Genomic DNA, 54,611 nt, shown 5'->3' with positions numbered 1-54,611 from the left:
AGACCACGCTTTAGGATAGGTCGTCGCGGGGTGGACTTATGATATTTTGATGACAACCAAACGGCAGCGATGCCACAGCGAGACGACGACGCCCACGACCTGACGCCACAGGAACTCGACCACACGCATCTTCCGGACCAGACAATGTACAAGATCACCTTGTCGGATGCAGCGCACTTCGAGCAGGGCGGAGACGCCATCCGGACGTATCCAGTCTGCGTCACAAACGAGTTCAAGTTGCTGTATTTCGAGATGGACCGCGGTGCCGTTCATCGACTGGCACACGCACGCGCCCAGTTTCGACGAGGTGTGTCTGTGCCTCGATGGTGCCGCCAGGTACACGCTGAAACGTGAGGACGGAAGCGAGCAGATACTCCGGGCAGAACCACGCGAATTCGTCTATCTGCCCGGAGGGAGCCGACACAAAATCGAAGCAGTGGGTGAAAGCGGTCACGAAGGACTGGTCACAATGCCGCCAGACTCGGTCGGACGTCTCGAATTGCTTGAAGGCAATGAGCCGTACCAGACCGAGGACTGGCCGGTTGCACTATGGGTCGACCGGATTCGTGATGAGGTCGTCAAGAAAGACGAAAGCGCCGTTACAGAGTAGACTCTGCAGGCTGTGTGTCGGCCGGATATGCAGCACGGTAGATCACAGCTAGCTCGTACAGCACGGGGTTCGGCGTCGCAATCGGTCGCGCCGCCTGCACGTCCGCCAGCGCGTCGGCGAGTGGACGGCCTTCCTCAGCAGCGAGGGCGGTCGCAAGCAGCGTCGTACTCCGGGAGACGCCAGCCTTGCAGTGAATCAGTGCCGGACCGTCCGCTCGGACGAAGCGGCGAGCGGTGTCGACGGCCGCCTCGAACGCCGCCCATTCGTTTCCCGGGCCGTCCGTGAGCGGGTGGTGGGCCGTCGTGAGCGGGTACGCCTCGCTCGTCGCCGAAAGCACGTGGTCGAAGGTCTGGTCGTGTGTCTCGGGTCGTGCGGCGTGTTTGTTTCCGAGATACAGCGCCCGGTCACCGATCTGTCGGATCACCGGCGCATCGCTGACGAACCCCACGGGTCGAACAGCGAGGGTATCAGGGGCATCTGTAGCCGGAGACGGAGCATCGTTCCCTTCCACAGAGTGATAGAAGCAGATAGCGACAATAAATCCTGCCGCTGCTGTGTCCGCCAGTTCGTCTGCTTGCACGGCCTCAGATGGCGATTGTGCCGACCGGACAGACAGCGTGCGAACAGATACCTCGGAACGTTTTTCCGACTGACAGCCGTATCATAGTTCAATTATGGGTATCGGTGGCTCGGATATGTACCGGCAGCAGATCCTCGATCACTACAAGAATCCCCGGAACTACGGGGAGATCGAGGACTCGACGTTTACCCACATCGGCGAGAACCCGATGTGCGGCGACGAGATACGGATGGACGTTGTCCTCGACGAAGACGAGGAGACCATCGAGCAGGTCGCCTTCCAGGGCGACGGCTGTGCCATCTCCCAGGCCTCCGCGTCGATGCTCTCACAGGAGCTAGCCGGGATGGCGGTCGAGGACCTGAAAGCGATGGACCGCGACGACATCACGGAGATGCTCGGCGTGGACATTTCGCCGATGCGTGTCAAGTGTGCCGTTCTCGCAGAGAAGGTGGCACAGGACGGCGCGGAGATTTACTTCGGTGAGAAGAACATCGACCGGACGACGACCGAAGACGACGACTGAGAACAACATACACGCTGCCGACATCTTTTCACCGCTGCCAGTCACCAGAGCTGGTATGCCCGAGAACAAGTGGGACCCCGACGACTACGACGGCGGCCACGGGTTCGTCACAGAGTACGGAGCGGACGTGGTCGAACTGTTGGACCCCCAGCCGGATGAGCGCGTCCTCGACATCGGCTGTGGCACCGGCCATCTGGCCGCCGAAATAGCCGACTGCGGGGCTGATGTGGTTGGCATCGACGCCGCCGAAGAGATGGTCACTCGCGCCCGGGAACAGTACCCCGGGCTGACGTTCGAGGTCGCCGATGCCCGGGAGTACGAACCCGAGAGACGCTTCGACGCTGTGTTCTCGAACGCCGCACTCCACTGGATTCCGGACACGGACCACGACGCCGTTCTGTCGATGGTCGCCGATGCGCTGACCGAGGGCGGGCGCTTCGTCGCGGAGCTCGGCGGCGCTGGGAACATCGCACGGGTCGAAAGGGCTGTGCGGGCCGAGCTCGCCGACAGCGGCTACGACGCCGAGAATCTGTGGTACTTCCCGAGTATCGGCGAGTACACGCCGCGGCTTGAATCGCACGGGCTGGAGGTCGCTGCAGCGTGGCTGTTCGACCGGCCGACGACGCTCGACGGGGGTCCCGCGGGTCTTCGCGAGTGGGTCGAGATGTTCGGCGACGAGGTTCTCGCTCCCGTGGACGACGGCGAACGCGGTGCCGTTCTCGACGGCGTCGAGGAGCGCCTGCGGCCGGCGCTGTACGACACAGAGACCGAGACGTGGACCGTCGACTACCGACGGCTGCGGTTCGTCGCCAGTAAATACCAAACAGCTAGCCTGTGATTCAGGCCAGGAAGACGTGGCGCGGTCGGTCGGCCAGCACGTCCCGACCCCAGTCGACCGTCTCCGAGAAGTCATCGGAGCGGAAGAACGCCATCGCGTCCTCCTGTGAGTCCCACTGGCTCGCGATGAACATATCGTTCTCGTCGTCGTGGTTGAACAGCAGCGAGGTCTCGCGGTGGCCGTCCATCTCTTCGAGCAGGCCGCCGACGGTGTCGAACTTCTCGACGAAGTCCTCGTGGTACTCGGGCTTGACCGTGTAGAACATCCCCATCGTCCCGAACCCGTCGCCCTCGCCGTGGCGACCGACGACGCCGGGCAGGTCGGTGAGGTAGTCGCTGGCGGTCTGTGCGGCGTCCTCAGTGTCCCAGAGCGATGCGACGGCCGAGAGGTCGCCGTCGGTGTCGCCGTACACCGTCGTCTGGACGTGGGTGTCGTAACGGTCAAACGCGCTCCGGAGGTCCGCGGCCTCCTCGTCAAGCGTCGCCGCGTCGGCTTCGGAGTACACCACGAGGGCGTACACGTCCTCGCCGTGCGGTTGTCCGGCGTAGACGCCCGCCGATTCGAGCGTTTCGCGGATAGACTGTGACGACTCGGCGGTCTGGGCGTTACTGCCGTCCTCGGTCTCTTCGCTCTCGGCCCCTTCACCGAGGGACCCGCCAAGCTGTTCGTCGACCCCGTCGATATCCTTCAGGAACCCGGCTGCCGTCTCGGCGGCGTCTTTCGCCGTCCAGATACTGACAACGTAGGTCTGACCACTGTCGGCGCGCACGGCCGTCTGGACGTGGCGGTCGTAGTGGTCGAAGTTGCTCTCAAGATCGGACACGTCGTCGACGATATCTTCTGCATCGGCCGAGGAGTGGAACACCAGCGCATAGTCGCCGGCGTCGTACGCGTCGCCCTCGTGCAGCCCCAGCCGACCGAGCCGTTGCGCAGCGTCGTCTATCTCTTCGAAGTCAGCCGAAACGTCAGGCCGGCCGCCCGAGCTACCTGACGATCCGGAGTCGGCTTCCTCGGACGATTCCTCGGAATGCGGATGGTCGCCCTCACCCGCGCTTCCGGGGTGGGTCCCGCCATGGCTGTCGGTGTCTCCGCCGGCGTGTGCCCCTGCCTGTGCGTCGCTCGCCGTCTGCTCGTCCGCGTGGCCGTGACTCGCACCGGCGTCAGCCGGCGCGTGCTCGTGTTCCGCAACGTCCGCCGGTGTCTCGGGGACCGATTCATCATCGGTCGGCACCCGCTGGCCAGCCAGAACGGCCGGCAACTCCGAGGGATCGAACCGCCGGCCGACGTAAAACGGGCCGAACTCGGCGAACTGCGAGGTCGAGGGGTCGAAACGCATCTCGGTCAGCAGTTCCTTGATGTGGCGCATGTCGTCGCTCCAGAGGGTGATGCCCCACTCCCAGTCGTCGAAGCCGATGGAGCCGGCGATCATCTGGTTCACGTCGCCGCCGTAGGTGCGGCCGATGTCGCCGTGCCGTTTGATGTGGGCCGCCCGCTCCTCGAAGGAGGTGTCGTACCAGTTCTGATCGGGCTGGCGGCGCTTGCTCATCGGGTAGAAGCAGACGAACTCCTCGTCAGGCACGTCGGGGTGGAGTCGGGCCTGAATGTACTGGGCCAGCCCGGAGTCGTCGTCGACCTCGCCCTCGAAGTACTCACGTGACTTCTCGGTGTAGCCCGAGGCCTCGGTCACGGAGACGTAGGAGAACTCCTGCTCGGTGAAGGCGGCAAACTCTGTCTGCTCGAAGTGCCGTTCGGCCGCGTCGAGGTCGCCCATCGTCGGCCGCAGGTGGAGGATCATGATGTCGGCCTTGTGGCCCATAACGGTGTACACCGCCGTCTGGCCCTCCTCGGCGTCTTCGACGGCTTCGTAGGCGTCGAGGAAGCCGATCCCCTCTGAGAGCGCACGGTCACGGACTCGCTGGGGGGCCTCACGCCAGGCATCCCAGTCGATACTCCGGCAATCGTGCAGCGCGTACCAGCCCTCTTCGGTGGCTGGCGGCTTTCGTTGGTCCATAGATATCGGTTGCAGGTCGACAGTAAGGAAACTTCTCATGTCGGTCCGGGACGGCGACTTCTGAGCCAGCAGTTCAGGCTGGGCTTTTATTAGTCCAACGTGACAGCGAATCTATGTTGTCGCATGAACAACCCAATCGACAGACGGGTCGCAACTGCCCTCCAATCATATACGGTACTTGCGGTTATTGCCATTCTCATCGGTGCCGCAGTCGTACCGTATGCAGCGTCGGTCGCCGAGGGTGACGAACAGTACGTCGCTGTAGTGAATATCGACGAAACGATTTCCAGTTCTAGCTCACAGGACACGGTACAGCAGCTCCGCGAGCTCCGCACCAACGAGTCAGTCGAAGCGGTCGTTCTCCGGGTATCGAGTCCCGGGGGGAGCGCCGCCGCCAGTGAATCGATGTATCTGGCGGTCAAGCGGCTCTCGGCCGAAAAACCGGTGTATACGAGTGTCGACCAGTACGCCGCCTCCGGCGCGTACTACACCGCGGTCCCGAGCGACCGTATCTACGTGACACCGGCCAGTGTCGTCGGCCATGTGGGGGTCATCGGAACCGCGCCGAGCGACGGTCTGAGCCCATCCGCCACGACCGGTCCCGACAAGGCCCATCGAGGGATGACACGCGACGAGTACTACGCCAGCCTCGAATCAATGAAGCGGGCCTTCGTCGGTGCAGTCATGACCGAACGCGGTGACAGGCTCAACGTCTCCCGAGAGACCGTCGCCGAAGCCTCGGCGTATCAAGGTGGTCGCGCGGTCCAGACCGGGTATGCGGATGAAGTCGGTGGACTCGAAGCCGCGATAGCCGGCGCAGCCGAAGCCGCTGGTCTCTCAGAGTATCAGGTCGTCTACCACAACCCCGCGGACCCACAGGGGCTGTTCTTGCTCAGTGGCGGGAGTGACGCCGGTGGGAACGCGACCGTCGCCGCCGAGGGCGCACCGTACACGTTCCAGGGCGTCGACACAGTTCACTTCCTCATGATATACGGCACGCCGGAGAACCAGCAGGTCGTCTACAACAGCACCGCACAGGGAGGGGCCTGAAATGTCAGCCGATAGCTCACGTCCGAGTCCGGTCATCCGAGCCGGATTCTTCGCTGGGATACTCGTCCTCTCAGTGATTGTCGGTACCGTCGCGATTGGTGGTGGTGCACAGTCAGCCCCCGATGTGTCCCAGGTGAACGCCCCGTCGTTCAACAGCGGCGAGTCTGTCGCGACGCCGGCAGACGAGAGCGGTGAGCTCTCGATGTCGGCCGACGCGTCCGGGAAGGTCGTCGTTATCGATGTCGCTCACGCTGGCGACATCGACCGCGAAGCGCTCACGCCGCTCGTCTCGACTCTGACCGAGAACGGAGCGACGGTGCGCTACCACGTCGGCGAGCGCCAGCGCGGGAGCCCGCTCAACGAGTCCCTCCGTTCGGCTGACGCCCTCGTCGTCCTCGGTGCGGAACAGCGCTACACCGAGAGCGAACTGAACGGCCTCTCCGCGTTCAGCGACGCGGGCGGTCGCGTGCTCTTGCTGAACGAGCCGTCACAGGCGAGTCCCGCCGGCTTGGGACTTTTCGGCCCGGTTCGGTCGGATAGCGTGACCAAGCCGATGGCCCCACTGGCGAGTCAGTACGGCCTCTCGTATGGGAACGGCTACCTGTACAATATGCACGAGTACGACACCAACTACCAGAACGTCTACGCGACGCCGACGGGCGATACGGAACTCACAGAGGGCGTCGACCGAACGGTCTTCTACGCCGCGATCCCCGTCCAGGGCGGCGATACCGCGCTCACGACCACGGAACAGACAACGCTCTCGAAGACACGGCGACAGGACACGTACGGCGTCGTTGCCCGCTCGGGGAACGTCGTCACTGTCGGTGATACGAACGTGCTCACGCAGGAGTTCCTCTATCGGGCCGACAACGAGCAACTGGTCGGGAACCTGCTTGACTTCCTCGTCACGGGAGAGAAATCGCCCGAAGACGCGCCACAGCCACCTGAATCCGGAGATTCCGGTTCTGGCAGCTCGCTCCCCGGTGCCGGAACGGGCGGTGGCGGCGCACTGCCATCTGAGCCGGGTTCAACCCCAGCGCCCGAACCGAATGAGACCGTGATGTCCGACGAGTAGGGCGTCACCGCGCGTTTTCGTTGGAACGACCGGTAGACAGGACCCGCCGAACCGCGGCGGATGCAGTCAGTCGTCGATGTCGAACACGCGGCGCAGTTCGCGCTCGATCTCGTCGATGTATTCCGAAAGCACGGCGTCGAGTTTCTCATCGTCAACGATGACCGCCGAGAGCCGTTCCGTCGGCTCATCGGGTAGTGCAACACTGAACTCGCCGTCCTCGTAGAATGGCTCTGACTCGTTGAGAATCTGCTGGTCGATGGCATGGACCAGCTCGGAGTCGTAGGTGTCGTTCATCCGCTCGAAGGCGTTCTTGTAGGCCTTCTGGAGCTCCGGAAAGTAGTTCGCGTACTTGTCCTCGAACTTCTCGGGGTCGAACTCTGTCATTGCCAGAACGGTACGGGGCTGGGAATAAAGATGGCCCGATGTTCAGCGTTGTATCGTGCGTGCGTCCTTCCGAGGGAGGTACATCGTGAGGTACGCGACGAAACAGATGCCGAAGATGCCACCGATGACGAGAAAAAAGCGGATGTCCAGCCCGGCAATAGCTGCGATAATCTCTTGCAGCGTCGTCCGCGGGTTTGCGAAGCCAAACGTCTCAGTGTAGGCTAGCAGGCCGGCGACAACAACCAGTGCAATATCGAACAGCCCCCGAGAGTCCATCGTGGGGTGTTCGGAGAAGCGGACGTATAGCTTTTATTGCTGATACTGGTGATAGCGTCGTCAGTCTCACTGCCGCACAGTTTGCTACGTTTCGGTTACGAAACTTGTTTGCTGATAATCTCGTCGGCGGCCTCGATAAACGCCGACTCCTCCCCGGCCGGGATGGTTGCGCCCGCCGCGATATCGTGCCCGCCGCCATCACCACCGACAGACTGAGCGGCGTCGCGCATCACGACCGACAGGTCGACGCCCCGACCGACCAGCGGACCGGTCGCCCGAGAGGACACTTTCGTCTCGTCTTCGTCAGTGCTGGCGAATGCGATAATGGGCTTGTCCGAATCGACGCCGTCAGTCCCCAGCGCCATCCCGGCGACGATGCCGACGATGGTCTCGCGGATAGCGTCGCCGGCGTCGAACCACTGGACTGAGCCGGCCTGCGTGACGCCGCGCTCTTTGACGAGCGTGAGTCCCTCCGAGAGGTTCCGGCGGTGGTTCGACAGCAGCGTCCGCGCTCGCTCCAGCGGCCCGTCGCGCTCGCCGAGACAGACCGCCAGTCCCACGTCCGCCCGCTCGTAGCGGGCCGTGGCGTTCAAAAGCGTCGAGAACTCGCTCGCGTCACGGAGTTCCGTCCCGCGCGGTTCCGCGGTCAGCGTGTAGGTCGTGCCGATGAGCGTCTCGATCTTGTCTGCCGGGACGCCGCGCTCGACGGCCCGCTGGACCAGCCCGCTGGCGACAGTCTGGCGTTCGTCGTCGGAGAGGTCTGCCCACGTGCGCCATTCTCCATCGGCTTTCAGCTCCAGCCCGAGACCCTCAAGGAACCGCGTCGCACCGGCCTGGTCGTTCGAGATGCCCGGTATCGGCACTTCGGTGGCGTATTCGAGCAGTTTCGGCAGCGGCCGGGTCTGTTTACCGTACAGCGAGAGGTCGGTCCCCTCCTCCAGCACATCGGCGGCGATGCCCTCCTCTACGAGGCCGGCGTTGGCCCCGACGAGTTCGCCGCCGACGGCCTGCATGTCACCAACCGCGCCGACGACCGCCAGCGCAGCGAGGTCGCGGTTGTCCGTCTCTCCAGTCGAGAGTGCACGGGCGAGGACGTACGCCGCGCCCGCACCCGAAAGCTCCGACGCGCCGTTGATGCCTTCGAGAAGCGGATTCAGGTGGGTCTCAAAGTCGGCGTAGCCGCCGGTGTCGACGACCGCGTCGGAGTGGCAGTCGTCCGGGGCCGACGGCTGGTGGTGGTCGGCGATGATTGCCTCGAAGTCACCCGCGGCGACGTGTTCGGAAATGACATCGAGCTGGCCCGAGCCGAAGTCGGTAAACAGGACGGTGTCGTACTCGCGGGCCGCGATACTCTCGATTTCGGCTGCGTCGAGTTGCTTCTTGAATACGGTTTCGACGGGGATGCCGGCCCGCGATAGCGCCGCGGTGGCGATGGCGGCGCTGGTCAGCCCGTCGGCGTCGATGTGGGAGGCCAGCAACACGCGGTCGGCCGCCCGGAGTCGGTCGGCGCAGGCGGCCGCACGGTCAGCGAGCGCTGGAACGGGGCCGGTCGTAGTCATCTATCGGGGATAGGTGCGCACCGGCATAAAAACGTTCAGACGCGCGGTCATTCATATCAGGCCGGCCTGCCCCGTCAGGCAACCTTCCGCTGCTCGCTGAGCGTGACGGTCCGGTCAGCCGTCTCGACGGTCGTCCGGATGGTTATCCAGCCGTCCGCCTGCTCGATAGCGTAGGCATCACCGAACGACAGGTCGACGCGCCGGGTCGTGGTGTAGGACCCCTTCGATTCGAGTCGCCCGACATCCTCAGACCCCTCCCAGACCGCGTCGCCGTCGGTAGTGTTCCCGGCGTAAATCCGCGTGTAGACGGTGATGCTCTCGGCCGTGCTGTTTTGCTGGTTCGTCAGCGTGGAGGTCACGTCGCGGCAAGTCCGACTGCACTCCTCAACGGCACCGACGGTGAAATCGAACGGCGGCGAGCTGGCGGCCCCGCTGGCTGACGGATTACTGTCGCCGCCTGTGGCGTCGGTTTCGGCGACTTCGGTCGTCTCCATCGGGACCGCCGAGATGTCTTCGTCGCTGCTCGCCGCCTGAAACGGACCGGTACCGGTGACGTACGCAGCGACACCCCCCGAAAACAGGAGCAGGAGGACGCCGACGAGGGCAACTGACTTCTCGTCCATGGACCTACCGACCGACTCCCGTCACTATCTCGCTCACAGCCGTCCCCGGAACGACGACACCGCCGTCCACTTCCGGCGCGGCCACGGCTACCACGGTCAGGAGTGTCGGCGCGAGTGCCAGCGTGCCGACCGTCAACAGGAAGGGGCGTGTCATCGTTGTCCGTTCGTTGATCCGCCCACCCCATCAAGTAGTCAGACGGTAAGGTCGATAAGCCACGGATTTCTGTCGTTGTAGCCGAGTAAGTCCGTATTAAACCGGATGACACCCTGTTACTATAGTGGTGTCAGGCATACGAGAGTGCATGTTCGCTGTCACGACCGGGCCGCAGTCGGAATCGCTTAGAGCCACCTGCCGACCGGAGCGACCACGATGAGTCTGCTCCGTCGGTTTGCGTTCGCGATCCGGGCCAAACTCAACGCCCTGCTCAACCGGACCTCGGACCCGGCGGCGGAGCTGGACTACTCCTATGAACAGATGCGGGACGAACTGCAGGACGTGACCCGCGGTATCGCCGACGTGACGACCCAGAAGAAGCGCCTGGAGATACACCGCCAGCGGCTGCGGTCCAACGTCGAGAAACACGACACGCAGGCCCGGGCAGCCCTGCAGGAGGATCGTGAGGACCTCGCGCGCCGGGCACTGGAGAAAAAGCAGGTGAACGTCAGTCAGATTACGGATCTGACGGGCCAGATAGACGAGTTGCAGGGGACACAGGACCGGCTGGTCGGCAAGCGGGCCGAACTCAGCAGCCAGATAGAGCAGTTCCGCACGAAAAAAGAGACGATGAAAGCCCGTTATCAGGCCGCCGAGGCGTCGGCGCGGGTCTCGGAGGCGTTTACCGGCGCTGGCGACACGATGGCCGATGTGCACCGTTCCATCGAGCGAGCCACGGAGCGGACCGAGCAGATGGAGGCACGCGCGGCCGCGCTGGAAGAACTCGAAGAAAGCGGCCAGCTTGAGTCCGTACTCGACGAGGGCGACTCCATCGACCAGGAGCTCGACCGCCTCTCCAGCGAGCGGGCCATCGAGAACGAACTGGCGACGCTGCGGGCCGAGATGGACCAGCGCGAAGCCGTCGAGGAAGCCGCAGAGTAACCGCGCAGAGCCGCCGAATCCACACCAGAGCCGTTATTCGTGATGTGTCGGAGCCGCCGCCTCGACGGCCTCGCAGGCCAGCGCCTCGAAGTCGGCCTGCTCAGGAACGACATCGACCGAGATGCCGGCGTCCTCGGCCGTCTCCCGCGTCGGTTCGCCGATTGCGCCGACGGTCGCTGCGTTCAGGCCATCGATTGCGGCCTCGCGGACGCCGCGCTCGGCGGCCGCATCGAGGAAGTGCTCGACAGTGAGCGAGGAGGTGAACAGCGCGGCGTCGAGGTCGCCGCTGGCTGCCAGCTCCGCTGACTCGCCCGATTCCGGCGGCCGGACCAGCCGATACAGCACGGTTTCGTGGACGTACGCCCCAGCGTCTTCCAGCCCGTCAGTCAGCACCGCAGAGCCGTGGTCCGACCGGGCGACTTCGACTCGCGCGCCGGCCACCGCCCCGGACAGCGTTTCGACAAGTCCCGTCGAAGAGTACTCGGCGGGGATGATATCAACGCCGTAGCCGGCTTCGTGAAGCGCCTCGGCAGTCGAATCGCCGATGGCACACACCGTCGCCTCGCCGGGGTCCCAGCCGGCTTCGGCGGCGAGTTCGACGCCGGTCTTGCTCGTCAGGACGACGTAGTCGGCGTCGGTCCGGGGTGTGACCGGGTCATCCCCTTCGGTGGCTGATTCAACCGCCAGCATGGGGTCGGGCACCGGGTCGGCACCGAGCGATTCCAGCAGTTCGACCGCGCTGTCGAGGCGGTCGTCGGCCGGGCGGAAGGCGGCCACCCGGAGGCGGGTTTTCTCGCGCATCAGTACCCCTCCAGGAACTCCACCACCCGCTCGCGCTCGCCGGCCACCTCGCCGATGACGGTGATAGCGGGGGGTTCGATACCGGCCTCGTCACGGACCGAAACGATAGTCTCCAGCGTCCCGGTGGCGACCTGCTGGTCGGGCCAGGTCGCCCGCTCGACGAGCGCCACAGGGGTGTCGGAATCTAGCCCCGCCTCGCGCAGGGCCTCGGTGTACTGGGGCAGCTTACCGACGCCCATCAGGACGACGAGCGTGCCGCCGGTCGCGGCCAGCGCATCCCAGTCGACGGCTGATTCGTCCTTTGTGGGGTCTTCGTGGCCAGTGACAAAGGAGACAGAGGAGGTGTAATCACGGTGTGTGACCGGAATCCCCGCGGCTTCGGGGCCGGCGATAGCGCTCGTGATACCGGGGACGATTTCGACAGGGATTCCGTTCTCGGCGAGGTGGGCCAGTTCCTCGCCACCGCGTCCAAACACCATCGGGTCACCGCCCTTTAGCCGGACGACGGTGTTACCGTCCTCAGCGAGTTCGACCAGCCGGGCGTTGGTGTACTCCTGTGGCGTCCACTCGCCCCCGGCGCGTTTGCCCACGTCCTCGCGTTTCTCCTCGGGAATCATCCCGATGATTTCCGGGCCGGGGAGCTTGTCGTGTAGCACCACGTCGGCCTCCTCCAGCAGGCGCTTTGCCTTGACTGTCAGCAGGTCCGGGTCGCCGGGACCGGAGCCAACGAGGTACACTTTGCCGGGTGCAGCCTCCGTCATTCCTCGCCCTCCTCCCGCGCCGTCGAGGCGTCGTCGTCGGCTTCCGTCGAGTCCCGCTTTGCCTCGGCGATGAGGTCATCAGCGCCCCGTTCGGCGAGTTCAGCCGCGAGGTCCTGTGCCGCGTCGATGTGTCGCTCGGCCGGAACGTCGCGGCCGACCGAAACCTCCTCGGTGCCGTCCTGTGAGAGCACGCGCACTCGCGTGTGGACGACGCCGCCTTCGAGCTGGGCGTGGACGCCGATTGGCGCGACACAGCCGCCGCCGAGCTCTTCGAGAATCGTCCGCTCGACGGTCGTCTCGACGCGCGTCTGGGGGTCGTCGAGCCGGTCTTTGATGTCCAGCGCGAGGTCGCCGTCGACGGCAGTCACCGCCAGCGCGCCCTGCCCTGGAGCCGGCACGAACCGGTCGGGGTCGAGGTCGGACATGCCAACGTAGCGCGTGAGCCCGGCGCGGTGGAGCCCCGCCTTCGCCAGCACGATAGCGTCGTACTCGGTGTCCGGGTCCCGTTCCATCGCTCGCCGCTCGAACTCGGTGAGGTCGTCGAACCACTCCTCGACCGTGCGGTCGTAGGGGTGTTCTTCCTCCTCGTCGGTGTCAGGGTCGCCGGCGTTGCCCTTCCGCTCCTGTTCAGCCTCGTGGCGCTCCTGATGTTCCTGCTGGAGCGACGGGGCCAGCAGCTTCGCGATGCGCGTATCGACGTTGCCTCGGAGCGGTTCGACGGTGAGGTCGTCGCGCTCGGCGAGCAACTGCGCCTTCCGTCGCAGGCTCGACGTGCCGACGGTCGCCCCGTCCGGCAGTTCATCGAGCGAGCGGCCATCCGGCGTGACTAGCACGTCCTCGGCAGCGGCCCGCTCGGGGACCCCCGCGACGACGAGGCGGTCGGGCCGCTCGGTCGGCATGTCCTTCATCGAGTGGACTGCCGCGTCGAGTTCGCCGTCGAGCACCTTCTCGTCGAGGCTCCGGACGAACGCGCCGGTCTTGCCCAGTCGGTGGATGAGTTCGTCCCGGATCTGGTCGCCCGTCGTCTCCACTTCGACGAGTTCGACCGAGAGCCGGCGACTGCTCAGCGCGTCCCGGACCGTCTCCGCCTGGCGTAACGCGAGGTCCGAGCCCCGCGTCGCCAGTTGCAGTGTCTCGCCGCGTGTTGTCATACTCGACACTCCTCGGCCAGCGCGTAAAAGCGCACTTCTTCGTCGATTCGATGTCGCTACGTAGTCGTCTCGGCGAGCACAGTTCCGAGCACCCACTGCGAGACGAACCCCGCGACAAACGTCGTCGCACCGCCGGCGACCAGGGCGAAGTCGATCAGTCTATTGAGTGTGTGGACGGGACCGATACTTACGGTGAGGACCACGTACGCGTGCAGGAACACGTACATGACCGGCAGAAAGACCGCCGTACAGAGCACGCCGGCAGCCGACGCGCGTCGAATGGCCGGCGGAGCACGGCGAACGACCGGGAGAGAATCGGTCAGGACCATCGGGAGCGAGTTCAGGCGCTGGATATGTAGCTCTGGGGGTAACGGTTGCGAGTTACCACGGCTCGTTTTTCAGGCCGAGCAGGTAGGCGATGCCGTTGGTGACGACGTGTAACACCGGCGTCGCGACGACGACGGCGACCAGCACCGGGAGCGTGAACGTCTCGGTGAACCACGACGGCGCGGCCACGAGCGCACAGAGCAACGCCCCGACGACGAAGTCCAGCTGATCCAGCCCGGGGAACGCCGCCCCGCGCTCCCGTCCCGTCCGGCGTTTGAGGAAGGACGCGCCGATGTCCCCGAGCATCGCGCCGAAGGCGAGTCCAAATCCTGCACGGAGAGAAAACGTCGGGAGGTCGGCCCCCAGCGCGGCGCTCACGCTGGGCGCGATCTGGGTCAGTCCGAGCGCGAGTAGCGTCCCGGCGACCGTTCCGATTAGCGTCCCGCGCCACGTCTTGCCGTCGCCCAGCACTCGCCGCCCGCCCCACGTTCGGCCGCCGTCTATCGGTCTGCCGCCACCGGCGAGGACCGCGGCGTTGTTCGGAATGTACGCCGGCAACATCGCCCACAGCGCCCAGACAACCGTGTCGACCGTCTCCATATCCTCGCGGTCTGGCCCCGTCGTCTTAATCTGTGTGGCTTGCTGGTGCAGCACCGGCGACCCACACAGGCGCTTCCGCACCTGCAGCTATCCATTGACAAAAAACGGAGAAAGCTGGCCTCAGAACGGCGCTTCAGGGCCTTCGTCCTCGTCGCCGCCGATGTCGCCGCCGCGAGATTCACCGGGGAAGGACGGGCTCATGCCACCGCTGCCGCCGGACATCCCTTCCTGCTGTTCCATCCCGGTTCGGGCGGTGACCTCGTTGATCTCCGGGATCTCCTTGGTCATGCGCGTCTTGATGGCCTGGATGGTCATCGGCGAGATGCCACAGCCGGAACAGGCGCCGCCGAGGCGGATCGTGACGCTGCCTTCCTCGCGGTCGATCTCCTCGATAGCCGCGCTCCCGCCGTGCATCTGAATCTGGGGGAAGTTGCGGCGCAGGAAGTTCGTGATTCGCTCGCGCAGGTCGTTGGCGTCCTCGGTTTCAGTGCTCATAGTGAATCGTATTCGGTCCCGGGAGGGCTTAGACCTTTGGACTAACATCTATGTCACGGGGCGCAAGACGCGGTCCGCGGGCACCCGTGCGAGTTACTCCGAGTATACCTGAAGCTTCTACCGGCGGGGCGAGTAGGCCGTCGCATGACACCTCCCGCTGACGAGACGCGGCTGTTCGAGTGTGACACCTGCGGCGGCGTCGGCATCGGACACAACCGCCCGAACTGCTGTGACGGGCCGATGGCGGCGGTCGAGACGGCGGAAACGGCGGTCAGCGAGCCGTCGCTCGAAACCCTGCTACAGACCGTTTTCGACATGTCCGGCACCGAGCTAGATGTCTGTCTCTGCGTGATGGAGGGCGGCGAGCTGACCGTGGCGGAGCTGGCCGAGCAGATCGGCTACGACCGCAGCGTCGTCGCGCGGCACCTCAACCACCTCGCCGACTTCGGCGTTGTCGAGAAGCGCCGGCGCATCAGACCTGAAGGCGGCCACGTGTACGTCTACACCCCACAGCCGCCAGAGGTAGTCCGAGAGCGGCTCCGCGGGGAGTTCCTGTCGTGGGTTCGGCTGGCAACGGCACAGTTGGGCGACCTGCAGCGCGAGAAGGTTGAGTCGATAGCCGACGCCGGGACCGATGAGCGCCAGTGGACCGTGTTTCAGGAGGAGTAACGGAGAGCACGTGTCAAAGTCGGTCAGCGGCCACAGCGTAGACCACCGCGAGGACGGCCCCGTAGACGACGTGCCACAGCAGCGACGGCGGCGCGAAGTTCGGGAACGGTGGCGAGGCCGGCGAGCCGACCGCGCCGAGCCAGACTGGCATCACGAGCGCGGCGAAGACGGCCCACGTGACGACACCCCAGCCGACGCCGAGACCGAGCAGTTTCCCGGTCGAGTCCGTGTGTAGCAGGCTCGCCAGTCCCGCGAACATCACGCCCATCACAGCCCCATGCGAGAGGTGGACGACGAGGCCAGCCGCCGGGCTCGGCGGCGGGGCGAGCCCGTACAGAGATGGGATTGCGACGGCGAGCGTCGCGGTGTTCATCACGAGAATCAACGCGCCCATGACGGCGCTTCCGGCGATACCGCCGAGCACGCCGGCTTTCCAGTTGCCGGTACTGACATCGTAGGTCTGTGTCGTTTCTGTCGTCGTTGACATGCATGCGAATCCTCGTGCCGTCTGTCAAAAGCGCCGGCGTGGCTGTTCAACCTCGTACCACGTCCCCGGAAGAACTATACACCGGCTTTCGCCGCCCATGGCTGAGCAAGCAGCCAACTTTCAAGCCGGGGCCGGACGGACAGGTGGTATGGCAGACTCCGACACGGTGATGACACGGTTCGAGACGCCAGATGTGGACGCCCTCCCCGAGGACCTGCAGGATCGCATCGAAGAAGAGACCGACCGCGCCGGCTTCACGCCGAACATCTTCCCGGCGATGGCGTACCGCCCCTCGCATTTCCGGGCGTTTTTCGCGTACCACGACGCCCTGGTCGAGGAGACGGAACTAGAACGCGAGGAGGTCGAGCTGATAATCGTCGCCGTCAGCGGCGTCAACGACTGTCTCTACTGCATCGTCGCCCACGGCGCGCTCCTGCGGATTTACGCCGACGCGCCCAAGCTCGCCGAACAGGTCGCCGCGAACCACCGGACGGCCGACATCAACGAGACCCACAAGGCGATGCTCGACTTCGCGGTGAAGCTGACCGAGTCGCCCGCCCGCATTGAGGACACGGACCTCGAACGGCTAGCGGAGCACGGCTACAGCCGCCGCGCGATCTGGGACATCGGCAGCGTCGCCGCCTTCTTCAACCTCTCGAACCGCCTCGCACAGCTCGCCGACATCCGCCCGAACGACGAGTTCTACGACCTGGGCCGCTGAGGAGCGGCTGCATGCCGACCGAAACCGGTCTCACGCCGCCTCGGCCGGCCGCACCGTCTCAGCGCCACAGTCCGGGCAGGTCAGGTCCTCGACCGTCGCTACGCGCTGGGCAAACTCGGTCCCGCAGTCGTCACAGCGGAATCGGTAGTGCTGTTCTCCGGAGCCGAACAGCTCGGAGACTGTGTCAAGTACTCCCATACTAGTGTACTCACTATCCGCAGCCCCCAAAATCTTCCGGCTGAGATACATTTCCGGCCGGATTTGATACATATAGCATGCATCACAGCGCGTATCTATACACCTAGTAGTTCTGGTCTTGTCTATCAGGGGCATCCACAGGTGTATGAGCGAAACACTCTATCTGATGCAGAAAGACAGCGAGACGCGAATCGAAGTCGATGCCGATGGCTACGACCGAATCATGGAAAATGGCAACGTCGTCGGTCACCACATGAGCAACCCCATCGTCAAGCTGACGTGAACTGCTGACCTCTCCCGAACCAGAACCGGCTACTTTGCGAGTGCTGAGCTTTCCTGAACTACCAGCCAGAGTCAGACCGCCTACAGCAACTACCGGATAGGACGGCATTACTGGGCGCTGGCATTTGTCGACCCCTCAACTCCAGAGCTCGGTTCCCCACCTGCTTGCGGTGTGTTCAACTCACCAGTTGAGTCGCTGCTGTCGCCACCTGTGCCGCTCGAAGCGGTCGTGTCGCTTGGGCCTGTTCCGCTGTCAGTTTCCGGCTCAGGTTCCGTTGATTCCGCCGGTGTCTCGGATTCAGGCGTAGCCGTCACTGTCGGTGTTGTCTGTGCCGGTTGCTGCGGGCCAGCACCGCCGCCGGGCGTCGCTGTTTGTGGACCAGAGAGTGCTGTCTCGTTTGCTGGCCCCTCTCTGGGCTGCTGGTCACCGCCACTGAACGGTGACACTCCGAATCCAATACCGAGTAGCGCGACAACAACAGCGACAGTCAAAACCAAGGCCCGTGGTGACAGCAGTGAGAGGTCTGTGCTCATTCAGATGGAGAGGGCCGCTTCCCGAAGTGTAGTTACTGTCCGCCGCCGCTTGCGCCCGCACTAGTGTCCCCGGTAACACCGCTGTCACCGGCCTCGTTCGTCACGGTGACAGTGAACTGTGCAGTAGTGCTGATGACGGCCGGATGGGAATCGGCGATTGCCTGATATGCGTCGTAGACGTTCGACGCTGCTGAGTTCGCGCCGTTGTTCGTTATCGACGGGTAGTCGTCGGTGCCGTCCATCACCAGTTCGGAGTTCCCCGTGTTGACGTCTTCCGGACGGACATTTTCGAGGTGTGGGTCCTCGCGAACAGCTTCTTCGATAGTTGAATAGTCTGATAGCGGATTCTGCGTGAACGAACTGACCGGGGTGTATCCGATGCCAGAGGGGTCGTCTCCGAGATTGGCTGACCCGGTATTCAACCGCTGGAGCGCGAACGTGTACCTGATTTCGACGGTATCGGTGTCTGAAGCACCGTCCTCGTCGACGTCGAACCGGGACGTGTCGTCAGCCGCGCCGTAATAGCCACTTTCGGCGCCGGGGAAGTTGTTGACCAGCGGAAGCGTCCCGCCGTTGTCATCCAGAGACGAGTCGCCGTATTCGACAGCTCCACCCTCTGTCCGGGAGAGTTCGCCGCTATCAAGGTTCGAATATGCACTATTCGCGCCGCCCATTGAGTTCCCAGCCAAGTACGACGATGCGTCGACGCCGTTGATGTCGGAGTAGTCCGCGTTCTCGTAGTCGGGGCGACCGAGTTCGTTGACGACCTCGATGGGGCGGGGCAGCGGCCGTGGATCCTCTGCCTTCCCGGTCGATCCGAAGCCGGGACTGGGATTGTCGTTGTCTCGGCTCGCCGACGACCGGTTCATAATCGCGGACAGTGGGTCCGAAAACTCGAGATGGCCGCTGGTCCCTGGTTTCGACGCGTCTGCACCCTGGAGCGACCCAGGTGTCAGCCACGGCGTCGAACGGAACACCGGCGACCAGTCGCTCCAGTTGCCGTTGTCCCTGGTCCGGCCTTCGATGACGTAGAACACCTTTCCGACGGCAGTGTCCAGATCGGACCACTCCACCCGAAACGTCGGGTCAATGGTGACCTTGCTCAGGTCACCCCGGTCGTTTGTGACGCTGCCCGGGTTCGTCGCGCCGATGTCGACTGTCGCCGCTGCACTGTTACCCGAGAACGCGATCGACCCGAGTCCCGTGCCGGCCACCGCGACACCAGCTGTTCCAAGCATTTTCAGAGCGTTTCGCCTGTCAATCGAGAGACTATCGTCTCCTGAACCGTCTTCTGACATTGTTTGCACCTTCCCCCCCCTACGGGGAACAGCACCGCACCACGAGAGCCATTCCACCCGTGGACATCTGCATGATATATACGCCTCTCAATTAAAGCTATTGAATTGGTAAGTATCTTATACTGACAATATATTAGAGTGGATAATACTTGGAAGAGTTCAATTGTGGGGTAGTATGAAGACCCAATCCGCCGAAGAGCAGCCACAACTCATCTCCCAACAGTTTTTGCCGCTGGCTGCTGAAGCCGACAGCAATGAGTGACGCCGACGGCGGTCCGAAACAGGTCTCGGACCCGGCCTACCACAGCGAGAACCACACGGCCGCCCAGACCTGCGGCTGGACGAAAAACGCCCTGCGCGGGGAGGGGAAGTGTTACAAGTACATCTTCTACGGCATCGAGTCCCACCGCTGCATCCAGATGACGCCGGTGGTGAAATGCAACGAGCGGTGCGTGTTCTGCTGGCGCGACCACGCCGGCCACGCCTACGAACTCGGTGACGTGGAGTGGGACGACCCCGCGGCGGTCGCCGACGCCTCCGTCGAACTCCAGCGGAAACTATTGTCGGGCTTCGGCGGCAACGACGAGGTGCCCCGCGAGGTGTTCGACCAGGCGATGGAACCGCGCCACGTCGCCATCTCGCTGGACGGCGAGCCCACGCTCTACCCGCACCTCCCGGAACTCATCGAGGAGTTCCACGACCGCGACATCACCACGTTCCTCGTCTCCAACGGGACCAACACGGAGATGCTGGAGCGGTGTGACCCCACGCAACTGTACGTTTCCGTCGACGCCGCCGACCGCCAGACGTTCGATTCAACGGTGCAGGCGATGGAGGACGACGCCTGGGACTCGCTCATCGACACGCTGGATGTGCTGGCCGAGAAGGACGACACCCGAACGGTCATCCGGACGACGCTGGTCAAGGGCCACAACATGCACCACCCCGAGTGGTACGCGGCGATGTGTGATCGGGCGGACGCGGACTTCGTCGAGATGAAGGCGTACATGCACGTCGGCCACTCGCGGGGCCGCCTCGACCGCGACTCGATGCCCGACCACAGCGAGGTCCGGGCGTTCACACAGGAGATGGGCGAGTACCTCCCAAATCACGACGTGCTGAAGGAAGTCGAGGACTCCCGCGTGGCGATGCTGGCCGAAGATGAGAACACCTGGGTCCCGAAACTGGAGAAATCGAGCGAGTTCTGGCAACAGGATGCGCTCGTTGAGTACTGAGTGACCCCGAGAGCCAGCGTTCCCCGCGCTAAAAGGCCCGAACGTGTGAGCCAGCGCATTGAAGCGTATTCAGCTACCTACTGTTACACACGCTTTTCGCCAACGCGTTTCGAGTTTGTAACCGTTCCAAATATGGAATGCATTCCACCTTCGGTATGCTTATCCGGCGGGAATCCCTACCTGACTGCATGGCTGAATCAACGGGACAGGGCGTCGGTCGAGACGAGCTGGCGACGCTGAAACTGCTCGCCCTCGACGGTGCGCTCGACGAGTCGACGAAGGTGTCCTGTGCCGACCTCGGAGACCGGCTGGACGCCTCGAACCAGACCGCCTCGCGGCGACTCCAGCGGCTCGAAGACGCCGGACTGTTGGCCCGGAACATCGTTAGCGACGGACAGGAGGTCGAACTGACCGCCGACGGTGAGCGCCGCCTCCAGTCTGAGTACGCTGACTACCGGCGCATTTTCGAAGCCGACGCCAGCGTCGACCTGACCGGCGTCGTCACCTCGGGGATGGGGGAGGGTCGCCACTACATCACGCTGCCGGGCTACATGGAACAGTTCATCGAGCGGCTGGGGTACGAGCCGTTCGCGGGCACGCTCAATCTCGAACTCACAGCCGAGAGCGTTCGCAAGCGGGCACGGATGAGCGCTATCGAGCCCGTCACCATCGAGGGCTGGGAGGACGACGAACGGACCTACGGCCCAGCGTACTGCTACCCCGCCTCGATAGAGGGCAGCGACGGCGAGTACGAGCCGGCCCACGTCATCGCGCCCGAGCGGACCCACCACGGCGAGGAGCAACTCGAAGTGATAGCGCCGGAGAAGCTCCGCGAGGTGCTGGAACTGGCCGACGGCGACGAGGTGATCGTGCATGTCTCGGAGTGAGGAAACCGCCGTCGACGCCGACAGCGTGGCCGATGCGGTCGCGGCCTTCGCCCGCGGCGAGCCAGTGCTCATCCACGACGCCGCTGACCGTGAGGGCGAAACCGACCTCGTCTACCCGGCCGGCGCTGTCACCCCCGAGGCCGTCGCTCGCATGCGAAACGACGCCGGCGGCCTCGTCTGTGTCGCCCTCTCGGACCGCGTCGCCGACGCGCTGGAACTGCCGTTCATGCAGGAGGTCCTCGCCCACCCGACTGCGGCCGACCACGACCTCGCGTACGACGAGCGCTCCTCGTTTTCCCTGACGGTGAACCACCGCGACACGTTCACCGGCATTACCGACGATGACCGCTCGCTGACAATCCGGGAACTGGCCGCTGTCGCGGCGGACCCTGACCCCGACGCATTCACCGATGCCTTCCGGTCGCCGGGCCACGTCCACCTCCTCCGGGCGGCCCCGGACGGCCTGGCCGACCGCGAGGGACACACCGAACTCGCGCTCGCGCTCGCGGCAGCGGCCGATCTGCCCGACGCCGCCGTCGTCTGTGAGATGCTGGACGACGAGACCGGCGCGGCGCTCCCCCCGGCAGCGGCACGGGCCTACGCCGAGCGCGAGGGACTCGTGTACGTCGAAGGGGCCAGTCTGCTGGAGCGGTTCGAGTAACGGAGTCCAAAGCGGAGCGGGACATAGGTTTATATCATTTTGGTGTCAGTTGGTGAGTATGGCCTGGTTCGAACGCCCACAGCCCGAAATGGTACGGAGGGAGACGTTATCTGGCGGCGTGTCGCCGCAATAATACTCGACATCGTGGTTATCGGCATCGCTTCCTCAGCCATCATCGGCGTCCTCGGGCAGATTCGACTCGGAGTGCTCGGGAATCTCTTCGGCCTTCTCATCGGATTCGGGTACTACATCTACCTCGAAGGGCAGTACGGCCAGACGATCGGCAAGATGGCTCTCGACATCGTCGTCGTGACGGAAGACGGCGACCCTATCAAGTATGGGCCGGCGGCGATTAGAACCCTCCTGCGAATCGTCGACGTGCTGCCGGCGTTCTACCTGATCGGCTTCGTTGCCGTTCTTGTCACGGACCGCAAGCAGCGGCTTGGTGACATCATCGCGGATACGGTCGTCGTCCGCGCTGGCGAACCCGGAAGAGTGTGAGACGCAGTCGGACTCTTAGAACGAAGTCACGCTGTAGAGCGAAGCCGACGGGTGGATGGACCGCTGCTTCGCAGTACGTGGAAGGAAGACGAGACAGCCAGCGACTGATTTTGGGACCACGATCCGCGATAAGGTTAGAAAGGCGTATCAGCCGCTCTGTACACCTGTCGCAGGCCGCTGGCGAGGAGATACAGCGTTGCACCGACGACGAAAGCGGTACCGACGGCGCGGGAAAGACCAGGGAGCGGCGATTCGACGACGCCAGCAAGGTTACGCGTGATAACCTGGGCCTGAATCAGGAGCAGGCCAAGCGGGACCAGCAGCGTTGCAACGCCTCGATGGAGGGACCGTTTCAGCGTGGACTCGGACATGTCAGGGGTGGACGGATGGCGGCGAGTAAAGATTTCTGCACTCCTCGCTCGCCGTGGGGACCGAGCGCCACGACGCCGTATCTGCGGCGCACTCCAGAGATGTGTCCCCGAATGAGCGGGTGTGGCACGGGTCGACCGTCAACACTCTTAACCACGGGAATCAATGGGGTAGATATGACACACGACGAGACAGCAGGAGGCACCACGCGCGGGCACTGCGACTGTCGACGCACCGGAGGGGTCGTGCGATGAGCGACCGTCCAGAGATGTTCGAAGGGACCGACCGGATCTGGATGGATGGCGAGTTCGTCGACTTCGAGGACGCACAGACCCACGTTCTCACCCACGCGCTGCACTACGGGACCGGCGTTTTCGAGGGTGTCCGCTGTTACGACACCGAACAGGGACCGGCCATCTTCCGCTGGGAGGAACACCTGGACCGCCTGTACAAATCCGCGAAGCCCTACGACCTCGACATCGAGTTCAGCAAGGAGGAACTCACTGAAGCGACGACGGAGCTCATCGAGACGGAGGGGTTCGAGTCGTGTTACATCCGCCCCATCGTCTACTACGGCTTCGACTCGCTGGGCGTGAGCCCGAAGAGTTGCCCGACGAAAACCACCATCGCAGCGTGGCCGTGGGGCGCGTATCTCGGCGAGGAAGCGCTGGAAGAGGGCGTCGACGTGATGGTGTCGTCCTGGCGCAAGCACGCCTCCAGCCAGATCCCGACCAACATCAAGACCACAGGACTATACGTCAACAGTATGCTCGCCGGCGAGGAGGCTCGCCGAAACGGCTACACCGAGGCCATCGTCCTGAACAAGGAAGGTAACGTCGCCGAAGGTCCGGGCGAGAACATCTTCATGGTCCGGGACGACGAGATATACACGCCCGGACTGGCCGAGAGCATTCTCGAAGGCATCACCCGCAACACCGCAATCACGCTCGCCGAGGAGATGGGTTACACCGTCCACGAGGAAGCGACCATCTCCCGCGGTGAGCTATACACCGCTGACGAACTGTTCTTCACCGGCACGGCGGCAGAGGTCACGCCCATCCGAAGCGTCGACGACAACGAGATCGGCGAAGGGACGAAAGGGCCGGTCACCGACGAACTCCAGTCGGCCTTCTTCGACGTCATCGAGAGCGGTGACCGCGAAGAGTGGTTCCACTACGTCTGAGAGGGCAGTGAGCGGCGCTGTTAGTCGTCCGCGAGGTCGTCCTCGTCGGCGACTGGAATCGGCGTGGCGGTACTGCGCTCAGTGTCGCCGAATCCGGCGCTGAGGATGCGTGTCAGTGCTTCTTCGACGCGTTCGTCGATTTCCTCGTAGCGGCTGGGTTCGACTTCGACGACGTAGCCGGTCGTGATGTTCGGCGCGGTCGGCAGGAAGAGCACCTCGCGGCCGTCGTCGGTCGTCTGTCCCGTTTTGAACGCCGTCATCCGCATCCCGTCCCACACTTCGAGTTTCACTGGCGCTTGGAGTTCGTCGGTGCCCCCGACAGCCGTCTCGACCGCCATCTTCGAGGCGTTGTACACCACCCGGAGTCCGGGCACATGGTTCATCGCGTCGTCGATGGCCCGTTCGACGATGTCGCCGAAGGCCGTCCGCATCAGATAGCCGATGGAGAACACGATGAGGATGAAAATAATCAGCGTGGTAAACACCCGAGCGAGTTCGACAGACGACGTTCCCGAAGGGAGTCCAAGCGCCGCTAGCAGCTCGCTGTCGATTGCCGGGATGACCGCTGCGGATGCGAGGATAGAGTAGAGATAGAGGATGACGTAGACCGTCACCAGCAGGGGCAACAGAACGATGAGGCCGCTCGCGAAATCGCGCTTCCACGACGTTGAGGAGGCCATACAGGTACGTATCGGGCGCGGGATATGAGCCCTTTCCTTTGGTGCGTGGCCGTACTGTCACCACACAGTCGCTGGCAGGGGAGTGCAACGAGGAATCGTAGCCGGACTACCACTCGGCGACGCTGCCGTCGTCGTGTCGCCAGACGGGGTTGTGCCAGTCGACGTCTTTCTCGGACTGCTCCCGGAGGAACGACTCGTCGATCTCGATGCCCAGACCGGGATCGGTCGGGACGGTGACAAAGCCGTCCTCGTAGTCGAACACCGACGGGTCGGCCAGATAGTCCAGCACGTCAGTGGTCTCGTTGTAGTGGATGTCGATGCTCTGCTCCTGAATGAGTGCGTTCGGCGAGCAGGCGTCGACCTGCACACACGACGCCAGCGCGACCGGGCCGAGCGGGCAGTGCGGGGCCATCGCCACGTCGTAGGCCTCGGCCATCGATGCGATTTTGTACACCTCGGTGATGCCCCCGGCGTGGGAGAGGTCGGGCTGAATCACGTCGACAGCACCGTTCTCGAACACCTCTTTGTAGTCCCACCGCGAGTACATCCGCTCGCCGGTCGCAATCGGGATGTCGGTGTGGGCGGCGATAGCCGGCAGCGCGTCGTTGTGCTCCGGCAACACCGGCTCCTCGATGAACATCGGCTCGTAGGGCTCCATCGCGGACGCGAGGCGCTTGACCATCGGCTTCGTGACGCGGCCGTGGAAGTCGACGCCGATGTCGACATCGGGGCCGACGGCCTCCCGGACCTCACGGAGCCGGGTCGCAGCGGCCTCGACCGTCGCCGGGGTGTCGACGCGCTCGATTTCGGGCGTCGCGTTCATCTTCAGCGCCGTGAATCCGGCGTCGACCTGCTCGCGGGCAGCGTCAGCCACGTCGGAGGGCTCGTCGCCGCCAATCCACTGGTAGACGCGGATGCGGTCCCGGGCCTGCCCGCCCAGAAGCTGGTGGACTGGCGCGCCGAGTTGCTTGCCCTTGATGTCCCACAGCGCCTGGTCGATGCCAGCGATGGCGGACATCAGGACCGGGCCGCCGCGGTAGAAGCCGCCGCGGTACATCGCCTGCCAGTGGTCCTGGATGTTCTCGGGGTTCTCCCCAATGAGGTAGCTGTCAAGCAGTTCCTCAACGGCCGCCCGCACAGTGTGTGCCCGGCCCTCGACGACAGGTTCGCCCCAGCCGACGGTGCCGTCGGCCGTCTCCAGTCGGAGGAAGAGCCAGCGGGGCGGGACCTCGAACAGTTCGTAGTCGACGATGCGGTTCCCGGCCGCGTCGTCCGCTGTCATTCCGGTGTCCTCCTCGCTGTGGTACACGAAGCAGTCCCGCTGGGAGCACTACGCGGCGCGCCGAGCCGCGCTCCGTCGGTTTGTGGAATCATGTGAGACACACATAGGAGACGTGTATATAGTCGTTGTGTGATTCCAGAACCTACCGCTCGCGGTGTCGCTCCCACGTACGGACGAGCCCGGCAAGCGTCTCGTTCACGGGAACTGGCTCTGTGGCGGCGTCGGCGACGTAGCCATTGATAGCGCCTATCTCGGTTTGCTGACCGTCCGAGACATCTTGGTACATCGACGAGTGGTTGGCGGCGGTGTCGTCGACGACGCGCTCGACGAGCGACACCGCACGCTCGTCCGAGAGTTCGATTCCCTGTTCGCGGGCGACGGCGGCCGTCTCACGGGCGGCGTTCGCGGCGACGGCGTCGGCTTGCGAGTCGGCCAGCGCGCCGTTTTCCACGCGGGCGAGGGCCGTCACCGCGTTGATGCCGGCGTTGACCGCGAGTTTCTCCCAGAGGCGGGTCGGCATATCCGTCGCGACGGTCGTCTCGATGCCTGCCGAACGGAACGCCGCTCCAGCGTCGTCAGCAACTGCGGACCGGCCGCCGTTGCGCTCTCCCAGCACGATTTCGCCGCGGCCGGTGAAGGCGACGGTGCCGGGTTCTCGAAGTCGCGCGCCGTAGGAACACGTCCCCGCCAGCACCGGACAGTCGAGTTCGGCGGCTAACCGCTCCTCGTTTCCCATCCCGTTCTGGAGCGAGAGGCAAGCGTCGAGCGTGCAGTCCGCGAGATCCGTCGCAACGGCAGCGGTGTCGTAGGCCTTGACCGTCACCAGCGCGAGGTCGGTGCTGGCCGGGACCGTCGTCTGTGCGGTCGGCTGGACCCGAAACTCCTCGGCCCCAACCACTGAGAGCCCGTTCTCGCTGACGCTACCGACGTGTGGCTCGCGGCCCACCAGCGTCACGTCGTGTTCCTGGGCGAGCAGGCCACCGATGAGGCTGCCCAGACTTCCGGCCCCGACGACGACGATATCCATACCACCTCGCAGGGACGGCCCGAACAAAAACCTACCACCGGCGTGCCGGAATCAGCACGCACTTGGCGGCAAGCGATGAATGAACGAGCATGGGCGACTCCGACGACGCCGAGGCGGTAGTTCGGGCCATCGACGAGATCGGTATCGACCGGTTGACCGAGACAATCGTCACGGCGTGGGAGGGCATCGGTGGCAGCGGCGAACCGGGTCCGACTTGGCCGGAAGACGAAACCAGGCGTCGCTTCGAACTGTCCGACCCGGACGAAGCGGTCGGGCTGGACGTGCTCGCAGCGGTGCTGGACGCATCACAGCGGTCTCCCGAAAAGGCGTTTGTCCACCTCGGTGTCGGACGGCGAGACACACCCCAGCACGAACGGTTCGCTGTCGAGACGCTCGCGGGCCACACCGATGTTTCGGCCACCGATACCCACACGACCGGAACGGTGCCAGTGACAGCAGCGACGTTTGACGCCCTGGCACGAGTCTACGGCGGGAGTCTGGTGTACGTAGTCATCGGTGATGAAGACGGGCAGGCGATTCTCGAACTCGACTGGACGACGCTGCGGTTCTCGCTCCCGCCGTCAGCCGTCGAAACAGTACAGGAGACGGTTGGACCGGCCGTCGCCGAGCGATTCGAGCAGGCGTAGTTTCAATCCTCCTGCCAGTAGTAGATGTCCTCTTTTGGCGCGTTGCAGGACGGACACTCATCAGGAATGTCCTCGATTTGCCCCATCTCGCCGCATTCCCAGCAGCGCCACATCAGTTCGGCCTGGCCCGCGGCCCCGGCACTGAGATGTTCACTCGACATCGCCTCGATGCCGTCCTCAACCGTGACGTAGAACCCGTGTTCGTCGAACCCGCGGATGGTCCCGAGTTCGGTGCCGTCCTCGTCGTACACCGTCTGTCCGAACGAGTACTCCTCGCTTTCGATGTTCGTGGTCATGTCAGCCATACACAGAAATAGTCGTGCCGAAATGTGTTAAATGCTACCGTGGGTCAGAATATGCATGATTGACGAGCCGAATCGGGGCCAGCAAACCCGCCTGTCGGCGAACGGCACCCGCACCGTTACCGCGAGAACAGGCTGTTGTGGACCGGCGCGAAGTCGCTCTCCTGGCTGTCCTCGACTACCGAGTCGGTGACAGCCTTGCCGTCGACGCCCGCGTCGAGGAAGTCAGACAGCGGCGGCCCGACGTTGTCCGGTTCGACGAGGAAGGCGTCGTGGCCGTGGTCGGAGTCGATGACGTGGTGGGCGACGTTCGCGTCGGCCGCCCGGAGCGAGTCGGCCAGCGCCTCCGCCTGCTGGGTGGTGAAGTGCCAGTCGGCGGTAAAGGACATCACCAGCGCGTCGCCGTCGAAGGCAGCCAGCGCGTCCGCGTCGGACTCGAACCCGGCGGCGAGGTCGTAGTTGTCCATCGCCCGCGTCAGGTAGAGGTAGCTGTTGGCGTCGAAGCGTTCGGTGAACTTCTCGGCGTTGTAGTCGAGATACGACTCCACGTCCCGGTACGGGAAAAAGGCCCCCGCGGCGTCGGTGGGGAACGTGCGGACGGCGTCCCGCCCGGCGGCGCGGCGACCGAAGCGGCGCTCCATCGAGGCCTTCGAGAGGTACATCACGTGGCCCAGCTGGCGGGCCAGCGCCAGCCCGTCACTGGGTGGCTCGTCGTCCTCGCCGTAGTAGTGGCCCCGATTCCAGTTCGGGTCGGTCGTGATGGCCCGGCGGGCGATGGCGTCGAGCGAGAGGCACTGCGTGTCCAGCCGTGCGGCGGCGGCGATGGGGACGATTCGGTCGACGTGGTCCGGGTGGCGCTTGGCCCATTCGATGACGTTCATGCCGCCGACGCTACCGCCGACGACCGCGTGGAGGTGCGGAATCCCGAGTTCGTCAAGCAGCGCGCGCTGGGCCTCGGTCCAGTCGGTGACGGTGACCGGCGGGAAGTCGGTGCCGTAGGGCTCGCCTGTCTCCGGGTTCTCGCTTTTCGGCCCCGTCGACCCGTAGCACGAGCCCGGGACGTTCGCACAGACGACGTAGTACTTCGTGGTGTCGATGGCTTTGCCCGGGCCGACGATGTCGTCCCACCAGGCGCGGGCCTGGTCGGCGCTGTCGACACGGTCGCGACCGGCGACGTGGGCGCTGCCAGTCAGGGCGTGACAGACAAGCACCGCGTTGTCACCGTCGAACTCCCCGTAGGCCTCGTAGGTGATTTCCAGATCCGGAATCGTCTCCCCGCAGTCGAACTCGAACGCACCGAGCGAGATGGTGTTGTGTTCGGCGTTCATGTGATTCGCTCGATCGTGTCGTCGATGTCCGCGATGATGTCTTCGGCGTCTTCGATGCCGACGCTGAACCGGAGGAGGTCCGGCGTGACGCCGCTGGCGCGCTGCTCCGCCTCACTGAGTTGGGCGTGGGTGGTCGAAGCGGGGTGGATGACCAGCGTCTTGGCGTCGCCGATGTTGGCGAGGAACTGCGCGAGCTCCGTCTCCTCGCAGAACTGCCGCCCGGCGTCGAAGCCGCCTTCGAGGCCGAACGTGACGATGCCGCCGAACCCGCCCGAGAGGTACTGCTGTGCCAGATTGTGGGTCTCGTGGCTCTCCAGCCCGGGATAGGTGACCCAGGCGACCTCGGGGTGGTCGTCCAGATGTCTCGCGACGGTCATCGCGTTCTCGCAGTGGCGCTCCATCCGCAGGGAGAGCGTCTCGGCCCCCTGAAGGGTCGCCCAGGCGTCGAACGGTTTCTGGCCGTCGCCAAGCGAGCGGAGGGCGCGCTGACGGGCGGCGACGGAGAACGCGCGGTCGCCGAAGGCCTCCGAGAAGTTCTTGCCGAAAGCCTCGTTCTCGCCGCCCAGTTCCGGGAACTTCTCGGGGTACTCGTCCCAGGGGAACGAGCCGCCGTCGACGAGGACACCGCCAACAGTGGTCCCGGAACCGTGTATCCACTTCGTCGTCGACTCCCAGAGGAGGTCGACGCCGTGGTCGAGCGGGTTACAGAGCGCCGGCGTCCCGAACGTGTTGTCGACGAAGACGGGGACGCCGTGGTCGTGGGCGACCTCGGCAATCTCCTCAATCGGCGGCACTACGAGCGACGGGTTGCCGATGGTCTCGAAGTGGACGTAGGCCGTGTCCTCGTCGATGGCCTCGGCGTAGGCGTCCGGGTCGAGCGTGTCGACGAAGCGCGTCTCGATGCCCCGGCGGCTGGCGGTATTGGAGTAATAGGAGTGGGTGCCGCCATAGATAGAGGACGCCGTCACGATGTTGTCGCCGTTGGCCGCGAGGACGAACGTCCCGGCGTCGAGGGCGGCCATCCCTGACCCGGTCGCGACGGCGTCGACGGCGTTTTCGAGCGACGCAATGCGGTTTTCGAGCATCCGAACGGTGGGGTTGTCAAAGCGCGAGTAGACGTTGCCGTCGTCCTCCAGCGCATACCGGTCGGCCGCGGTGTCGGCGTCCTCGAAGACATACGACGAGGTCTGATAGATGGGCGGCGCGCGCGCCCCTGTGACCGGGTCCGGCTCCTCCTGGCCGGCGTGGACACAGCGCGTCCCGAATCCGTAGTCGTCAGTCATGTGCAGTATGCATATATCCCTAGCTATCTATAACTCAGAGTTACGGCAATACTCTCTTATTGTGATGGAATGACACAGAGTCGGTTCGCCTCCTGGCGAAACCGAGGGAGAGGGTATTTGTCGGTGGCTGTCTACACGCTCGTATGGACCACGACACTGCCGGACGAACCAGCCGACAGGTCCTCGACGCCGTCAGCAGTGCCGTCATCGCCGACGACCGCTTCCTCGAAACCGTCATGACCGGGATTCTCGCCCGGGGGCACGTCCTGCTGGAGGACGTGCCGGGCACGGGGAAGACGCTCACCGCCCAGTCGTTTGCGACGGCGCTCGACCTCTCTTTCAAGCGGGTACAGTTCACCCCGGACCTGCTCCCGTCCGACATCACCGGCTCGAACGTGTTCAACGAAGCCACCGGCGAGTTCGACTTCCAGCCCGGCCCCGTCTTCGCCAACGTCGTGCTGGCCGACGAAATCAACCGCGCACCGCCAAAGACACAGGCCGCGCTGCTTGAGGCGATGGGCGAGAAACAGGTGACCGTCGACGGCGTGACCCACGACCTGCCCGAGCCGTTCTTTGTTATCGCCACGCAGAACCCCGTCGAACAGGAGGGGACCTTCGGCCTGCCCGAGGCCCAGCGGGACCGCTTCATCGTCAAGACGTCGATGGGGTACCCCGACTTCGGTGGCGAGCGCGAACTCATCGACCGACGGGCAGACCGGACGGCACAGGCCCCCAGCGTCACGAGCGTCATCGACGGCGAGCAACTTCCGGCCCTACAGCGGACTGTCGAGTCGGTCACCGTCGACGGCACGCTTCGGGACTACGTTATCGAACTCGGGCGGGCCACCCGTGAGGACGACCGCGTCGATGTCGGCGTCTCCCCGCGTGGCATTCAGCGACTGTTCGAGGCTACTCGCGCCGCTGCGGTCCTCGACGGCCGCGACTACGCTGTCCCGGACGATGTCAAAAGCGTCGTCGAGGAGGCGTTCGCCCACCGACTCGTGCTGACCGCCGACGCAGGTGTCCGTGGCGTCGACCCGGCAACCGTCGTCGAGGACGTGCTGGACCGCGTCGAAGTACCGGCTGTCAGTCCCTGATTTCACGTCCGTTCGGTCTCGCGCTGTCGGTCCCGCGCCTGGTCCCGGAGCACCGCGCTGTCTTCGATATCCTCCAGCGTCTCCGTTTCAAGCAGTCGCTCCAGTTTCCGCTCGAACTGCTCGTCGGTCAGTTCGCCGTCAGCGTAGCGGCGGCGCAAGCGTTCCAGCGGCGTCTCGTCGGTATCGGTCGATGACGACTGGGTCGCCGCTGTCTCGTCAACACTGGCTTCCGCCGCCTCGTCTTCGTCGCCGTACAGCAGTTCCGTCAGCGGGACGACCACGACGTAACCGACGAGTAGCGCCGCGAGCCACCACTCCTGTCCAGAGAGGAGAGCGACGAGCCAGAACCCTGTCACGGCCAGCGAAGCTATCTCGGTCGCGTTGTCTCTGGCCCGTTCCCATCGAGACTTGGTGGCCATACTAGCTGTTTGACAGCACTGCACAAAGGAATGTTCGGTGCGCTATCGTATCGCGGCCACCAGCGACAACACGGCGACGAGGCAGACTACGAGTCCGGCCACAGCGACCGACGGCTCGACGGCAATCGAACCGCGGGCGACGGCGGAGAGACCCAGCGTCGCCGCCGCGCCGACGCCGCCGATCCCGACGGTTCCGCCGGTATGGACGAGTTCGGTTCGGCGCGTCGCGGCTCCGGTACCGACCTCGTGTCCCAGCGTCGTCCCGAAGGACCCGGCGTCCCAGACGACGACTGCACCGACCAGACCCGCGAGCACCAGCCACGTCGGCGTCGAAAGCGTCGCGGCGAACGCGCTCGCACCGAACAGCCCGGCGGCCGCGAGCGTAACGCCGGCCGTCCGCTCTCGCAGGTAGCTCGTCGCCAGCGCCACCCACAGCTGTCCAGTCACACTGGTAACGGAAAACAGCGCCACGACGACAAATGCCAGCGTGACGGTTTCGGGGCCGTACACGTCCAGTATCGGAGTGAAGAACTGTTCGACAGCCGGCGCGGCCGGCGTCGCCCGGAGCGTCGTCTCTATGGCATCGACTGCCGGCCCCGCGACCGCAACCACGGCAAGCGCGATGACGCCGCCGCCGACGTACGGTGCGAGGACGGTCCCCACGCGGTCGGCCGAGCTCTGGACCGTCCGCCGGAGGAACCAGACGGCCACTGTGACGACCGTCCCGATGAGGAACAGCCGCCAGAGGAGGCTGCGGAGGCCCGGTGCAGCCGTGACTGTGACGATGAGTTCGTACAGCCCGACCGGAAGCAGTCCGGCCAGTGACTCCTGACCGAGACCCAGTTCGAACAGGCCGGCGACCGGAGCGACCAGCAGGGCTAGCCGGCCCGTCCACCGGAGCGTTCGCCCGACAGCAGCGATAGCCCTGTCGACGTCTGGCGCATCGCTCGTTTCCGGGACAAGTTCGGAAAGCGGCAGGGCGTCAATCCCCCGCGCCAGTGCCATGGCGGCGAGGGCGAGCAACAGGCTGAAGATGGCGATATGCGTTCGCCCGGGGACCGGGTCGAAAATCGGTTCCAGCACACGGGAGAGGACCTCGCCGGTCAGTTGCTGGATGCCCGGCGTTCCGGCGTTGGACTGCAGGAAATCGACGGCACCTCGCGTGAACAACACGAGGGCAACAGCGAACGGAACGGCGGTCGTCCGCACGACGACGCCACCGTAGGCCCCCACCCGCTCGGTGTCGACGACACCGCGAGTGGCCGCGGTCGCACCGAAAACAGCGGTCAGACAGCCGATGACGACGAACACCTGCGACAGGAGTGTGACGACTGCCGGTCGGATGCCAGCCTGTGAGGGGGCAGGGAACAGTTCGGCACCGAGCGAGGCGACCGTCCCGCCAATGGCAACGGAAAGCCCGACGGCGACTGGCAACGCGAGAACGCTAGCCAGAACGGTCCCGACCGCCTGCCAGCTATCCCAGCCGCTCAGCCACAGCGACAGCGCCAGCAGAACGCCGGTGGCCACACCGACGAGCGCGGCCCGGTCGGCGGACACAGTTCCCAGCAATCCCACGACCAGCAGTGCTGTCACGCCGACGACGGTAGCGAGGCTGGTCCAGGGCATTCGGGTCGGAAGTGTGGTGTGGTCGTACATTGTTACACGCTGAACAGGTCCGCGAGCGAGGCACGGAGTGCCACGTCTATCGGGCTGTCGAGGTCCCAGTCGATGACGGTCGCGCCAGACAGTTCGGCTCGCTGGAGACGAGCGACGCGTTCGGTACTCGCGACAGCCGCGCCGAGCGAGTCCCCGCGGGCCAGCGATGGACTGACCAGCGTCGTCGGATAATCGCGGACCGCAAGCGACGACACCAGCGAGACGGGCCAGTCGTCGGCGGCCGGTGAGAACACGACTACCTGCGCGGTCGGCGGGAGTCGGGCGAGCACGGCAAGCAGGGCTGGGTCCTCGATGGTGCCGCCGTCGGCCGTCGTCACCCGCGCAGCTTCGCTTCGGGACTGGTGTGGTGGGGCGTCCTCGGACGCGCCAGCGTCACCGGCCGCGTCGGTGTCCGACTGCCGAGCCGCGGCGCGACCCACACTGTCGAATATCTGTCTCGCGTGGGCGGCAGCGTGACCGCCCGAGGCGTCGACCCACGCCAGTCCGTCGGGACCGAGTCCGCCGGGGACATCCTCCGGGGCCAATCCGACCGCGCAGACGCTCGCGACGACGCTGGTCCGGGAGAGCGCGTCGAACAGGCGCTCGGCGGCGTAGGCCGACAGTTCGGCCCCGGTCGGGAATCCCGGCTCCGGCGTCACGCGGGCCGGCGGCCGCGCGTCCACGACTAGCACCGTTCTGACAGCCTGTTCCTCCCGATAGTCAATGGTTGTCAGCTCGTCGGTCTTTGCGTAGCGCCGCCAGTCGATGCGGTTGACCGGGTCACCGGGCTGGTAACTCCGCGTCGAGTGGAACTCCAGCCCGCTCCCGCCGGTGTCGGTCGGCAGCGTTCCCGCCCGCGGGAGCGTGGCATCAGCCATCGGGACTTCGGAAACGGTGTTGGAGCAGGTCACCGTTCCGTCGCCGGCCACCGTCAGGTCGACGGTCACCTCGTCGCTGGCCGACAGCGTCCGCACCCGCACCGCGGCGGCGTCGAACGTGTAGGTCCCGCGCTTTGCCATCACGGCGTATGAGAGCGTCGCGCTCTCGTCGGGCCGCAGCGAGGTGCAGAGCCGCGGCGACCCCTCGACGACGGCCAGTTCCTCCGGCACGCCGTCGATGACCCGCACGTCGGTCAGCGAACTGCGACCGGTGTTTGTGAGAGTGAGTTCGACCGCAACCGGTTCGCCCGGCGTCGGCTGGGCGTCGGAGACAGTTCGTGCCGCTTGCAGGTCAGTTCCCGCCGGGAGCCGTAAGAGCGCACCGTAAGCGACGTAGATGAGCGGGATTGCGGTCGCTGCGAGCAACAGCGGCTCGGCAGTCAACAGCGAGACGCTGACGAGAAACAGCGCGGCCGCAAGGCCGCCGCTCCAACGGCGCACACGGCGGTGCATCGTCAGCGCGCACCTCCAGACAGCTGCTCGATAGCGTCGACCGTCCGGCGGATGCGGCGGCGGCGCTCGCTCTCCGGGTCAAGCCACAGGCGGAGCCGGGCCAGCAGCGACTGCGGTTCGTCCGGAGCGAGCAGCGCCGCCGCGACGGCGTCGTCGGTCCACGTCCCGGCACGTACTGCCTGGCGAGCGGACGCCTGCGAGACGCCGGCTCCGATAGCATAGGCCGTCGTCGCTGCCGCGGTAAGTCGCTCGGTAACCGTGTCCATGGCCGCATCGTCGCCGGCGACGGCGTCGTCGATAGCCGCGTCGATGTCAGCGGCGACCAGCCGGCTCTCCGTCGCCGTCACGTCTTCCGGCGGGCTATCGATAGCCACGTCGAAGGCAGTCGGAGAGCCACCGCCGAGGAGCCCACCGAGCCAGCCGGCGAGGACCGCACAGAGTCCAACGGTCAGGCTTCCGGCGAGAAGGGTAGTCGTCGGTGCAACGCTACCGAACACGGCGATCAGTGACTCGCCAGCGGCCGTCGGCGCAAAGAGAAGGGAGGCCGCGACGCCGGTCGCCAGCAGCCCCACAGTTCCGAAGACAACCGTTCGGAGGCGCATCAGGCCCGCTCCTCCGTGGGGTCGTCAGTGTCGTCAGTCGCGGTGGACTGCTGTCCAGCGGCCGTCTCGATGGTCCGAATCGCATCCTCGACGGCCGCGACGTGCTCCTGTGGGTCCCGCTGGCCGTACTCGACCGCCCGGAACGCATCCCGGACCGTCCGGACCGCGGCCGGCGGAAGCCCGTCGCGGTCGATGGCATGAGTCGCGATTTCTCCGGGTGTTCGTGTCCAGTACCGACGAAGAGAAACGTGGGTCAGGAAGCGCGTCCACGCTTCGCGGATAGTGACACGAGCCGCGGGCGTTCCGTCGCCCCCGTTTGAGTCAGCCGTGGAGACAGCCGCCACCGCATCGCTTGCTGCGTCTTCGGCCGCTGAAAGGCGTTCAGAAATCCACGCTCGCAACGCGTCAAGCAGTGTCGCTGGCGACCGGTGGCCGGCAAGCAAGTCACGGAGTGCCGTGACAGTGAGTGCAAGTCGCGTTCGGAGGCGGCCCAGCAGGTCATCTGCTATCACCGCGATGCCGACGAGCGCCCCGACGGCGAGTTCGCGGGCGGCCTGCACCCATATCAATATCCGCCCCGGTGTGACGTTCCGCCGACGAGCGACGACGACCGTTCCAGCGACGAGAGCGCCAAGAGCGACCACAGCGCCCGCGGCGTTGACGAATAGGCCACTGACAGTCGTCGTTGCCGTCTGTCCGTACTTCGAGACGGAAATCTGGGCGCTTGCCGTGAATGGCATCCCGACCGTCGCCAGACCGGCCGCGCCGGTCCGTGCTGTCGGCTCCCCGTCGACTGTAACTGTGGCGTTCGTGACCGGATCCCCGCCCATCGTCGCGTTCACCGTCTGGCCAGCGACAGGAACGGCTAGCGGGAGCGTCGGCGACGTAGCCACGGCGAGCCGTTCGAGCTCGATAGTCCTGTTACCGCTGACGGCGTCGCGCTCGACGGCAACGGAGACGTTGCCGGGTTCGGTCGGGAGCGTGACCGTTGCCCGCCCCTGCCGGTCCGTCATCGCCACCTGCTCGCCATCGAGCAGGACATCGCCGTCCCGCACCGGCACGCCGTCGACCGTCGCAGTGACGGTCACCTCGCCGCCGGTGACCTGTTCGCCAGTGATGCTCACCGACGCGGTCGTGTTCAGTTCGTAGCTCGCGTTCGTCGACTGCTGGGCCTGCGGGCCGGTCACAGCGAAGGCGCGAGCGCTGTCACGCGGGACCGAGGGGGCCACGAGTGAGTCTTCGTTGCTGGATGCATCGACGGTAATCGTCAGTTCGGCCTCGTAAGGGACCGTCCCGGAAACGGTGCCGTCCGGGCCTGTCGTTCCGACCGGCTCACCGTTGAACGAGACTGTCGCGCCCTCGACCGGCGCGCCGTCGCGAGTCACCGTCGCAGCCACCGCCGCGCCCGGCGTCGCCGTCCGGTTGAGTTCGATAACGAACTCGCCGGACTGCGAGGCTGTCTGTCCGTCGCCGGAGTCCCCGGTCCCGTCGGTGTCACCGGTCCCGTCGGCATCCGTCTCAGGTATCTCGGTTCCGTCACTCGCTGACTCCTGTCCAGCCACACCAGTCGGGGTTTCGGTCTGCGTCTCGTCCGCCGGCGTCCCGACGGCGAACTCCTCGTCGGGACTGCCGGACTCCGATGCGCTGTACGCCTGACTGTCGTTTTGCATCGCCTGCTGTTCGGATGCCAGGCGCTCCTGCCCCGGCGTGGGGTCGAACTTCACCCAGCCGACATCCTCGAAGTACACCTCGACCCACGCGTGGGCGTTCATTCCGCGAACAGTGTACTGGTTCTGGCCGGTCCGTTCGCCGGTCGAGTAGCCGACGACGTAGCGCGCCGGGATATCCTGACTCCGCAGCATCACCACCATCGACGTGGCGAAGTACTCGCAGTACCCCTCGTCCATCTCGAATATGAACTCCGAGGCTACGTCGTCCTCGGGCGGTTGGCTGACGTTCAGCGAGTAGTTCTTGTTCGCCTCAAGCCACTGTTCGACGGCCACCGCTGTCTCGTACGGCGAATCGCTGTCTTCCGTTAGGCGGTCGGTGAACGGGCCTACCTGAGCCGAAGTCGACGCCGGGATGCCCGTATAGCGCGATTCGATGTCCTCCGGGTAGTCACGGCCGCTCGTCCGAAGCACCTCGGGAGCATCGGGTGGCGTGACGCTGGTCGCGCTGTAGGTCGTTCCGGCGGGTAGCGGCCGCTCGGAGGTGACTGCGCCGTACTCGGTAACCATCACGTCGTCCCGGGACACCGACCGCGGCCGCCAGACGGTCGGCAGCGACGTGGCGGACTTGGCCAGTCGCACCTCGTAGTCGACCGTCGAGTCGGCCATCCCGTCGACCGCCATCTGTCCCTGATATGCCTGCGGGTCCGCTCGTCCGTCCCAGCCCGTGCCGGTGTAGGTTTCGTACGCGCCGGTCCGCCAATAGGCCGGTTCGGAACTCGTAACGGTGAAATGGGGCTCCGTGTCCTGAGACTGGTACGGGCTGTCGCCACTGTCGAGCGAGCCGCCGACATCGGTCTGGCTACCCGGGTTCAGCGCGCCGAGTTGCCCCCCACTGCCGCCGGTCGAGGTCCCCCCAGCCTCCCCGAACGGGCTCTCCTGCGGGAGCGGAATAAGGGACTCTAGCGGGCTCTGTGTCCCACTGGGTGCCAGAATCGGGAGCATTGCCGTCGCCAGCACTACGGCGACGACGCAGACGACAGTGAGCAGTACCCGGAGGTAGTCCCGGTCTGCCGATACATCATCGAACGGCGAGTCGTCGGAGACCACGTCGGATTACCGTATCGTCCCGGCGCTGTCGGCATAAATCTGCTGTCAGTGGCAGGGACGGTGAGACCTGGTGTCTCGTTCTGTCGTCTGGAGGCTCTGTCGGAAGCAAATAGACGCGCCAGTCAGACCGGACAGTTCAGGTATTGACGGGTCTGTAGGGTTCAGACCGGTATTATAAGCGGTTATTGCGAACGCCCGGGCAGCCAAATATACATGACTGTTGACACAAACAGAACTACCACTGAGTCACGACAGTCGGACTGGCAGGCGTCACGTCGGTCCGTGCTGTCGAGTATCGGGGCCGTAGCGGGTATCGGACTGTTCAGCCAAACAGGACAAGCACAGGTGGATGCCGGGCTGCCGGGGACAGGGGCAGTGTATTTCGTCACGACCGGAGCAGGCCAGTCGAACAGGAACGGCAGTGCGAACGGGAACGGAGACAGGAGCAAATACCTAGTGCTTGGTGGCGGCCGCGGCAACGTTGCGTTTTCGACCGGTGGGACTGCCGATGAGGCATTCCAGTATGCCTTCGACAAGGTGCCAGACAGCGGCGGGGCCGTTATCGCGAGCGCCGACACCTTCCGCTTTGGTGGCCCGGCGACGATGGGCGACAACACCACACTGACCGGACAGCAGGGAACCCGTTTCGTCGTCTCGCAGACGGGAACGGATGCGGACCCAGCGCCGTCTGAGTCCCAGTCGAACCCGCTGCCGACCGGCCACGACCTCATCCGCGTGCGCGGCGACAACGTCTCAATCACCGGCATCGAGTTCGACGCCGACGGGACGCAACTGCACAATCAGGCTATTCAGGCCGATCAGTGCGAGAGCGTCTACGTCGCCCGCAACCGGACGGTGAACGGGTTCCAGATGGCGCTGTCGTTCACACGATGTACAGGCGTGACGGTCGAGCACAACGAGGTCAGCAACCCGAACTGGTACGGCATCACCAGCCGTGCCGCACCGACCGGTAGCGATCAGGACCTGCGGCAGTCAAGCGACGTGGTCATCGCCGGCAATCGCGTCGTCGGTGTGAAGTTCAACAACATCGCCCCGTACAACGTCTCGAATTTCGCGGTCATCGGCAACGTCGCCGTCGACGGCGGCCACAGCCTCATCGCCTGCTCGCCGGCCCAGCGCGGGACCATCGTCGGAAACGTCTGTCGGGGTCTGACCGAGTTCGCACCTGACCCCGGGGGCGAGGCGGGCATCGAAATCGAGTACAAGGAGACGCATCTCCGGGACGAGGTCGCCGGGACCCCCGAAGCCCTGTCGTCCGACATCACGATAACGGGCAATCAGGTCGACAACTGTCCGGTTGGCATCCTCGCACGGACAGTTCCGGCGGACGCGGGCAACACCGACGCACGGACCGAGAAGCGACCGTACGGTTTCACAATCACGGGCAACACGGTCAGCAACGCCTCGGCGGCCGGCATCCGGCTCCGGTCGGGCGATGCGGGCGTGGTCGCGACGAACACGGTTCGGAACGCCGGGACCGCTATCGACGTCGACGGAGAGTTCACCGCGGGCATCGAGCAGGGACTGAATGTGACTCGGTAACGGCAGTTCGAGGCGTTGTAAGATATAAACCGCCGGCACGCAAACGACACAGCAATGACTGACGACGAGGAGACGGTGCAGTGCTGGCTGGTCGAGCGCTCCAGTTACGGCGACGAGCGCATGGTGACGCTCATCTACGCCCCGCCGGCGGGCGACCGCCACCTGACCAAACAGCTCTCGCCGAATCTGCTCAGGCGCAAGCGGATTACGGCGGCCACCGACGTCGAACCGGAGCGACTCGAACCGGTAAACGACGCGGAGACGCGGGAACGCTACGCGTCGGAGGCCCAGCGGATGGCCGAGCGCCACGACCCTGACGCCGAGGTCTGAACGGCCGTTGTGGCGACCAAAGTCCGCGCTTCGAGTGTTTTGATTGATAATTGGAACACGAAAGACTATACACGCGGCCGTCACAAACCGGCCGTATGGCAGCGATAGAACTGGATGGCGTCACCAAGCAGTTCGGGAGTCTCACCGCGCTGCAGGGGGTCGACCTCACCGTCGAGGAGGGCGAAATCTTCGGCTTCCTCGGCCCGAACGGGGCCGGGAAGTCGACGACGATCAACATCCTCCTGGATTTCGTCCGCGCAACCGACGGGTCGGCGACGGTGCTCGGCCACGACATCCACGAAGAACCGAAGCGAATCCGTGCCCGCACTGGAGTCCTCCCCGAAGGCTACGACGTGTACGACCGGCTCACCGGTCGCCAGCACCTCTCCTTTGTCATCGAATCGAAAGACGCCGACGAAGACGCCGATGAACTGGCCGAACGGGTCGGCATCGCCGACGCCATCGACCGCAAGGCCGGCGGCTACTCCAAAGGGATGCAACAGCGCCTCGTCCTGGCGATGGCGCTCATTGGCGAACCCGACCTCCTCATTCTGGACGAGCCGACAACCGGACTGGACCCGAACGGCGCACGGCTGATGCGTGAGATTATCCGCGAGGAGAACGAACGCGGCGCAACTGTCTTCTTCTCCAGTCACATCCTCGGCCAGGTCGAGGCCGTCTGTGACACGGTCGGCATCCTCCAGAACGGCCGCCTCATCGCGAAAGACAGCGTGGCCGGGCTACGCGAGGCCGCCGCCGGAGACACTGTCCTCCGCGTGACGCTTTCCGACGGCGACGGCACCGACGACGCGGTCGCGGCTATCGAAGGGCTCGACGAGGTGTCGACCGTGACCGCGGACGGGACCACGCTCACCGTCGGCTGTGACAGCGACGCGAAGATGGCCGTCCTCAACGCCGTCGAGGAGAGCGGGAGCGAGGTCGCCAACTTCGAGACCGAGGAGGCCTCGCTCGATGAAGTGTTCGCCGCCTACACCGAACAACAGGAGCAAGAGCAGCCGGAGGTCGACGCATGAGCGCCGAACAGAACCCCGTCAAGAAGTTCCTCGGCGACGTCGATACGAGCATCAAGAACTCCGAGTTCGTCGACTGGTACCCCATCTCAAAAAAAAGAGTTCCGTGACACGGTCCGCTCGCCGTGGATCTGGGTGCTCTCGTTCATCTTCATCGTCCTCTTCGCGCTGCCGGCGGTGCTGGGCCTGTATTTCAACATCGGCCAGCAGTTCGCCGAGGCCGGAGCGTCGCTGACGACGGACGCGTACGTCCGCTTTGCACTGCCGATTGCAGCACCGCTGCTTCCCGCTGTGGCAATCGTCATCGGCTACGCGGCGATTGCCCGAGAGGGCGAGCGCGGCTCCCTGAAGATACTGCTGTCGCTCCCGTACACGCGCGGCGAACTGCTCGCCGGCAAGTTCGTCGGCCGGAGCGCGATCACGCTCATTCCGGTCACGGTCGGGTTCCTGACCACCCTGTTGGTGTTGCTCCCGTCGGAGATCGAAATTGCGTGGGAATCGTTCCTGCTGTTCGCGCTCGCCACGATGGCATACGGCGTCGTGTTCACGGCGTTCGCTATCGGCCTCTCTGCGGCGCTGAAGACCGCCCGCCGGGCGATGGCGGCGTCGCTCGGAATCTACGTGTACCTGCAGGTGTTCTGGTCGAACCTCGGGGCAGGCCTCGGGAACCTGCTATCGGACCACGCGAACATCGGCGAAGTGACCCAGCTCCACGTCGAGCTGTTCGTCTCGCTGCTGAGCCCCATCGCGGCGTACCGCACGCTCGTCCAGGAGATTCTGCAAGGCTCGCCGATCCGCTCGCGGCTCCTCCTGACGTCGAACCCGCAGGTGACGTGTGAGGAGATGCTGGGTGGAACACTCGAAGTAACCCAGGCCGGTGCCGAGTGTACCAACGCCGCCTTACCGCCCCAGTACGGGACGGTTGCAGTCATCGGCTACCTCCTGCTGTGGCTGGTCGTCCCGCTGGTCGCCGGCTACTACGTCTTCGAGAACAAGGACCTGTAACTCGGTCCCAGTCGGCGCTTGCAAATCAGTTCTCAGTATGCACGGACAGATGATGAGCGTCGGCTGTCGCGGTCAACCCATTATTCGAGAAACTCGACGCCGGTTATCTCGAAGCGAGCGCCGCCAGCCGTGCTGTCGGTGAGACGGATCTCCCACCCGTGGGCCTCAGCGATCTGTCTGGCAATCGGAAGCCCGAAGCCTGTCCCGTCATCGTCGGTGGAATACCCCGCCTCAAACACCTGTTCTCGTTCGGCGGCGGGGATACCCGGGCCGTCGTCCGCCACGTAAAACCCCGCTCCATTGTCCAGAAGGCCGAGCGAGACGGTGACCGACGGGCCGGCGTGCTCGGTCGCGTTGCCGAAAAGGTTCTCTAACAGCCCGGACAGTCGGTCGCTGTCAGCCTCGATAGTCCAGGCCCGGCTCTCGTCGGACGCGTAGTGGAGCGCTACGCCGTCGGCATTGTCCGCGACAATCCGCCAAGCAGCGTCGGCCGTCTCCCGGAGGTCAACAGGCTCTGTCGCCCCGATGTCGACGCCCTGTCGCGCCAGTCTGAGGACATCGTCGACGATGTCGTTCATCCGGCGGACGGCGTTCTCGATCGAATCCAGATGCTCGCTGTCGCACTCCTCTCGGGCGAGCGTCAGCCGACTGCCGGCTACCTGCAGCGGACTCTGGAGGTCGTGAGAGACGACGCCGACGAACTCTTCTAACCGCTCGTTTTGCCGGGCTAACTCCTGTTCACGCTCCTTTCGCTCGGTGATGTCCCGGAAGGTCCACAGCCGGCCGTAGCACGTCCCGTCGTTGTCGACGACGGGTGCCGTGTAGCGGTCGAACACCCGGCCGTCAGCAAGTTCGATTTCGTCCCGTGCGGTCATCTCGGGGTTGTCATACAGGGACTGGACACGTTCGCGGACCGCCTCCGGTTCGGCGAGTTGTTCCACTGTCCAGTCGAGCGCGGCTGCCCCGTCGCCGCGCTCAGCGATGTCTCGCGGCAGCTGCCACATATCGACGAAGCGCTCGTTGTACGAGATGATAGAGTTGTTCTCATCGGCGACGAGGATGCCGTCGATCACCGCCTCCTGTTGGGCCTTAAGTATCGAACGCTGTTTGGCGACCCGCATCTCGTGGTCTCGCTGTTCGGTCACTTCGCGGGTGACGCCGACCACGCCCTCGACTTTCCCATCAACCACCAGTGGCGTGAGCCGGTACTCAAGCACTTCGTACCCGTGGTCAGGAAACTCACCGCTCACCTCTCCGCGGAGTTCGTCCCGCTCGCCGTCGAGCAGTTCCTGATATGGGTCCCCCTCGTACTCGCTTCGAATCTTGGGGATGAGCTGACTCCGTTCACCTTCCAGTTCGGCTCTCGACGTGCCGTAGAACGAGGCCAGGTGTTCATTGACGAGTTCGAACCGCTCCGCCCTGTCGTAGATGCACGCCGACTCCTGCATCGTGTTCACCATCCGCTCGTACCGTCGCAGCTCCTGCTCTCGTTCCCTGAGATCGGTGATATCGGTGATGAATCCCTCCAGTACGTCCGTGTCAGCAGCCGCATCAGGGACGCGGTGTCCGCGCTCCCACATCCACTTCGTGGTGCCATCCGCGGTGCTAATCCGATAGGTCACCTCGAACTCGTCATCGGCGGCGAGCGCCTCCTGAACGGCCGTCCGAATACGGTCGCGGTCCTCTGGATGGAGGATGTCGTCACCCCAAGTCACCGCCCCGGTTTCGAAGTCCGCCGCCGTGTAGCCGGTCAGTGGCTCGATCTCTCCTTCGACGGTTTCCATCGGCCACCCGGACGTGTTCAGCCGGCGGTAGACCATGCCTGGGAGGCTACTGATGAGCGATTCCAGCCGGCGGGTTCGCTCGTCGAGCTTCCGCTGGGACCGATGTGCGTCGACAGCGTTGCGGATCCGGTTCGCAAGCAGTGTGTACTGCTCAGCACCGGTGCCTTTCTGGAGGTAGTCAGTCACACCCGCGGAGATTGCGTCGCTTGCAATCTCCTCCGAACCTTTCCCGGTGTAGAGGATGAACGGGAGCTCCGGGTCGCGTTCGCGAACGGCTTCGAGGAACTCGATCCCGTTCTCTCCCGGCATGTCGTAGTCCGAAACGACACAGTCGAACCGCCCCTTAGAGAGTCTCTCTAGCGCTTTTTCGGCACTCGCCGCTGTCTCGACGCACAACCGGCCGTCTTCGTGTTCGAGCAGCGCCGCGGTCGTATCGGCGAAGTCCGAGTTGTCATCAACATGGAGAATACGGACCGAATCAACAGACTGGTCCATTATTCTGCGTAGTTGGTGGTGCACGAACAAATAAATATGGCCGATACAGAGAGTCACTGCCAGACAGGGAGCAGTGCGGTCAGTCGTATCGAGTTCGGTTCCGGGAGGTCTCACCACGGCCGTCGGTTGCGTCTAAGACCCCCGATTACAGCACACCCGCATCTGCCAGCAGTGCCTCGAATCCGTCCTCGCTGAGCGTTTCCACATCGTGCTCTTCAGCGTCGTCCTGCTTTCGCTGGCCGGGGTTGTCGCCCAGCACCAGATAGTCCGTGTTGCCGGAAACACTGCTCGTCGCCGACCCGCCGTTTCGCTCGATCAGTTCCTGCGCGTCGCTGCGGGTGTAGCCGTCGAGCGACCCGGTGAAGACGAAGGTTTGCCCGTCCAGTGCGTTGCTGCCAGTCTCCTCGGCGGCCTGTGGGTCGACGTGGTCGAGCAAACGGTCGATGACGGCGCGGTTGCCCTCGCCCTCGAAGAACTCTACGATTGAGCGAGCGACGGTCGGTCCCACGTCGGGGACAGCCTCGAACGCGTCGGTATCGCCCTCGTCGGCAGCGTCGAGTATCGCCTCGAACGTGCCGAACTGCTGTGCAAGGTTTCGAGCCGTGACAGTTCCGACTTCAGGGATACCCAGGGCGACAAGGAAATTCGCAAGCGGTGGCTCGCGGGCGTCGTCCATCTCTTCGACGAGGTTCCGGGCGCTTGTCTCGCCCCATCCCTCCAAGTCAGTAAGCTCCTCGACGGTGAGGTCGTACAGGTCCGCGGGGTCCGAGACGAGGCCGGCATCAAGGAGTTGTTGAACGGCCTTCTCCCCCAGGCCCTCGATGTCCAGCGCATCGCGGCTGGCGTAGTGCTCGACGCTGCGTTCGCGCTGGGCGGGGCAGGTGAGGCCACCAGTGCAAAACGCCATCGGGCCATCGCGCTCGACCGGACTGTCACAGGCCGGGCAAGTCTTCGGAAACTCGAAGTAGCCGTCGCCGTCGTCGTCAAGCACCTCAACGACATCCGGAATGACATCGCCGGCTCGCTTGATGCGGACGCGGTCACCCACGTCGACGCCGAGGTCGGCGATAAGCGAAGGGTTGTGCAGCGAGGCCCGCGAGACAGTAACGCCGCCGACCTCGACGGGGTCCATGAGCGCGACGGGCGTGAGCCGACCGGTCCGGCCGACCTGTACCACGATATCTCGCACTGTCGTCTCCTCTTTCCGGGCCGGGAACTTGTAGGCGAAAGCCCAGCGTGGGGCCCGCGAGGTCGCTCCCAGTGCGTCGCAGGCATCCATGTCGTCGACCTTGATGACGACACCGTCGATTTCGTAGTCGAGCGCATCGCGGGCCTGCTGCTGGTCGTTTCGGTACTCGATGGCGGCGTCGATATCGCCGACGACAGCGGTCCGATCACAGACCCGGAGTCCCCAGTCGGGGAACCGTTCGTGCAGCTCGCTGTGGCTCTCAAACTCGACAGATGCGTCGAGGACGCCGAAGAAGAACACGGAGAGGGGACGCTCCGCGGTCACCGATGGGTCGAGCTGGCGGAGCGTCCCGGCGGCGGCGTTGCGCGGATTCGCGAACGGGTCCTCGCCGCGTTCGACGCGCTCACGGTTGAACGCCGTGAAGGCGTCCCGCGGGATGTACACCTCGCCCCGGACGGCCAGGAAGTCGGGATAGTCACCGCGCAGGCGTTGGGGGACGCTGGCGATAGTGCGGACGTTCTCGGTCACGTCCTCGCCGACCTCGCCGTCGCCGCGGGTCGCTGCCCGCTGATAGACGCCGTCCTCGTAGACGATTTCGACCGAGAGGCCGTCGAACTTCGGCTCACAGAAGTACTGGATATCGGCGTCAGCGCCCAGCCCGTCGCGGACCCGCTCGTCGAACTCCCGCACGTCCGCTTCGTCGCCGCCCTGCTCGATAGAGCCCATCCGGGCGACGTGTTCGACATCGGGGAGTTCGTCCAGTGGCTCGCCGCCGACGCGCTGGGTGGGACTGCCGTCGGTGTCGAGGTCGAACGCCGATTCGAGTCGCTGGAGCCGAGTAAACAGGGCGTCGTAGGCCCGGTCGCCGATGACCGGGTCGGTCTCGACGTAGTACTGGTAGTCGTGATAGCGGATGGCTTCGCGCAACTGGCTGGCTTGCTCGCGGGCCGTCGCTTCGTCGATGTCCTCGACGGGCTCGAACTCGGTCCGTGGATCAGATGTATAGGGGTTCCCGGCGACATCCTCGGCAGTGGTCATGCTGAAGAAGCGTTACGTCTCGGATACAAAAACGGCTCTGCTCCGGCCCTCAGCTCGGGAGAGCCGCAAATGGGTTACCACGCCGCTACCGTCCACTATGACGGTAGTCAGAAACCGTGTAGAAATCCCGGTTATCGGCCGATACTGGCGCTGGGGGCTTTGACGACGAGTTCGCCGTCACTTCGAACAGTGACCGAGTGGCCGGCATATTCAAAGGAGATACTGACTGGTGTGGAGCGGTCCGAGGAGTCGATGAGTGAATCGAGCGCTTCAGGGTCGATAGTCTCGTACAGCGGTGCGAAGGCGGTCTGCTCTCGGCCGGTGATTGCGGAGATGTGCTCGGTCACGGCCGCGCTCGGTCGCGTCTCGCTCCAGTCGAACTGTTTTCTGGTTACGTTCATCGGTGGTGAGGAGCCGCCATCCGTACTCCGTCTGTTACTCTTACTCATACAGTTTGTCTACCTACATCAAAGTAGCAAGCAGTAATATAGTCTTCCCAGCATTATCAAACTATGAAAACGCCAACCGGTAGCAGCAAGCACCTCCAGATCGAGCCATAGCTCCGGCCTTCCTCGGTTTTGCCTATTTTACAGATCAGCGACGTCTTCGATTGCGTCGGTTAATTCCTTGATACTCTCGACGGTATGTTCGCCCATGTGTCCGATGCGGAAACTCTCCTCGCTGATGTCGCCGTAACCGCTGGAGAACAGCATGTCGTACTCCTCGGAGACGGCCTCGACAGTCTCGGCGACGTTGATATCCTGCGTGTTCTCGATGCAGGTCACAGTCTGGGACTCGTAGCCTTCCTCAGGATAGAGGTCGAAGTGCTCGCGGGCCCACTCGCGTGTGTACTCGGCCATCTCCTGATGACGCTGGTCGCGGGTATCGTGGGTCTCATCGAGCATGTGCTTCATCTGCTTGCGGTAGGCGAGCATGAGCGGAATCGCCGGCGTGGAGTGGGTCTGTCCCTTCCGGTCGTAGTAGTCCAGACAGCGCTGGAAGCCGCCGTACCACGACGCCGACTCTTTCTCCAGTTCCCGCTCGTAGGCGGCGTCGCTGACGGCACAGACTGCGAGTCCGGGCGGCATCGCGAAGGCCTTCTGCGTGGACGTGAAGATGGCGTCGATGCCGTGGGCTTCGATGTCAATCTGGTCGCCGCCGAGACAGGAGATGGCGTCGACGATGAAGTAGGTGTCCGGGTACTCGGCGACCACGTCACCGATTTCCTCGATGGGGTTGCGGACGCCGGTCGAGGTCTCGTTCATTACGGCCCCGACGGCGTCGTAGTCACCGGATTCGAGCGCGTCGCGAATGTCATCGGGTTTGACCGCCGTGCCCCAGTCGTACTCGATGCGGTCGACATCCTTGCCGAGTCGCTCTGCGACGTTGGCCTGGCGCTCGCTGAACGCGCCGGAGGTCGGCACGAGCATGCTGTCCTCGACCAGATTGAGCGTCGTCGACTCCCAGAACTCCGTGCCCGACGCCGTGAGCACGATGACGTCGTTGTCGGTCCCGAGGAACTCCTTCGTGTCCTCGACGATGGTGGTGTAGAGGTCCGTCATCCGGTCCATCCGGTGGCCGAACATCGGCTCGGCCATCGCCTCGATAACGTCCTCGCGCACCTCTGTCGGCCCCGGGAGATACAGCGTCTTGTCCTGATACTCGTCTTTGTATTCGCGTTTTTCGGTCACAGAACCACCTGTAGTAGGTATACTCTCGAATCCGGGAGGCATGGTAGTTTTGATACCGGGCGAAGCAAAATAGCGCGTCCCCTTCGGCAGTCGGGTCGCTCGCGCCGGAGTAACTCAGACAACCGTTGTACCCTTCAGGAAATATTTACCAGTTGAACAGTCATATCAGTTTATGGGCCGCCACACCCCGCTCACGGACGCCCAGCGAGCGGCCGCGGCCGACAGGGCAGTCGAACAGGTAGCCGCTACGCTCGGCGAGGTGGACGACGGCTCGACCCGGCTGCGGCGACAAAACCCGCTCAGCGACGACGGTATCGGCGAACGCCGAACATGACCAGTCCGGCGTATATCGCCGGCCCGAACAGGACGGTCGGGCTGGCACTCACTAGTCCCGACACGAGGTAGCCCTGAAGCACGTCGGCGAACACCACGAAGAACGGCGCGACAGCGAGGGCCTTCCCGCCAGTCCTCACCGCGTCGTCAGCCGTCGCCTGCGTGGCGGCCACCGCGCCCGCGCCAGCGACCGCGAGGAGGTACCAGAGTGTATTGCCCGACGGCGTGGCGTAGGGTAGTGTAAAAAGCGCAATAGCGGCGAGGCCGATACCGACCAGCGTCGCCCCTCGCTCGCTTCTGGCGAGCGCTCCCCGTATTCCGTTGAGGTCGCCAGCGTTGAGGGCCGCTTCGAGGTCTGACGTAGTTTGGCTGCCGCCAGCATCGAGAACCGTTGTCCCGGTTCCGGCGTCGACCGGACTATCGAAGTCCCGGCCACAGTGCATACACCACGTCGCGGTCGCACTGACTTTCTCCGAGCAGTGAGGGCAGCGGGGGTCGGCGGTCATACTGTCATGTTCGAGGGCGCACAGTTAGCGGTTACGGGGGCAGAATATACACGTCTCCGCAGTAAACGGGGTGTATGGATTGGGTCGCACGGGCCGAGAGCCTCCTGTACGACGGCGAGGTGATCGAAGCAGACGTTCGGCTAGACCGTGGCGGGGTGGTCGTGACGAGTCACCGCGTCCTCGTGTTCACGCCCGACCGCGAGGGATCGAACTACCGGCAGGTCGACCGACCCAACGTCGAGGGTGTCGACGCCACCACGAGCGGTGACTGGTCGTTTCTCGAACTCGGCGTGAAGGCGCTGGTCGTCGGTATTGTGCTGGTGGCCGCCGGGATGACTGTGAGTCTTGATAGTCTCGTCGGCAACGTCTCACTGGACAGCGGCGGAGCCGCAAGCGCCGTCGGTATCGGCGGCATGTTGGGGATTCTTCAGACGATGCTGACACTGATGGCACAACTGGACGACCTGATGCGCCTATTCGGCGGCCTCGCACTGGCCTTTGCCGCTGTTGTTCTCGGAGTCTATCTCTGGAGTCGCGACCGCCTGCTCGTCGTGCGCGTCGCCGGCGATGACGACATCGAACTCGCTGCCCCGGACGACGAGAGCGTCGTCGAGCAAATCGAGGCTGCCATCGTTCCGGAGGCTCCCCCGACCGATGCCGAAGAGACGGCACAGCCGCCGCCCGACGACCCGCTCCCGTGACGTTCAACCCCGCCGAGCACCAACCCTGAGCTAATGGACGCCGACGGGATTCGAGAACGCGCGGGGTCGTTGCCACGGGAGCCGGGCGTGTACCTGTTCGAGCAGGGCCGGGACGACACGCGCCGGGTCCTCTACGTCGGGAAGGCCGTCGACCTGCGGGACCGCGTGCGCTCATACGCCGACCCGCGCAGCGAGCGCATCGCCAAGATGGTCGAACGGGCCGAGACCATCGACTTCGCGGTCACCGACACAGAGACGCAGGCACTGTTGCTCGAAGCGAACCTCATCAAGCGCCACCGGCCACCGTACAACGTCCGGCTGAAAGACGACAAATCGTACCCGCTGGTCCAGCTAACCGACCATCCCGTTCCCCGAATCGAGGTGACCCGCGACCCAGAGGACGGCGCGACGGTCTATGGCCCATTCACCGACAAAGGGCGGGTCGAGACGGTGGTGAAAGCCCTTCGAGAGACGTACGGGCTGCGAGGGTGTTCCGACCACAAGTACAGCAACCGGGGCCGGCCCTGTCTGGACTACGAGATGGGCATCTGTACTGCGCCCTGCACCGGCGAAATCAGCGACGCCGAGTACGCCGAGGATGTCGAATCCGTCACGCGGTACTTCGAGGGCGAAACCGGCGTGCTCGCGGACCCGCTACGCCGCGAGATGGAGGCCGCCGCACAGAATCAGGAGTTCGAGCGCGCCGCAAACCTACGGGACAAGCTCGGGGCTGTCGAGGCGCTCCACGGCGAGGGCGACACCGCCGTCAGTGACTCCGGGGGCTACCAGACGACGGACGTTCTCGGGGCCGCTATCGAGGGCGAGCGAGCTATCGTCGCCCGGCTCCACGCTGAGGGCGGCAAGCTCGTAGAGCGGGACCGGCACACGCTCGACGCACCGGACGGTGAAGGGACCGCCGGGGTGTACCGGGCGTTCATCCCACAGTACTACGCCGAGCGGGACCTGCCGGACCGGATTCTCTGTGCCGAAAACCCCGCCGACCCAGACATCGAGGCCTGGCTGGAGAGCGAGGGCGTCACGCTCGGTGTGCCCGGCGCTGGCCGGGAAGCGACGCTGGTCGACCTCGCGCTGAAAAACGCCCGCCAGCGCGGCGGGACCGACGACAAGACAGGCCGTCTGTCCGACGCGCTGGGCATCGACCGTCCGAGCCGCATCGAGGGGTTCGACGTGAGCCACGCCCAGGGCCGCTCGGCCGTCGGCTCGAACGTCACCTTCGTCGACGAGACACCCGAGAAAAGCGATTACCGGCGGAAGAAACTCACCGAGCAAAACGACGACTACGCGAACATGCGCGAACTCCTCCGCTGGCGGGCCACGCGTGCCGTCGAGGGCCGGGATGACCGCCCGGACCCGGACCTGCTGCTCATCGACGGCGGCGACGGCCAGCTCGGGGCAGCCCGCGACGCACTCGCCGAGACCGGCTGGGACGTGCCCGCCATCGCACTGGCAAAAGACGAGGAGCTGGTCGTCACGCCCGACCGCGTGTACGACTGGGACGACGACGCCCCGCAGCTCCACCTGCTCCAACGGGTTCGCGACGAGGCGCATCGCTTTGCCGTCCAGTACCACCAGACACTCCGAGACGAAGTATCGACGACGCTGGACGACGTGCCCGGAATCGGCCCCGAGACGCGGAAGCGACTGCTCCGACGCTTCGGGAGCGTGGATAGCGTCAAATCGGCTTCCGACGAGGAACTGACGGCTATCGACGGCATCGGCGAGCAAACCGCGGAGACGATTCGGACCCGGCTGCAGTGATTTCGTATAGCAGATAGTAGTTTATCGCACGCAGGTGTCTGAATCCACTACTTCATCGAAAAGGTACCAAAGAAGGCGCTACGGTACGATTCCAGCAGCTCGGGTACTGTTATGGCTCAGCGACCGAATTGCGGAGTGTGCCGACGCCGTCGTAGGTTATCTCGATGCTGTCACCGGGTTTGACAGTCCCGGGGTTGGCCGGGCTGCCGAAGGCGATGACGTCGCCGGGATAGAGTGTGAACCGCTCCGAGAGGTACGCGACCACCTCGTGAGGTCCAAACAGCATCTCGCTGGTGTTGGCAGACTGCCGGCGTTCGTCGTTGATGTCGGTATGCATATCAATAGCAGTTGGGTCGATATCGGTCTCGATCCATGGTCCTAGGGGTGCAGACCCGTCAAAGGCCTTCCGTGCGGTTCGACCCTGCTGGTCCAGCGCATCGACATCGTTCAGTATCGTGTAGCCGCTGACGGCGTCGGAGACATCGGCTGGGTCGAGGCCGCGACACCGCTCACCGATGACCGCAACTAGCTCACCGGCGTAGGTGAGCTCGGTAGTGAACGACGGGTACGGAATGTCCTGCCCGTGGGCGAGTAACGCCGTCGGGGGCTTGATGAAGAAGTCCGGTTCCTCGGGCCGGTCGTAATCCATCTGGTCGTTCGTAGCGGCGTAGTTCCGACCGACGCAGTACAGCGCGGTCGGTTCACACGGCGACAGCAGCCGTCCGTCGCGGCCGACCGTGTACTGGCCGTCGTCAGCGTTGATCACACCGTCGACGTATTCACCGGTAACCGGTCCATCGTCCGTCAGAAGGCGAGCGATTCGCATACTGAGTCGTCTGTGTGGCGGTCAAAAAGGCGTGTCGGCTACGTGTACACCACTTATCGGCCATCACTATTCTCACGGCCGAGAGCGCTGTTCTGTCGCCGTTCCAGCAGAAAGGAGACCGTTTTGCTAACCAAAATAAATCCAATACCGCTATATCAAATGGTCCGAGAGCGAGAAACGCAGCATCGAAGTGTGCAAGCGTCGGCAGTGACACCGCCGAAGCGGTTTTTTCCGATAACGGCGTACCGGCATACATGGTTGTGACCCGACGGCTACTCATGACCGTCGTCGGACTGGTGTCGCTACTGGTCTATCTTGTGGCGGCATACGTGGGATATATTCTGCTGCTTCCAGTGTGGAACAGCCGTCCGTCACCAGTGATGGCCGCGCTGGCCATTCTTGGGACGGCGATTACTCTCGGCGTCCTGAACTACTGGGCTGCAACAGCGCGGCTCAAGCGATCCCTCGATGCAGTCGAGCTCCCGCGGGCGCGTGCACCAGAAGTCTACCGCCGTCTTGACGCGCTTGTCGGCCAGATGGATGTCGAAACACCGACGCTGTTACTGGCGGAGCTGCCGGTCCCGAACGCGTTTGCCATCGGTGGCGGCGCTGGAGCTATCGTCCTCGACAGACGGCTGTTCCAGCTGCTGTCTGCAGCGGAATTCGAGGCACTTCTGGGACATGAACTCGCGCATCTGGAGACCCGTGATGCGCTCGTGCAGACTGTCGCCTACAGCATCGTCCAGACACTTGTCGGGCTCATCGGCCTCGTGTTGTTCCCTATTATCGTACTGGCCGGTGGAATCGCCCGGTCGCTCGCATTGCTGCGCGGCGACCCCTCGTCATGGTCACGCACCTGGCTTGGCCGGACACAGCGGTACTCGCTGCAGGTCGTTGCCGGTCTCGGATTCGCCGTAACGCTGGTGATACTCGGCTATTCCAGACGCCGTGAGCTGGCAGCCGACGACCGCGCGGTCGAGATAACGGAGAATCCCGTTGCGCTTGCCCGGACGCTCGCGAAAATCGAACAGGCGTCGAAGCCGGAACCGGGCCTCCTGCGGCAGCTATACGTTCACAGCGAATCGGACAGCGAGTTTTCACGCCTCCTATCGACGCATCCACCGATGGACGAGCGAATACAGCGGCTACAGGAGCGAGCACAGTAACTCCACGAGGGCGAGTGAATTGCCGAATAGCCGCCGGTGACTGAGTTGTTCGGCGATGCTCGCGTGCCGACGGTTGTTCGACCGTGCGTCTAGACAGAGACCGCAATATTCAACAACGTATCTGGAATAGATAATCGAGAAGTCCGCTGTTTTCGTATCGGATACCGCTCGAGCTGTGTCGGCTTGTGAGCATGTCTATCCGAAAAGTCTTGTCTGGGGCACAAGGTGGGTGCGTGACTGTGGTTTGTCGCGGCGATAGCCCGAATACATGATAAGTAGCGGGACAGTGTTTCCCGGGACCGCCGCAAACTCTATATGCATACTGAGGGCGACATAGCAGTCCTAGAAGCCGCTATGTGTGATACGGTCGTACGTCCGTACATGCAGGCCAGCATCCCAGAGCGAGCGACCGAAGCGGCAAAGAGCGACACATACGGCTGCCCGCTGTGTAACTGTGGTGCAGACAGTGAAGACGATATTTACTGCCATCTGCTGGTCTCACACCGGAAGAGCGCACTTGCGAATGCGCTTCTCGAAAGAGTGGACGGTGACGAACAGGTCCATTGTTAAGCTCGGCACGGACAACGCTGCCATCGAGTAGCATCAGATAGTTGATTATGAGAGCGTTATCCCAATATTTGTGCGTGCATTCGCCTTCTTGTCACCTAGTTTCTGGGATCGAATAGTGAAACAGTGCCACTGGCAGAGTGGCTCGACTTAATTCGAGAGGCCTGAGCGGTACTACAGTGCATTGGCTGGGACCGTTTGATCGGCGCTGTTTGCATCAGTAAATCAATAGCCGCTATATCAAATAGCGAAGGCGGATTACCGACGGCAGCTGACCCAGCAGTAGCGACTGTCGGCAGCGTGCTCGATAACATACATACACGTGTTA

60 protein-coding genes are annotated in these 54,611 nt (G+C 64.4%); 26 read left to right on the top strand and 34 right to left on the bottom strand.

Going from position 1 to position 54,611, the window contains the following annotated elements; all coding sequences use genetic code 11:
• The first annotated feature begins 69 nt into the window (after window positions 1–69).
• Complete coding sequence (locus C437_RS21010; protein ID WP_241431714.1) at window positions 70–354, top strand: hypothetical protein; 285 nt, start codon at window positions 70–72, stop codon at window positions 352–354.
• Between the two features lie 115 nt (window positions 355–469).
• Window positions 470–610, top strand: coding sequence for a hypothetical protein (locus tag C437_RS21005; protein WP_241431713.1), 141 nt, complete (start codon window positions 470–472; stop codon window positions 608–610).
• On the opposite strand, the gene C437_RS17520 is transcribed toward C437_RS21005, so the two are convergent.
• Window positions 600–1,058 carry a protein-tyrosine phosphatase family protein gene (locus tag C437_RS17520; RefSeq protein ID WP_004518338.1) on the bottom strand — a complete coding sequence of 153 codons (459 nt, stop codon included), beginning with the start codon at window positions 1,056–1,058 and terminating at the stop codon, window positions 600–602. The two genes, C437_RS21005 and C437_RS17520, sit on opposite strands and share 11 nt — an antisense overlap.
• Before the next feature lie 226 nt (window positions 1,059–1,284).
• On the opposite strand from C437_RS17520, the gene sufU reads away from it, so the two are divergent.
• On the top strand, window positions 1,285–1,713 hold the full coding sequence (gene sufU / locus C437_RS17515; protein WP_004518337.1) for a Fe-S cluster assembly sulfur transfer protein SufU: 429 nt from the start codon (window positions 1,285–1,287) through the stop codon (window positions 1,711–1,713).
• A 55-nt stretch (window positions 1,714–1,768) separates the two neighbouring features.
• Entirely contained in the window at window positions 1,769–2,551 is a 783-nt protein-coding gene (locus C437_RS17510; RefSeq protein WP_004518336.1) for a methyltransferase domain-containing protein, read from the top strand.
• A gap of 1 nt (window position 2,552) precedes the next feature.
• Here the strand turns inward: C437_RS17510 and C437_RS17505 are convergent, their stop codons facing one another.
• Entirely contained in the window at window positions 2,553–4,562 is a 2,010-nt protein-coding gene (locus C437_RS17505) for a heme-binding protein (RefSeq protein WP_004518335.1), read from the bottom strand.
• Between the two features lie 123 nt (window positions 4,563–4,685).
• On the opposite strand from C437_RS17505, the gene C437_RS17500 reads away from it, so the two are divergent.
• The gene (locus C437_RS17500; RefSeq protein ID WP_004518334.1) at window positions 4,686–5,612 is read left to right on the top strand and encodes a S49 family peptidase; all 927 of its coding nucleotides are present in this window, start codon (window positions 4,686–4,688) and stop codon (window positions 5,610–5,612) included.
• A 1-nt stretch (window position 5,613) separates the two neighbouring features.
• Window positions 5,614–6,690 carry a DUF4350 domain-containing protein gene (locus C437_RS17495; protein ID WP_004518333.1) on the top strand — a complete coding sequence of 359 codons (1,077 nt, stop codon included), beginning with the start codon at window positions 5,614–5,616 and terminating at the stop codon, window positions 6,688–6,690.
• A gap of 66 nt (window positions 6,691–6,756) precedes the next feature.
• Here the strand turns inward: C437_RS17495 and C437_RS17490 are convergent, their stop codons facing one another.
• The 5 genes from C437_RS17490 to C437_RS20415 all read right to left on the bottom strand — a co-directional run bounded on the left by C437_RS17490 (window position 6,757) and on the right by C437_RS20415 (window position 9,686).
• Window positions 6,757–7,074, bottom strand: a complete 318-nt coding sequence (locus tag C437_RS17490) for a DUF5783 family protein (RefSeq protein ID WP_004518332.1) — start codon at window positions 7,072–7,074, stop codon at window positions 6,757–6,759.
• A 42-nt stretch (window positions 7,075–7,116) separates the two neighbouring features.
• Window positions 7,117–7,350, bottom strand: coding sequence for a hypothetical protein (locus C437_RS17485; RefSeq protein ID WP_004518331.1), 234 nt, complete (start codon window positions 7,348–7,350; stop codon window positions 7,117–7,119).
• A 95-nt stretch (window positions 7,351–7,445) separates the two neighbouring features.
• Complete coding sequence (locus C437_RS17480; RefSeq protein ID WP_004518330.1) at window positions 7,446–8,909, bottom strand: single-stranded-DNA-specific exonuclease RecJ; 1,464 nt, start codon at window positions 8,907–8,909, stop codon at window positions 7,446–7,448.
• Between the two features lie 74 nt (window positions 8,910–8,983).
• Window positions 8,984–9,532 (bottom strand): hypothetical protein, encoded by a 549-nt coding sequence (locus tag C437_RS17475; RefSeq protein ID WP_004518329.1) that lies wholly within the window; start codon window positions 9,530–9,532, stop codon window positions 8,984–8,986.
• 4 nt (window positions 9,533–9,536) lie between these two features.
• Window positions 9,537–9,686 (bottom strand): hypothetical protein, encoded by a 150-nt coding sequence (locus C437_RS20415; protein ID WP_160163026.1) that lies wholly within the window; start codon window positions 9,684–9,686, stop codon window positions 9,537–9,539.
• Window positions 9,687–9,902: 216 nt separating this feature from the next.
• Here C437_RS20415 and C437_RS17470 point away from each other — a divergent pair, with 216 nt between their 5' ends.
• Window positions 9,903–10,628 carry a PspA/IM30 family protein gene (locus C437_RS17470; RefSeq protein ID WP_004518328.1) on the top strand — a complete coding sequence of 242 codons (726 nt, stop codon included), beginning with the start codon at window positions 9,903–9,905 and terminating at the stop codon, window positions 10,626–10,628.
• Window positions 10,629–10,661: 33 nt separating this feature from the next.
• On the opposite strand, the gene C437_RS17465 is transcribed toward C437_RS17470, so the two are convergent.
• The 6 genes from C437_RS17465 to C437_RS17440 form a co-directional block, all read right to left on the bottom strand.
• Window positions 10,662–11,429, bottom strand: coding sequence for a uroporphyrinogen-III synthase (locus C437_RS17465; protein WP_004518327.1), 768 nt, complete (start codon window positions 11,427–11,429; stop codon window positions 10,662–10,664).
• Window positions 11,429–12,190: a uroporphyrinogen-III C-methyltransferase gene (gene cobA, locus C437_RS17460; RefSeq protein WP_004518326.1), complete on the bottom strand. Its 762-nt coding sequence runs from the start codon at window positions 12,188–12,190 to the stop codon at window positions 11,429–11,431. Before cobA ends, C437_RS17465 begins: the two co-directional genes overlap by 1 nt.
• Window positions 12,187–13,341: a hydroxymethylbilane synthase gene (gene hemC / locus C437_RS17455; protein WP_004518325.1), complete on the bottom strand. Its 1,155-nt coding sequence runs from the start codon at window positions 13,339–13,341 to the stop codon at window positions 12,187–12,189. Before hemC ends, cobA begins: the two co-directional genes overlap by 4 nt.
• 56 nt (window positions 13,342–13,397) lie before the next feature.
• The gene (locus C437_RS17450) at window positions 13,398–13,670 is read right to left on the bottom strand and encodes a hypothetical protein (protein ID WP_004518324.1); all 273 of its coding nucleotides are present in this window, start codon (window positions 13,668–13,670) and stop codon (window positions 13,398–13,400) included.
• Window positions 13,671–13,722: 52 nt separating this feature from the next.
• Window positions 13,723–14,268: a CDP-2,3-bis-(O-geranylgeranyl)-sn-glycerol synthase gene (locus C437_RS17445; protein ID WP_004518323.1), complete on the bottom strand. Its 546-nt coding sequence runs from the start codon at window positions 14,266–14,268 to the stop codon at window positions 13,723–13,725.
• 120 nt (window positions 14,269–14,388) lie between these two features.
• Window positions 14,389–14,763 (bottom strand): NifU family protein, encoded by a 375-nt coding sequence (locus C437_RS17440; protein ID WP_004518322.1) that lies wholly within the window; start codon window positions 14,761–14,763, stop codon window positions 14,389–14,391.
• Between the two features lie 144 nt (window positions 14,764–14,907).
• Between C437_RS17440 and C437_RS17435 the strand changes: the two genes are divergently transcribed.
• Window positions 14,908–15,432, top strand: a complete 525-nt coding sequence (locus tag C437_RS17435; RefSeq protein WP_004518321.1) for a helix-turn-helix domain-containing protein — start codon at window positions 14,908–14,910, stop codon at window positions 15,430–15,432.
• A gap of 13 nt (window positions 15,433–15,445) precedes the next feature.
• On the opposite strand, the gene C437_RS17430 is transcribed toward C437_RS17435, so the two are convergent.
• Window positions 15,446–15,919, bottom strand: a complete 474-nt coding sequence (locus C437_RS17430) for a DUF6789 family protein (RefSeq protein ID WP_004518320.1) — start codon at window positions 15,917–15,919, stop codon at window positions 15,446–15,448.
• A 148-nt stretch (window positions 15,920–16,067) separates the two neighbouring features.
• On the opposite strand from C437_RS17430, the gene C437_RS17425 reads away from it, so the two are divergent.
• Window positions 16,068–16,640, top strand: a complete 573-nt coding sequence (locus C437_RS17425; protein WP_004518319.1) for a peroxidase-related enzyme — start codon at window positions 16,068–16,070, stop codon at window positions 16,638–16,640.
• A gap of 30 nt (window positions 16,641–16,670) precedes the next feature.
• Here the strand turns inward: C437_RS17425 and C437_RS17420 are convergent, their stop codons facing one another.
• Complete coding sequence (locus C437_RS17420) at window positions 16,671–16,838, bottom strand: FmdB family zinc ribbon protein (RefSeq protein WP_004518318.1); 168 nt, start codon at window positions 16,836–16,838, stop codon at window positions 16,671–16,673.
• 145 nt (window positions 16,839–16,983) lie between these two features.
• On the opposite strand from C437_RS17420, the gene C437_RS20730 reads away from it, so the two are divergent.
• Window positions 16,984–17,121, top strand: a complete 138-nt coding sequence (locus tag C437_RS20730) for a hypothetical protein (protein WP_004518317.1) — start codon at window positions 16,984–16,986, stop codon at window positions 17,119–17,121.
• A 565-nt stretch (window positions 17,122–17,686) separates the two neighbouring features.
• Here the strand turns inward: C437_RS20730 and C437_RS17415 are convergent.
• Window positions 17,687–18,952: a twin-arginine translocation signal domain-containing protein gene (locus tag C437_RS17415; protein WP_139175257.1), complete on the bottom strand. Its 1,266-nt coding sequence runs from the start codon at window positions 18,950–18,952 to the stop codon at window positions 17,687–17,689.
• Between the two features lie 254 nt (window positions 18,953–19,206).
• On the opposite strand from C437_RS17415, the gene twy1 reads away from it, so the two are divergent.
• From twy1 to C437_RS17395, 4 genes are all read left to right on the top strand, one after another.
• Window positions 19,207–20,187, top strand: coding sequence for a 4-demethylwyosine synthase TYW1 (twy1, locus tag C437_RS17410; RefSeq protein ID WP_004518315.1), 981 nt, complete (start codon window positions 19,207–19,209; stop codon window positions 20,185–20,187).
• Window positions 20,188–20,375: 188 nt separating this feature from the next.
• Complete coding sequence (locus tag C437_RS17405; RefSeq protein WP_004518314.1) at window positions 20,376–21,074, top strand: DUF120 domain-containing protein; 699 nt, start codon at window positions 20,376–20,378, stop codon at window positions 21,072–21,074.
• Window positions 21,061–21,735, top strand: a complete 675-nt coding sequence (gene ribB, locus C437_RS17400) for a 3,4-dihydroxy-2-butanone-4-phosphate synthase (RefSeq protein ID WP_004518313.1) — start codon at window positions 21,061–21,063, stop codon at window positions 21,733–21,735. Before C437_RS17405 ends, ribB begins: the two co-directional genes overlap by 14 nt.
• Window positions 21,736–21,777: 42 nt before the next feature.
• Window positions 21,778–22,236: an RDD family protein gene (locus C437_RS17395; protein ID WP_004518312.1), complete on the top strand. Its 459-nt coding sequence runs from the start codon at window positions 21,778–21,780 to the stop codon at window positions 22,234–22,236.
• Between the two features lie 134 nt (window positions 22,237–22,370).
• On the opposite strand, the gene C437_RS17390 is transcribed toward C437_RS17395, so the two are convergent.
• Entirely contained in the window at window positions 22,371–22,607 is a 237-nt protein-coding gene (locus tag C437_RS17390) for a hypothetical protein (RefSeq protein ID WP_004518311.1), read from the bottom strand.
• Window positions 22,608–22,855: 248 nt separating this feature from the next.
• Between C437_RS17390 and C437_RS17385 the strand changes: the two genes are divergently transcribed.
• Window positions 22,856–23,788, top strand: coding sequence for a branched-chain amino acid transaminase (locus C437_RS17385; RefSeq protein WP_049919881.1), 933 nt, complete (start codon window positions 22,856–22,858; stop codon window positions 23,786–23,788).
• Window positions 23,789–23,808: 20 nt separating this feature from the next.
• Here the strand turns inward: C437_RS17385 and C437_RS17380 are convergent, their stop codons facing one another.
• The 3 genes from C437_RS17380 to C437_RS17370 form a co-directional block, all read right to left on the bottom strand.
• On the bottom strand, window positions 23,809–24,468 hold the full coding sequence (locus C437_RS17380) for a DUF502 domain-containing protein (protein WP_004518309.1): 660 nt from the start codon (window positions 24,466–24,468) through the stop codon (window positions 23,809–23,811).
• A 106-nt stretch (window positions 24,469–24,574) separates the two neighbouring features.
• The gene (gene dgoD / locus C437_RS17375) at window positions 24,575–25,750 is read right to left on the bottom strand and encodes a galactonate dehydratase (RefSeq protein ID WP_049919880.1); all 1,176 of its coding nucleotides are present in this window, start codon (window positions 25,748–25,750) and stop codon (window positions 24,575–24,577) included.
• A gap of 142 nt (window positions 25,751–25,892) precedes the next feature.
• Entirely contained in the window at window positions 25,893–26,777 is an 885-nt protein-coding gene (locus C437_RS17370; protein WP_004518307.1) for a ketopantoate reductase family protein, read from the bottom strand.
• A gap of 89 nt (window positions 26,778–26,866) precedes the next feature.
• Here C437_RS17370 and C437_RS17365 point away from each other — a divergent pair, with 89 nt between their 5' ends.
• Window positions 26,867–27,424 carry a hypothetical protein gene (locus C437_RS17365; RefSeq protein ID WP_004518306.1) on the top strand — a complete coding sequence of 186 codons (558 nt, stop codon included), beginning with the start codon at window positions 26,867–26,869 and terminating at the stop codon, window positions 27,422–27,424.
• A gap of 2 nt (window positions 27,425–27,426) precedes the next feature.
• Here the strand turns inward: C437_RS17365 and C437_RS17360 are convergent, their stop codons facing one another.
• The 3 genes from C437_RS17360 to C437_RS17350 form a co-directional block, all read right to left on the bottom strand.
• Window positions 27,427–27,729: a DUF7130 family rubredoxin-like protein gene (locus C437_RS17360; RefSeq protein ID WP_004518305.1), complete on the bottom strand. Its 303-nt coding sequence runs from the start codon at window positions 27,727–27,729 to the stop codon at window positions 27,427–27,429.
• Window positions 27,730–27,845: 116 nt separating this feature from the next.
• Window positions 27,846–29,054, bottom strand: a complete 1,209-nt coding sequence (gene metX / locus C437_RS17355; protein ID WP_004518304.1) for a homoserine O-acetyltransferase MetX — start codon at window positions 29,052–29,054, stop codon at window positions 27,846–27,848.
• Complete coding sequence (locus C437_RS17350) at window positions 29,051–30,337, bottom strand: O-acetylhomoserine aminocarboxypropyltransferase/cysteine synthase family protein (protein ID WP_004518303.1); 1,287 nt, start codon at window positions 30,335–30,337, stop codon at window positions 29,051–29,053. The genes metX and C437_RS17350 overlap by 4 nt, the downstream gene beginning before the upstream one ends.
• Before the next feature lie 143 nt (window positions 30,338–30,480).
• Here C437_RS17350 and C437_RS17345 point away from each other — a divergent pair, with 143 nt between their 5' ends.
• Complete coding sequence (locus tag C437_RS17345; protein ID WP_004518302.1) at window positions 30,481–31,434, top strand: AAA family ATPase; 954 nt, start codon at window positions 30,481–30,483, stop codon at window positions 31,432–31,434.
• A 2-nt stretch (window positions 31,435–31,436) separates the two neighbouring features.
• Here C437_RS17345 and C437_RS17340 read toward each other — a convergent pair whose 3' ends face one another.
• The 5 genes from C437_RS17340 to C437_RS17320 are packed head-to-tail and all read right to left on the bottom strand — an operon-like array spanning window position 31,437 to window position 38,279.
• Window positions 31,437–31,853, bottom strand: a complete 417-nt coding sequence (locus C437_RS17340; protein WP_004518301.1) for an SHOCT domain-containing protein — start codon at window positions 31,851–31,853, stop codon at window positions 31,437–31,439.
• Window positions 31,854–31,895: 42 nt separating this feature from the next.
• Window positions 31,896–33,509 carry a DUF7519 family protein gene (locus C437_RS17335; protein WP_004518300.1) on the bottom strand — a complete coding sequence of 538 codons (1,614 nt, stop codon included), beginning with the start codon at window positions 33,507–33,509 and terminating at the stop codon, window positions 31,896–31,898.
• A gap of 2 nt (window positions 33,510–33,511) precedes the next feature.
• The gene (locus tag C437_RS17330; RefSeq protein ID WP_004518299.1) at window positions 33,512–34,900 is read right to left on the bottom strand and encodes a DUF58 domain-containing protein; all 1,389 of its coding nucleotides are present in this window, start codon (window positions 34,898–34,900) and stop codon (window positions 33,512–33,514) included.
• 2 nt (window positions 34,901–34,902) lie between these two features.
• Window positions 34,903–35,502: a DUF7269 family protein gene (locus C437_RS17325; RefSeq protein WP_004518298.1), complete on the bottom strand. Its 600-nt coding sequence runs from the start codon at window positions 35,500–35,502 to the stop codon at window positions 34,903–34,905.
• On the bottom strand, window positions 35,502–38,279 hold the full coding sequence (locus C437_RS17320; protein ID WP_004518297.1) for a transglutaminase TgpA family protein: 2,778 nt from the start codon (window positions 38,277–38,279) through the stop codon (window positions 35,502–35,504). Before C437_RS17320 ends, C437_RS17325 begins: the two co-directional genes overlap by 1 nt.
• Before the next feature lie 213 nt (window positions 38,280–38,492).
• Between C437_RS17320 and C437_RS17315 the strand changes: the two genes are divergently transcribed.
• The 4 genes from C437_RS17315 (at window position 38,493) to C437_RS17300 (ending at window position 42,208) form a co-directional block, all read left to right on the top strand.
• Window positions 38,493–39,842, top strand: a complete 1,350-nt coding sequence (locus C437_RS17315; RefSeq protein WP_049919879.1) for a right-handed parallel beta-helix repeat-containing protein — start codon at window positions 38,493–38,495, stop codon at window positions 39,840–39,842.
• Window positions 39,843–39,896: 54 nt separating this feature from the next.
• Window positions 39,897–40,172, top strand: a complete 276-nt coding sequence (locus tag C437_RS17310) for a hypothetical protein (RefSeq protein ID WP_004518295.1) — start codon at window positions 39,897–39,899, stop codon at window positions 40,170–40,172.
• A gap of 95 nt (window positions 40,173–40,267) precedes the next feature.
• Window positions 40,268–41,206 (top strand): ABC transporter ATP-binding protein, encoded by a 939-nt coding sequence (locus C437_RS17305; RefSeq protein WP_004518294.1) that lies wholly within the window; start codon window positions 40,268–40,270, stop codon window positions 41,204–41,206.
• Between the two features lie 132 nt (window positions 41,207–41,338).
• Window positions 41,339–42,208 (top strand): ABC transporter permease, encoded by an 870-nt coding sequence (locus tag C437_RS17300; RefSeq protein WP_004518292.1) that lies wholly within the window; start codon window positions 41,339–41,341, stop codon window positions 42,206–42,208.
• Between the two features lie 80 nt (window positions 42,209–42,288).
• Here C437_RS17300 and C437_RS17295 read toward each other — a convergent pair whose 3' ends face one another.
• The 4 genes from C437_RS17295 to C437_RS17280 form a co-directional block, all read right to left on the bottom strand.
• A complete protein-coding gene (locus C437_RS17295; protein ID WP_004518291.1) occupies window positions 42,289–44,487 on the bottom strand; it encodes a hybrid sensor histidine kinase/response regulator in 2,199 nt (732 codons plus the stop codon).
• 145 nt (window positions 44,488–44,632) lie between these two features.
• A complete protein-coding gene (gene ligA, locus C437_RS17290; protein WP_004518290.1) occupies window positions 44,633–46,714 on the bottom strand; it encodes an NAD-dependent DNA ligase LigA in 2,082 nt (693 codons plus the stop codon).
• Window positions 46,715–46,845: 131 nt separating this feature from the next.
• The gene (locus C437_RS17285; protein WP_241431711.1) at window positions 46,846–47,163 is read right to left on the bottom strand and encodes a HalOD1 output domain-containing protein; all 318 of its coding nucleotides are present in this window, start codon (window positions 47,161–47,163) and stop codon (window positions 46,846–46,848) included.
• A gap of 138 nt (window positions 47,164–47,301) precedes the next feature.
• Window positions 47,302–48,405 carry a pyridoxal-phosphate-dependent aminotransferase family protein gene (locus tag C437_RS17280; protein WP_004518288.1) on the bottom strand — a complete coding sequence of 368 codons (1,104 nt, stop codon included), beginning with the start codon at window positions 48,403–48,405 and terminating at the stop codon, window positions 47,302–47,304.
• 172 nt (window positions 48,406–48,577) lie between these two features.
• On the opposite strand from C437_RS17280, the gene C437_RS20410 reads away from it, so the two are divergent.
• Window positions 48,578–48,739, top strand: a complete 162-nt coding sequence (locus C437_RS20410; RefSeq protein WP_160163025.1) for a hypothetical protein — start codon at window positions 48,578–48,580, stop codon at window positions 48,737–48,739.
• Here the strand turns inward: C437_RS20410 and C437_RS17275 are convergent.
• Window positions 48,705–49,244: a hypothetical protein gene (locus C437_RS17275; RefSeq protein ID WP_241431710.1), complete on the bottom strand. Its 540-nt coding sequence runs from the start codon at window positions 49,242–49,244 to the stop codon at window positions 48,705–48,707. The two genes, C437_RS20410 and C437_RS17275, sit on opposite strands and share 35 nt — an antisense overlap.
• A 74-nt stretch (window positions 49,245–49,318) precedes the next feature.
• Here C437_RS17275 and C437_RS17270 point away from each other — a divergent pair, with 74 nt between their 5' ends.
• Both C437_RS17270 and C437_RS17265 read left to right on the top strand, forming a co-directional pair.
• A complete protein-coding gene (locus C437_RS17270; protein ID WP_004518286.1) occupies window positions 49,319–49,945 on the top strand; it encodes a hypothetical protein in 627 nt (208 codons plus the stop codon).
• A gap of 33 nt (window positions 49,946–49,978) precedes the next feature.
• The gene (locus C437_RS17265; protein WP_004518285.1) at window positions 49,979–51,724 is read left to right on the top strand and encodes an excinuclease ABC subunit C; all 1,746 of its coding nucleotides are present in this window, start codon (window positions 49,979–49,981) and stop codon (window positions 51,722–51,724) included.
• Between the two features lie 109 nt (window positions 51,725–51,833).
• Here C437_RS17265 and C437_RS17260 read toward each other — a convergent pair whose 3' ends face one another.
• Complete coding sequence (locus tag C437_RS17260; protein ID WP_004518284.1) at window positions 51,834–52,550, bottom strand: fumarylacetoacetate hydrolase family protein; 717 nt, start codon at window positions 52,548–52,550, stop codon at window positions 51,834–51,836.
• 254 nt (window positions 52,551–52,804) lie between these two features.
• On the opposite strand from C437_RS17260, the gene C437_RS17255 reads away from it, so the two are divergent.
• Window positions 52,805–53,716, top strand: a complete 912-nt coding sequence (locus tag C437_RS17255) for a M48 family metallopeptidase (RefSeq protein ID WP_004518283.1) — start codon at window positions 52,805–52,807, stop codon at window positions 53,714–53,716.
• Window positions 53,717–54,097: 381 nt separating this feature from the next.
• Entirely contained in the window at window positions 54,098–54,286 is a 189-nt protein-coding gene (locus C437_RS17250; RefSeq protein WP_004518282.1) for a hypothetical protein, read from the top strand.
• Window positions 54,287–54,611 lie beyond the last annotated feature (325 nt).

This window comes from Haloarcula vallismortis ATCC 29715, assembly GCF_000337775.1.
GTDB lineage: Archaea > Halobacteriota > Halobacteria > Halobacteriales > Haloarculaceae > Haloarcula > Haloarcula vallismortis.
The sequence above is the reverse complement of the archived record's forward strand: the minus strand, read 5'-3'. Positions and strand labels throughout refer to the sequence as shown.

Excerpts from the sequence above, each read along its gene's own strand:
- C437_RS21010 (WP_241431714.1), top strand. The coding sequence starts at position 70 with ATGCCACAGCGAGACGACGACGCCCACGACCTGACGCCACAGGAACTC.
- C437_RS21005 (WP_241431713.1), top strand. The coding sequence starts at position 470 with ATGCCGCCAGACTCGGTCGGACGTCTCGAATTGCTTGAAGGCAATGAG.
- sufU (WP_004518337.1), top strand. The coding sequence starts at position 1,285 with ATGGGTATCGGTGGCTCGGATATGTACCGGCAGCAGATCCTCGATCAC.
- C437_RS17510 (WP_004518336.1), top strand. The coding sequence starts at position 1,769 with ATGCCCGAGAACAAGTGGGACCCCGACGACTACGACGGCGGCCACGGG.
- C437_RS17505 (WP_004518335.1), bottom strand. The coding sequence starts at position 4,562 with ATGGACCAACGAAAGCCGCCAGCCACCGAAGAGGGCTGGTACGCGCTG.
- C437_RS17500 (WP_004518334.1), top strand. The coding sequence starts at position 4,686 with ATGAACAACCCAATCGACAGACGGGTCGCAACTGCCCTCCAATCATAT.
- C437_RS17495 (WP_004518333.1), top strand. The coding sequence starts at position 5,614 with ATGTCAGCCGATAGCTCACGTCCGAGTCCGGTCATCCGAGCCGGATTC.
- C437_RS17490 (WP_004518332.1), bottom strand. The coding sequence starts at position 7,074 with ATGACAGAGTTCGACCCCGAGAAGTTCGAGGACAAGTACGCGAACTAC.
- C437_RS17485 (WP_004518331.1), bottom strand. The coding sequence starts at position 7,350 with ATGGACTCTCGGGGGCTGTTCGATATTGCACTGGTTGTTGTCGCCGGC.
- C437_RS17480 (WP_004518330.1), bottom strand. The coding sequence starts at position 8,909 with ATGACTACGACCGGCCCCGTTCCAGCGCTCGCTGACCGTGCGGCCGCC.
- C437_RS17475 (WP_004518329.1), bottom strand. The coding sequence starts at position 9,532 with ATGGACGAGAAGTCAGTTGCCCTCGTCGGCGTCCTCCTGCTCCTGTTT.
- C437_RS20415 (WP_160163026.1), bottom strand. The coding sequence starts at position 9,686 with ATGACACGCCCCTTCCTGTTGACGGTCGGCACGCTGGCACTCGCGCCG.
- C437_RS17470 (WP_004518328.1), top strand. The coding sequence starts at position 9,903 with ATGAGTCTGCTCCGTCGGTTTGCGTTCGCGATCCGGGCCAAACTCAAC.
- C437_RS17465 (WP_004518327.1), bottom strand. The coding sequence starts at position 11,429 with ATGCGCGAGAAAACCCGCCTCCGGGTGGCCGCCTTCCGCCCGGCCGAC.
- cobA (WP_004518326.1), bottom strand. The coding sequence starts at position 12,190 with ATGACGGAGGCTGCACCCGGCAAAGTGTACCTCGTTGGCTCCGGTCCC.
- hemC (WP_004518325.1), bottom strand. The coding sequence starts at position 13,341 with ATGACAACACGCGGCGAGACACTGCAACTGGCGACGCGGGGCTCGGAC.
- C437_RS17450 (WP_004518324.1), bottom strand. The coding sequence starts at position 13,670 with ATGGTCCTGACCGATTCTCTCCCGGTCGTTCGCCGTGCTCCGCCGGCC.
- C437_RS17445 (WP_004518323.1), bottom strand. The coding sequence starts at position 14,268 with ATGGAGACGGTCGACACGGTTGTCTGGGCGCTGTGGGCGATGTTGCCG.
- C437_RS17440 (WP_004518322.1), bottom strand. The coding sequence starts at position 14,763 with ATGAGCACTGAAACCGAGGACGCCAACGACCTGCGCGAGCGAATCACG.
- C437_RS17435 (WP_004518321.1), top strand. The coding sequence starts at position 14,908 with ATGACACCTCCCGCTGACGAGACGCGGCTGTTCGAGTGTGACACCTGC.
- C437_RS17430 (WP_004518320.1), bottom strand. The coding sequence starts at position 15,919 with ATGTCAACGACGACAGAAACGACACAGACCTACGATGTCAGTACCGGC.
- C437_RS17425 (WP_004518319.1), top strand. The coding sequence starts at position 16,068 with ATGGCAGACTCCGACACGGTGATGACACGGTTCGAGACGCCAGATGTG.
- C437_RS17420 (WP_004518318.1), bottom strand. The coding sequence starts at position 16,838 with ATGGGAGTACTTGACACAGTCTCCGAGCTGTTCGGCTCCGGAGAACAG.
- C437_RS20730 (WP_004518317.1), top strand. The coding sequence starts at position 16,984 with ATGAGCGAAACACTCTATCTGATGCAGAAAGACAGCGAGACGCGAATC.
- C437_RS17415 (WP_139175257.1), bottom strand. The coding sequence starts at position 18,952 with ATGTCAGAAGACGGTTCAGGAGACGATAGTCTCTCGATTGACAGGCGA.
- twy1 (WP_004518315.1), top strand. The coding sequence starts at position 19,207 with ATGAGTGACGCCGACGGCGGTCCGAAACAGGTCTCGGACCCGGCCTAC.
- C437_RS17405 (WP_004518314.1), top strand. The coding sequence starts at position 20,376 with ATGGCTGAATCAACGGGACAGGGCGTCGGTCGAGACGAGCTGGCGACG.
- ribB (WP_004518313.1), top strand. The coding sequence starts at position 21,061 with ATGTCTCGGAGTGAGGAAACCGCCGTCGACGCCGACAGCGTGGCCGAT.
- C437_RS17390 (WP_004518311.1), bottom strand. The coding sequence starts at position 22,607 with ATGTCCGAGTCCACGCTGAAACGGTCCCTCCATCGAGGCGTTGCAACG.
- C437_RS17385 (WP_049919881.1), top strand. The coding sequence starts at position 22,856 with ATGAGCGACCGTCCAGAGATGTTCGAAGGGACCGACCGGATCTGGATG.
- C437_RS17380 (WP_004518309.1), bottom strand. The coding sequence starts at position 24,468 with ATGGCCTCCTCAACGTCGTGGAAGCGCGATTTCGCGAGCGGCCTCATC.
- dgoD (WP_049919880.1), bottom strand. The coding sequence starts at position 25,750 with ATGACAGCGGACGACGCGGCCGGGAACCGCATCGTCGACTACGAACTG.
- C437_RS17370 (WP_004518307.1), bottom strand. The coding sequence starts at position 26,777 with ATGGATATCGTCGTCGTCGGGGCCGGAAGTCTGGGCAGCCTCATCGGT.
- C437_RS17365 (WP_004518306.1), top strand. The coding sequence starts at position 26,867 with ATGGGCGACTCCGACGACGCCGAGGCGGTAGTTCGGGCCATCGACGAG.
- C437_RS17360 (WP_004518305.1), bottom strand. The coding sequence starts at position 27,729 with ATGGCTGACATGACCACGAACATCGAAAGCGAGGAGTACTCGTTCGGA.
- metX (WP_004518304.1), bottom strand. The coding sequence starts at position 29,054 with ATGAACGCCGAACACAACACCATCTCGCTCGGTGCGTTCGAGTTCGAC.
- C437_RS17350 (WP_004518303.1), bottom strand. The coding sequence starts at position 30,337 with ATGACTGACGACTACGGATTCGGGACGCGCTGTGTCCACGCCGGCCAG.
- C437_RS17345 (WP_004518302.1), top strand. The coding sequence starts at position 30,481 with ATGGACCACGACACTGCCGGACGAACCAGCCGACAGGTCCTCGACGCC.
- C437_RS17340 (WP_004518301.1), bottom strand. The coding sequence starts at position 31,853 with ATGGCCACCAAGTCTCGATGGGAACGGGCCAGAGACAACGCGACCGAG.
- C437_RS17335 (WP_004518300.1), bottom strand. The coding sequence starts at position 33,509 with ATGTACGACCACACCACACTTCCGACCCGAATGCCCTGGACCAGCCTC.
- C437_RS17330 (WP_004518299.1), bottom strand. The coding sequence starts at position 34,900 with ATGCACCGCCGTGTGCGCCGTTGGAGCGGCGGCCTTGCGGCCGCGCTG.
- C437_RS17325 (WP_004518298.1), bottom strand. The coding sequence starts at position 35,502 with ATGCGCCTCCGAACGGTTGTCTTCGGAACTGTGGGGCTGCTGGCGACC.
- C437_RS17315 (WP_049919879.1), top strand. The coding sequence starts at position 38,493 with ATGACTGTTGACACAAACAGAACTACCACTGAGTCACGACAGTCGGAC.
- C437_RS17310 (WP_004518295.1), top strand. The coding sequence starts at position 39,897 with ATGACTGACGACGAGGAGACGGTGCAGTGCTGGCTGGTCGAGCGCTCC.
- C437_RS17305 (WP_004518294.1), top strand. The coding sequence starts at position 40,268 with ATGGCAGCGATAGAACTGGATGGCGTCACCAAGCAGTTCGGGAGTCTC.
- C437_RS17295 (WP_004518291.1), bottom strand. The coding sequence starts at position 44,487 with ATGGACCAGTCTGTTGATTCGGTCCGTATTCTCCATGTTGATGACAAC.
- ligA (WP_004518290.1), bottom strand. The coding sequence starts at position 46,714 with ATGACCACTGCCGAGGATGTCGCCGGGAACCCCTATACATCTGATCCA.
- C437_RS17285 (WP_241431711.1), bottom strand. The coding sequence starts at position 47,163 with ATGAGTAAGAGTAACAGACGGAGTACGGATGGCGGCTCCTCACCACCG.
- C437_RS20410 (WP_160163025.1), top strand. The coding sequence starts at position 48,578 with ATGGGCCGCCACACCCCGCTCACGGACGCCCAGCGAGCGGCCGCGGCC.
- C437_RS17275 (WP_241431710.1), bottom strand. The coding sequence starts at position 49,244 with ATGACCGCCGACCCCCGCTGCCCTCACTGCTCGGAGAAAGTCAGTGCG.
- C437_RS17270 (WP_004518286.1), top strand. The coding sequence starts at position 49,319 with ATGGATTGGGTCGCACGGGCCGAGAGCCTCCTGTACGACGGCGAGGTG.
- C437_RS17265 (WP_004518285.1), top strand. The coding sequence starts at position 49,979 with ATGGACGCCGACGGGATTCGAGAACGCGCGGGGTCGTTGCCACGGGAG.
- C437_RS17260 (WP_004518284.1), bottom strand. The coding sequence starts at position 52,550 with ATGCGAATCGCTCGCCTTCTGACGGACGATGGACCGGTTACCGGTGAA.
- C437_RS17255 (WP_004518283.1), top strand. The coding sequence starts at position 52,805 with ATGGTTGTGACCCGACGGCTACTCATGACCGTCGTCGGACTGGTGTCG.
- C437_RS17250 (WP_004518282.1), top strand. The coding sequence starts at position 54,098 with ATGCAGGCCAGCATCCCAGAGCGAGCGACCGAAGCGGCAAAGAGCGAC.